Origin of the sequence: Nostoc sp., assembly GCF_036917935.1 — a bacterium.
Taxonomy (GTDB): Bacteria; Cyanobacteriota; Cyanobacteriia; order Cyanobacteriales; family Nostocaceae; genus Nostoc.
Map to the genome: position 1 here is coordinate 57,672 of NZ_JBALEL010000012.1, position 57,671 is coordinate 115,342.

40 protein-coding genes and 2 pseudogenes (2 of these 42 cut by a window edge) are annotated in these 57,671 nt (G+C 43.2%); 18 read left to right on the plus strand and 24 right to left on the minus strand.

Features of this window, described 5'->3' with window-relative positions:
- From V7K62_RS05730 to V7K62_RS05740, 3 genes are all read right to left on the minus strand, one after another.
- Positions 1–411, minus strand: partial view of a hypothetical protein gene (locus V7K62_RS05730; RefSeq protein WP_334862561.1) — the 5' portion only. The gene continues 81 nt to the left of window position 1, outside the view; 411 of the gene's 492 nt are visible here — the first part of the coding sequence; it begins with the start codon at positions 409–411; its stop codon lies beyond the left edge, outside the window.
- A 91-nt stretch (positions 412–502) separates the two neighbouring features.
- Positions 503–2,641: a pentapeptide repeat-containing protein gene (locus tag V7K62_RS05735; protein WP_334862563.1), complete on the minus strand. Its 2,139-nt coding sequence runs from the start codon at positions 2,639–2,641 to the stop codon at positions 503–505.
- Between the two features lie 181 nt (positions 2,642–2,822).
- On the minus strand, positions 2,823–3,161 hold the full coding sequence (locus V7K62_RS05740) for a hypothetical protein (protein WP_334862565.1): 339 nt from the start codon (positions 3,159–3,161) through the stop codon (positions 2,823–2,825).
- Positions 3,162–3,496: 335 nt separating this feature from the next.
- On the opposite strand from V7K62_RS05740, the gene V7K62_RS05745 reads away from it, so the two are divergent.
- Positions 3,497–3,928, plus strand: coding sequence for a hypothetical protein (locus V7K62_RS05745; protein ID WP_334862567.1), 432 nt, complete (start codon positions 3,497–3,499; stop codon positions 3,926–3,928).
- A gap of 42 nt (positions 3,929–3,970) precedes the next feature.
- Here the strand turns inward: V7K62_RS05745 and V7K62_RS05750 are convergent, their stop codons facing one another.
- The 6 genes from V7K62_RS05750 to petB all read right to left on the minus strand — a co-directional run bounded on the left by V7K62_RS05750 (position 3,971) and on the right by petB (position 9,127).
- Positions 3,971–4,342, minus strand: coding sequence for a hypothetical protein (locus V7K62_RS05750; protein WP_334862569.1), 372 nt, complete (start codon positions 4,340–4,342; stop codon positions 3,971–3,973).
- Between the two features lie 83 nt (positions 4,343–4,425).
- Positions 4,426–5,607, minus strand: coding sequence for a glycosyltransferase family 4 protein (locus V7K62_RS05755; RefSeq protein ID WP_334862571.1), 1,182 nt, complete (start codon positions 5,605–5,607; stop codon positions 4,426–4,428).
- A gap of 10 nt (positions 5,608–5,617) precedes the next feature.
- Positions 5,618–6,631: a GDP-mannose 4,6-dehydratase gene (locus V7K62_RS05760; protein WP_334862573.1), complete on the minus strand. Its 1,014-nt coding sequence runs from the start codon at positions 6,629–6,631 to the stop codon at positions 5,618–5,620.
- Between the two features lie 341 nt (positions 6,632–6,972).
- Positions 6,973–7,416, minus strand: a complete 444-nt coding sequence (locus tag V7K62_RS05765) for an ATP-binding protein (protein ID WP_334862575.1) — start codon at positions 7,414–7,416, stop codon at positions 6,973–6,975.
- 325 nt (positions 7,417–7,741) lie between these two features.
- Positions 7,742–8,224 (minus strand): cytochrome b6-f complex subunit IV, encoded by a 483-nt coding sequence (petD, locus tag V7K62_RS05770; protein ID WP_334862577.1) that lies wholly within the window; start codon positions 8,222–8,224, stop codon positions 7,742–7,744.
- Positions 8,225–8,479: 255 nt separating this feature from the next.
- Entirely contained in the window at positions 8,480–9,127 is a 648-nt protein-coding gene (gene petB / locus V7K62_RS05775) for a cytochrome b6 (protein ID WP_094332660.1), read from the minus strand.
- 405 nt (positions 9,128–9,532) lie between these two features.
- On the opposite strand from petB, the gene ctpA reads away from it, so the two are divergent.
- On the plus strand, positions 9,533–10,777 hold the full coding sequence (gene ctpA, locus V7K62_RS05780; RefSeq protein WP_334862579.1) for a carboxyl-terminal processing protease CtpA: 1,245 nt from the start codon (positions 9,533–9,535) through the stop codon (positions 10,775–10,777).
- Positions 10,778–10,934: 157 nt separating this feature from the next.
- Here the strand turns inward: ctpA and V7K62_RS05785 are convergent, their stop codons facing one another.
- From V7K62_RS05785 to V7K62_RS05800, 4 genes are all read right to left on the minus strand, one after another.
- A complete protein-coding gene (locus V7K62_RS05785) occupies positions 10,935–16,490 on the minus strand; it encodes a trifunctional serine/threonine-protein kinase/ATP-binding protein/sensor histidine kinase (RefSeq protein ID WP_334862580.1) in 5,556 nt (1,851 codons plus the stop codon).
- Positions 16,491–16,563: 73 nt separating this feature from the next.
- Positions 16,564–21,954 carry a trifunctional serine/threonine-protein kinase/ATP-binding protein/sensor histidine kinase gene (locus V7K62_RS05790; RefSeq protein WP_334862582.1) on the minus strand — a complete coding sequence of 1,797 codons (5,391 nt, stop codon included), beginning with the start codon at positions 21,952–21,954 and terminating at the stop codon, positions 16,564–16,566.
- Positions 21,955–22,032: 78 nt separating this feature from the next.
- Positions 22,033–28,368 carry an ATP-binding sensor histidine kinase gene (locus tag V7K62_RS05795; protein WP_334862584.1) on the minus strand — a complete coding sequence of 2,112 codons (6,336 nt, stop codon included), beginning with the start codon at positions 28,366–28,368 and terminating at the stop codon, positions 22,033–22,035.
- Positions 28,369–28,506: 138 nt separating this feature from the next.
- A complete protein-coding gene (locus V7K62_RS05800; RefSeq protein ID WP_334862587.1) occupies positions 28,507–29,238 on the minus strand; it encodes an MBL fold metallo-hydrolase in 732 nt (243 codons plus the stop codon).
- Positions 29,239–29,430: 192 nt separating this feature from the next.
- On the opposite strand from V7K62_RS05800, the gene V7K62_RS05805 reads away from it, so the two are divergent.
- The gene (locus V7K62_RS05805; RefSeq protein WP_334862656.1) at positions 29,431–30,951 is read left to right on the plus strand and encodes a site-2 protease family protein; all 1,521 of its coding nucleotides are present in this window, start codon (positions 29,431–29,433) and stop codon (positions 30,949–30,951) included.
- 94 nt (positions 30,952–31,045) lie between these two features.
- Here V7K62_RS05805 and V7K62_RS05810 read toward each other — a convergent pair whose 3' ends face one another.
- From V7K62_RS05810 to V7K62_RS05820, 3 genes are all read right to left on the minus strand, one after another.
- Complete coding sequence (locus V7K62_RS05810) at positions 31,046–32,920, minus strand: iron uptake porin (RefSeq protein ID WP_334862589.1); 1,875 nt, start codon at positions 32,918–32,920, stop codon at positions 31,046–31,048.
- Between the two features lie 504 nt (positions 32,921–33,424).
- On the minus strand, positions 33,425–34,684 hold the full coding sequence (locus V7K62_RS05815; protein ID WP_334862591.1) for an FAD-dependent hydroxylase: 1,260 nt from the start codon (positions 34,682–34,684) through the stop codon (positions 33,425–33,427).
- Positions 34,685–34,902: 218 nt separating this feature from the next.
- Complete coding sequence (locus V7K62_RS05820) at positions 34,903–35,781, minus strand: N-acetylmuramoyl-L-alanine amidase (protein ID WP_334862593.1); 879 nt, start codon at positions 35,779–35,781, stop codon at positions 34,903–34,905.
- Positions 35,782–36,288: 507 nt separating this feature from the next.
- On the opposite strand from V7K62_RS05820, the gene V7K62_RS05825 reads away from it, so the two are divergent.
- From V7K62_RS05825 to V7K62_RS31480, 4 genes are all read left to right on the plus strand, one after another.
- Positions 36,289–36,414 (plus strand): hypothetical protein, encoded by a 126-nt coding sequence (locus tag V7K62_RS05825; protein ID WP_334862595.1) that lies wholly within the window; start codon positions 36,289–36,291, stop codon positions 36,412–36,414.
- A complete protein-coding gene (locus tag V7K62_RS05830; protein ID WP_334862597.1) occupies positions 36,380–36,583 on the plus strand; it encodes a hypothetical protein in 204 nt (67 codons plus the stop codon). The genes V7K62_RS05825 and V7K62_RS05830 overlap by 35 nt, the downstream gene beginning before the upstream one ends.
- Complete coding sequence (locus tag V7K62_RS05835) at positions 36,564–36,812, plus strand: type II toxin-antitoxin system PemK/MazF family toxin (RefSeq protein WP_334862599.1); 249 nt, start codon at positions 36,564–36,566, stop codon at positions 36,810–36,812. The genes V7K62_RS05830 and V7K62_RS05835 overlap by 20 nt, the downstream gene beginning before the upstream one ends.
- Positions 36,813–36,910: 98 nt before the next feature.
- Positions 36,911–37,081, plus strand: coding sequence for a type II toxin-antitoxin system PemK/MazF family toxin (locus tag V7K62_RS31480; RefSeq protein ID WP_442937227.1), 171 nt, complete (start codon positions 36,911–36,913; stop codon positions 37,079–37,081).
- Between the two features lie 189 nt (positions 37,082–37,270).
- Here the strand turns inward: V7K62_RS31480 and V7K62_RS05840 are convergent, their stop codons facing one another.
- Positions 37,271–37,897 carry a DUF4126 domain-containing protein gene (locus V7K62_RS05840; RefSeq protein ID WP_334862601.1) on the minus strand — a complete coding sequence of 209 codons (627 nt, stop codon included), beginning with the start codon at positions 37,895–37,897 and terminating at the stop codon, positions 37,271–37,273.
- Between the two features lie 591 nt (positions 37,898–38,488).
- On the opposite strand from V7K62_RS05840, the gene V7K62_RS05845 reads away from it, so the two are divergent.
- The 3 genes from V7K62_RS05845 to rpmB all read left to right on the plus strand — a co-directional run bounded on the left by V7K62_RS05845 (position 38,489) and on the right by rpmB (position 41,778).
- Entirely contained in the window at positions 38,489–39,130 is a 642-nt protein-coding gene (locus V7K62_RS05845; RefSeq protein WP_334862603.1) for a class I SAM-dependent methyltransferase, read from the plus strand.
- Between the two features lie 246 nt (positions 39,131–39,376).
- Complete coding sequence (htpG, locus tag V7K62_RS05850; RefSeq protein WP_334862605.1) at positions 39,377–41,365, plus strand: molecular chaperone HtpG; 1,989 nt, start codon at positions 39,377–39,379, stop codon at positions 41,363–41,365.
- A 176-nt stretch (positions 41,366–41,541) separates the two neighbouring features.
- Positions 41,542–41,778, plus strand: a complete 237-nt coding sequence (gene rpmB / locus V7K62_RS05855; RefSeq protein ID WP_334862607.1) for a 50S ribosomal protein L28 — start codon at positions 41,542–41,544, stop codon at positions 41,776–41,778.
- A 102-nt stretch (positions 41,779–41,880) separates the two neighbouring features.
- Here rpmB and V7K62_RS05860 read toward each other — a convergent pair whose 3' ends face one another.
- Both V7K62_RS05860 and V7K62_RS05865 read right to left on the minus strand, forming a co-directional pair.
- Entirely contained in the window at positions 41,881–42,510 is a 630-nt protein-coding gene (locus V7K62_RS05860) for a Uma2 family endonuclease (RefSeq protein WP_334862609.1), read from the minus strand.
- An 80-nt stretch (positions 42,511–42,590) separates the two neighbouring features.
- A complete protein-coding gene (locus V7K62_RS05865; RefSeq protein ID WP_334862611.1) occupies positions 42,591–43,280 on the minus strand; it encodes a Uma2 family endonuclease in 690 nt (229 codons plus the stop codon).
- 163 nt (positions 43,281–43,443) lie between these two features.
- Between V7K62_RS05865 and ffh the strand changes: the two genes are divergently transcribed.
- The 5 genes from ffh (at position 43,444) to V7K62_RS05890 (ending at position 47,621) form a co-directional block, all read left to right on the plus strand.
- Positions 43,444–44,907: a signal recognition particle protein gene (gene ffh, locus V7K62_RS05870; protein WP_334862613.1), complete on the plus strand. Its 1,464-nt coding sequence runs from the start codon at positions 43,444–43,446 to the stop codon at positions 44,905–44,907.
- Between the two features lie 142 nt (positions 44,908–45,049).
- A complete protein-coding gene (gene rpsP / locus V7K62_RS05875) occupies positions 45,050–45,310 on the plus strand; it encodes a 30S ribosomal protein S16 (protein WP_334802322.1) in 261 nt (86 codons plus the stop codon).
- Positions 45,273–45,707, plus strand: a complete 435-nt coding sequence (locus V7K62_RS05880) for a KH domain-containing protein (RefSeq protein ID WP_104906786.1) — start codon at positions 45,273–45,275, stop codon at positions 45,705–45,707. Before rpsP ends, V7K62_RS05880 begins: the two co-directional genes overlap by 38 nt.
- 464 nt (positions 45,708–46,171) lie before the next feature.
- The gene (locus tag V7K62_RS05885) at positions 46,172–47,125 is read left to right on the plus strand and encodes a PhoH family protein (protein ID WP_334862616.1); all 954 of its coding nucleotides are present in this window, start codon (positions 46,172–46,174) and stop codon (positions 47,123–47,125) included.
- A gap of 91 nt (positions 47,126–47,216) precedes the next feature.
- Positions 47,217–47,621 (plus strand): ChuX/HutX family heme-like substrate-binding protein, encoded by a 405-nt coding sequence (locus tag V7K62_RS05890; protein ID WP_334862618.1) that lies wholly within the window; start codon positions 47,217–47,219, stop codon positions 47,619–47,621.
- Between the two features lie 5 nt (positions 47,622–47,626).
- Here the strand turns inward: V7K62_RS05890 and V7K62_RS05895 are convergent.
- A pseudogene (locus V7K62_RS05895) lies at positions 47,627–47,969 on the minus strand (carbon dioxide-concentrating mechanism protein CcmK).
- A 119-nt stretch (positions 47,970–48,088) separates the two neighbouring features.
- On the opposite strand from V7K62_RS05895, the gene V7K62_RS05900 reads away from it, so the two are divergent.
- Both V7K62_RS05900 and V7K62_RS05905 read left to right on the plus strand, forming a co-directional pair.
- Complete coding sequence (locus V7K62_RS05900) at positions 48,089–48,889, plus strand: DUF6816 family protein (protein WP_334862620.1); 801 nt, start codon at positions 48,089–48,091, stop codon at positions 48,887–48,889.
- Between the two features lie 87 nt (positions 48,890–48,976).
- Positions 48,977–50,797, plus strand: a complete 1,821-nt coding sequence (locus V7K62_RS05905) for an ABC transporter ATP-binding protein (protein ID WP_334862622.1) — start codon at positions 48,977–48,979, stop codon at positions 50,795–50,797.
- 347 nt (positions 50,798–51,144) lie between these two features.
- Here V7K62_RS05905 and V7K62_RS05910 read toward each other — a convergent pair whose 3' ends face one another.
- Positions 51,145–52,101: a hypothetical protein gene (locus V7K62_RS05910; RefSeq protein WP_334862624.1), complete on the minus strand. Its 957-nt coding sequence runs from the start codon at positions 52,099–52,101 to the stop codon at positions 51,145–51,147.
- Between the two features lie 304 nt (positions 52,102–52,405).
- Positions 52,406–52,624 (minus strand): annotated as a pseudogene (locus V7K62_RS05915) (Uma2 family endonuclease); the annotation flags it as partial.
- Between the two features lie 204 nt (positions 52,625–52,828).
- Here V7K62_RS05915 and V7K62_RS05920 point away from each other — a divergent pair.
- Positions 52,829–54,934, plus strand: a complete 2,106-nt coding sequence (locus tag V7K62_RS05920) for a M3 family metallopeptidase (protein WP_334862626.1) — start codon at positions 52,829–52,831, stop codon at positions 54,932–54,934.
- Between the two features lie 87 nt (positions 54,935–55,021).
- Here the strand turns inward: V7K62_RS05920 and V7K62_RS05925 are convergent, their stop codons facing one another.
- Positions 55,022–55,861 (minus strand): DUF928 domain-containing protein, encoded by an 840-nt coding sequence (locus V7K62_RS05925; RefSeq protein WP_334862628.1) that lies wholly within the window; start codon positions 55,859–55,861, stop codon positions 55,022–55,024.
- A 22-nt stretch (positions 55,862–55,883) separates the two neighbouring features.
- On the minus strand, positions 55,884–57,671 hold the 3' portion of the coding sequence (locus V7K62_RS05930) for a CHASE2 domain-containing protein (RefSeq protein WP_334862630.1). Its footprint extends 582 nt past the window's final position; 1,788 of the gene's 2,370 nt are visible here — the last part of the coding sequence; its start codon lies off the right edge, out of view — the gene reads right to left on this strand; its stop codon occupies positions 55,884–55,886.

Consider the following 57,671-nt stretch of genomic DNA (forward strand, 5'->3'; position numbering starts at 1 on the left):
GTTGCCAAAAAGGACAGTATTGCTATTTGGGATCATATAATCAATGCCCGGTTGTAAAGCAAAACTAATTTTGTCGCCCACAGGAGAAGAACCACCACCACCAGCCAACACTAATCCAGCGCCCAGGTAGGCATCAGCTTGCCAGTTAAGGGGGAAATCGTAAGAAACCGTTGGCACAACTGCCGTATTATTACCAATTAACACTTGGGCACGCAGTGAAATTGGTGCTTCCAAAAGCTTGTAGCGCCCCGCTATCACCCCCCCAAATTGGATACCATCGCTAATACCAATAGTGGGGCCTATACCGACATAGCTGCCATAGGCTACTTGAGCTTGTGCTGGTTTAAGACTCGCCAGACTCAAGACCAAACCAGCCCCCAAAACTGAAACCAAATATGGAATATACTTCATAACCGAAATCCTCACACCATTTTGTTATTGGGCATTGGGCATGGGGCATGGTTATATTTCCTTGTCCCCCTGCTCCCCTGCCCCCTCCATTCTACGGGCAACGGGGATGAATGCCTCCTTGAGTACAAATGTACGCTAATTGCTTGGCATCTAAATTTTTGGCTTGAGAAAAATCAACACCTTGGACTACGGCAGATACTGAGCCTAAATCTGGGGTTTGGACAAATTGATCTGCTGGATCTTGTTTGCTAGGAGCGAGAATTGCCCCTTTAAAATCTGCTCCGGCGACATTTGCCCCCCGTAAATCTGCAAGACTCAGGTCAGCATTTTGCAAGTTAACATTTTCCATTTGGGCAGAACGCAAAACAGCACCAGCAAGACGAGTGGCGCTCAGGTTAGCATTGCTGAGATTAGCACGATCTAAATAGGCTCCTGATAAATCTGCCCCTTGCCAATCAGTGTTAGTTAAGTTGGCAAAGGATAATTGCGTTCCGATGGCAGTGGCGCGACCTAAACGTGCAGCGTACAGATTGGCTTCGTTCAATTTAGCATCGCCTAAATCTGCCCCAGTCAAGCTAGCTCTTTCCAAAACTGCGTTTCGCAGATCGGCTCCTACTAGTTGAGTGCTGTTGAGTTTAGCGTCATATAGACGCGCGTTGGATAGGTTGGCTCTGTTAAGAGTAGCGCGACTCAAATCGATCCGGTTCATTAAGACGCGACTGAGGTTAGCATCAGTAAGATTGGCTTGCTGCAACTGAGCTTGACTTAAATCAGCGATCGCATCGTCGTAGGTATCCCAGCGTCCATCCTCACCCGCACCCCGGAAGCGGCTACCCTTCAAACTGGCTTGGTTCAGATTTGCCGATTTTAACTTAACTCCTGATAAATCAACGTTGTCTAGTACCAAGTTGAAGAAGGAACTTCCTGGAGTACCGCTTTGACCTAATTGGGTGCTACTAAGGTCAACGCCCCCGATTTTACCGCTGTAAACAGAGAGAATCTTGTTGATCGTCCCCTGGTTTCTTTGTAGCCGTCCTTGCCGTAATTCCCGCTCTTGGCTTGCTGTGCTACCCACAGATTCCAGTTCACCCACCAAAAACTGATTCTTATTTTTTAGTTCCGGGATGGCTTGGGGGCCAACAGTTGTCAAAGCTTGTTGAATCGTATCCAGGAGGCTGGGGTTAGTTTCGCTAACCAAGAGATCCGCCAGAAATTTTATGGATTGTGGGTCATTAAGACCACCCATAGCCAGAATTGCAGTTTGGCGTTGCTCATTAGTAGCCCCAGAGTTGGGACTCAATGGTTTGACAAGTTCGAGGAACTGTTGGCTGTTGATTTGCTTAGTTGCTCGCTGGGATTGTTGAATTTGGATATAAACTTGAGTGCCGATTAAAGTTGCCAACACAGCAGTCATACTCGTCAGCCCTACCCCAAACAAAGTTAGATTGGGATTTTGCTGTATCCGCCGCCACAGATTAGGCGACTGGCTGATTTCGGCTGCCGCTAATTCTTCTCCTTCCTGCCATTCTTCTGCCTGATCGTTATCGCCAGCAGACTGAGCTTGTCTGTTGCTAGCTAAGAGTGCATCGATTGTATAAGTACCTGCGAGTTGATCGTGGAGTGCGCGACGCCCCCGACGCGACGGTAAGCCTATCCCTTCACCCACAATCATTAACAAAGACAAAAATGTGAATAATCCTAAATTAGGAAAAGCAAAGCTGTAGCGCCATAACAGATAAGCGATGGAAATGGGTACAGTCCAACGCCCAACGCCTTCTCTAATCACAACTGCCCCCAATCCGGGCGGTGTCCCTTGCTCGTTTACAACCCGCACTTTTAACCAACGTTTAGGAATTGTGCTACCAGTTTTAGCTAGTAAATACAATTGCCACCAGGAGAGAGTTACAGGCGCTAACAGGGCGATTGTCCACAAAATATTAGTCGGCCATGCAACGTTACGGATGCCATAACTCACAGGTAGAGCCAGAGGTCTGGCGATCGCTCTTTCTGTAACTACCAGCACGGGGTTAAGCGGCACTCGGTTCAGATCGCTTCTAGAATTGGCATAGACACCAATGCCGAAGGGAATCAACCCACTAGTAACCACTAGTGTGATTTCAGCCGCCCAAGCTGCAAAACGCCTACTTGCTAGCAGCAGCGAATTGGCTCTGTCCGATTTTTTTGACTGACTAGATTGATTACTAGTTCTTTTGACAATGGGTGACGTCATCGGATAATTTCCTTTGATATTATTTCTACGCCGCGATCGGCACAATTAAAATAAACTAAGCTAATCAGCAAAAAGAAAAGCATATTGAAATAGGATTTAGGAGTCATAAGTCAGGAGCCGTTTGTATTCTGGCTCCTGACTCTCATAACTCCGGTAGAGTGCCAAGTAAATGCATATCAACTTATTGTTTACGTTGAAAGCTACCAGACACAAAAAATTTGTATCCAACATACACTAACACTGCCAAAAGTGCCAGACTGATTACAGATGCAACTAGTTTAAACACTGCTTGCAGTATCGCCAAGCCTACTAGCACCGTCACACCCAAAACTACCAGCTTTTTCGCCCCAGATAAGCTGTTGAACCAAATCTGAAATCGCTCCAGTTGCAAGTTGAAGCTGGCAAAAACAGACTGAGGCTTTTGTTTTTGTTCTTGTGAAACCACCCCAGGCGGGGAATTAATCTCTGCCTCTAGCTTATTGAGGCGACGCTGTAAGTCTTCTTCTGGTTGAGGATTCATCAATCTTTTCTACTTCAGCTAGCATACTTATTCCACAATAGACCAACCAAATTCTATTTTTGGTGGTTGTCTTAGTGATTTTAGCTAATGTCTGTGCGTGCAAGACCTTTCTGGACAGGGAAAAATTATCTTTTTTTTGTTGCCTTCCAGACATCAATTGTAGAGATGTTGCAATGCAACGTCTCTACATACACCGATCAAATCTTCACAAATGATATTTAACTAAATGGTATTTCTTTATACGGCAGTATTTGGAACCAAGACGGCTTGCTGTCGTCTATTAAATCAGACTGTATAACAATATTGCTCTAAAAAAATCTGGAGCATTAATTAAAATGAAGACGCTTAGGCTACTTGCAATTGTTCCCACAGCTTTGGCGATGAATTTGGTTTTCACTGAGGCTAATTTGGCACAGACACCAACAATCCAAATAAATCGGAATTCCCAACCAGATCCATTGATTTTGAAGGGAAAGTCTGGGGGAACTGTCAAAAGTAATTGTGGCAATATTACCACTGAACCTAATCAAGTTATCCAAGTTACAGAGTCACTACCTTACTTGCGATTAACAGTAGAGAGTAAAGGGAAGCCAACACTGTTGATCGACGGGCCTGGGGGGCGCTTTTGTGTACTAGCAGATAGTTACTCTGGAGGTAAGTCAGAACTTTCTGGCTATTGGCAGGCAGGAAGATACTCGCTGTATGTAGGCGAACTATCCCAACGAGAGTATGACTACACCCTCTCAATCTCGCAAAAAAATAAATAGTCATTAGTCATTTGTCCTTTGCTAATGACTAATTATCCTTAACTAATCTTCCAGTGATTGGGCTGGAACTTCGACAGCAGTGACATCAATCGTGCCTTCTGGTGTGAAGCGCTGAAAATGACTATTTTGTACTAACAGTAACTCCTTACAGTTAGGACATTGCAACTGACTGTTATTTAAACCTGTAAATTCATATCCACAGACGGGACATTGATCGGCAACTAAGTTACGTTGCAGCCACCAACGAAAGCCAAAAAAAGCGACAATAGGTGCCAACAACAGCAACCCGAAAATAATTAGCAATGAATTAACCAACCAACCCAAGCCCACTGATGCCAGCAACCAAATAACTGCCACCAGGGTGAGCCAAGGGCGGAGATTTAAAAGATTCAATTGAAATGACTTAAAGCTCATTTTTATAAATTTCGTCCTGCTCTCCTTCTAGGATAGCGATTTTAGTCATTAGTTATGAGTCATTTGTCATTTGTCATTTAGACTCAAATGCACTTCGTTACTGAGGATAGCAGCATTTTTTGCAAGTGCTGTTGGAAGGCATTTATGCCAAACAGAGCGATCGCCTGTTCTCGCAACCAGTCTCCATCACATCGCTGGTCATCCCCTTGAAGCATTTCTATACAAGCCGTTGCTACAGCATCAGGATTGCGGTGTGGTACTCGCCATCCTAGTTTACCATCCTGTAAGGGGTCAGCGGAACCATCGTTGTCACCGGATAATACAGGTACTCCACAAGCCATTGCTTCTAGATAAACAATGCCAAAGCCTTCTTGCGAAGGCATAATATAGGCATCAGCAAGGCGGTAATGTTCCATTAATTCTTCTGTAGCAACGAAACCAGCAAACACAACGCGATCGCTCACACCTAAATATGCAGCTAGCTGCGCCAATCGTGGTTGGTCATCACCACGACCAATTACCAAATATTTGACTTCTGGAAAAACTTGAGCGATTTGTGGCAATGCCCGAATCGTCACATCTACACCCTTGTAAATATCTCCTGACCATAACCGCGCTACTGTCATTAGCACTTTAGCACCAGTTAAGCCATACTTCTGGATTAATTCTGGCTGCTTGGAACCAGGAGTAAATTTCTCCGCATCAATTGCACAAGGCATCATCTGTACAATTTTCGGGTTTAAACTATTAGCAACGCAAGCGCGATCGCGGCTGTAGCGACTAATTGTCCAAATTCTATCTGCTGATGTCAGAGCGCAACGTTCTTGATTTTTCAGCGGTTCCCAGACTTCTTTGCCGTAAGTTAGCACGGTGTAAGGAATCCCCAAGGGCTGGCAAAGAGTTTGGATTAATACTGCTAAGTTAATATGACCGCAGAAGACTTGCTGCGGACGGCTTTGCAACAGACATTTAAGTAAAGCTGCTGCCATTTGCAGTCTCCCCAAATAGGGAGACTGATTTTTAAAGTAATGAAATTTTAAGTTCTCGTCTTCAAACGGATTTAAGCTATCAGCACTATCTCGCAGCAAAAAGACTTCTGCTTTGTAGTCTTGGCTCAATCCCAGATAGGCGCGAAAAATATCTTTTATATATGATTGAATACCACCTTCGTGAGCAAAAATTTCTAAAAACACGAAGATATGGTTAGTTTTTTGGTTAACTTTATCACCTAACTTGAGGTTTTCTGTCACTGTAGTGATGTGCATGTTAGATTATTTACACTCGCGGTAAGGGTGCGATGCCTGCGGCAAGGACTTCATCCAACGCACCGCTTTGTAACCGCTCCAAATCTGTTTTTACCATTTTTTCTAAAAGTTCCTCAAAGCTTACTTGGGGTTCCCAGCCGAGATTTCTTTTAGCCTTGCTAGGGTTAGCTACTAGTTGAAAATGCTCATCTTGTCGCAACAAGCTCGTATTTAAGACTACATGCTGCTTCCAATCCAACCCGACAGACTCAAAGGCTGTGGCAACTAAATCTCTAACACTATGCAGTTTACCAGTGCCAATCACATATTCTTCTGGTTCATCAATTTGCAACATTAGCCACATGGCCTCTACATAATCACCTGCAAAGCCCCAATCACGTTTGGCATCCAGATTACCCATTTCTAAGGTGTCAGTTAAACCCAATTTAATTGATGCAGCCGCTAAAGAAACTTTGCGTGTAACAAACTGAGGTGGGCGTAGAGGAGACTCGTGATTATATAAAATTCCGCTACAAGCAAATAGTCCATAGCGTTGTCTGTGATGCACCATCGTCCAGTGGGCGTGCATTTTGGCCGCAGCATAAGGATTTTTCGGACGAAAAGCGGTTTCCTCATCTTGAGGCGAGAGCAATACATCGCCAAACATTTCTGAACTGCTGGCTTGATAAAATCTGGTAGACAAACCAACTTTTCGTACTGCTTCCAAAAGCCTAGTAGCTGTACCAGTTATCAAATCCAGGGTTCCCAATGGGTCGTTCCAGGAGTCGGGTACAAAACTGGGAGCCGCTAAATTGTAAATCTCTTGGGGACGCAGTTGTTCAACTGCGGTTAACAGCGCCGCATTATCCCTCAAGTCAACCGTAAAAATTTCTACCTGATTTGCCAGTGTTCCCAGTTTTGTCAAATTAGGTTGTCGATGTGGGGGTACTAATCCTACAACTCGATAACCACGGTTGAGGAGCAAATGGCTGAGATAGTAGCCATCTTGACCAGTAATTCCTGTAATTAGGGCTGTCTTAGTCATATTTTGTCCCCTATTCTGTCTATCTCTTTAAGCACTAAATAGCACTTGTTGGAGAACAAACATTAAGACTCTCAACACTGCTGACAAATTTTAACAAGGGATCTCGTGTAAGTCGAATGCTATTTTTACCATATTCACTAATTCTTTTTATACAAATATCTTCTTTGATATTTGACAAAAATTTGTCTTACTCCTAAGTATAATTAAGTTAGCGAGAGCATATTGTAGAGAAGATAAGCCCTCGGATGCCGATACTCCTTCCCTACGCTCCGCCTCGGATCAAAAGCCAAAATTGGTATCAGAAGTATTCTTACCTTCCTTTACTCTTGACTATTTTACTTTTACTTTTGTGCTTCTACAGAGTATTTGACGATGAGCAGGCAATTTCTACCATCTGCACCACGTTCGTATACAACACGATCAGCTAACCGTCGGAGGAGAAACCATCCATACCCACCTACTTGCAGAGTACCTGGGGCTGGCTCTGCGATCGCATCAGGATTGAAAGGTTTTCCATAATCCCAAATTCTAATCTCTAGTCGGTCAATCCACAGATAAACCTTAATCTCAATGGTTGTTTCCGGGGGTAAAGCATGATGAGCATGACGAACAGCGTTGGTAAAGCCTTCTGCTAATGCTAAATTGAGGCGATCAAGTTGGGTTTTTGACCAGTCAAGTTGAGACAAGTGTTGCAGACAAAATTGCTCAAACCATTCTTGCACCTGGTTTAAGAGCCTTAGTTCACTCTTAACCGTCAGATGGTCTTGCTGCACTATACTAAGCATTAACTGTGACTTGAATATAAGTAAACCCAAGTTGCTAGTTATAAAATCCGGCGCTGTTCGCAAAATCTCTCTGACATAAAAAAATCTAAATTGACATATTCTGTGTACCAAAATACAAAACATGAACGATTTTGGCATTCTGAGGATTGTAACTAGCAACTTACGTTAAGTAAGTGAAAAATGTTTGTATTTGTTGACTTTTGGTGATTTGAGCTTCTGGCTTTTGACTCTCTTGTTAAAATTGACGCCTGTTGATTGTTTTCAAAAGCACATCTGCATCTGCTCTTGCAACTCACAGGCGTCAAAGCACTTTCTGGTGACTAATTTAGAATAGTCCCAAGGTCAAAGATTTATCCAATGGCAAAGCAGCACCAATACCCAGCCACAGGGTGACAAGGGTACTAAAAAGGAATACTGTGGTTGCAACTGGACGGCGGAAGGGGTTTTGGAACTTATTCACGTTCTCAATAAAGGGAATGAGAATTAGCCCGACTGGTACCGAACCCATTGCTAACACTCCTAAAAGTTTGTTAGGAAGCGATCGCAAAATCTGGAAGACTGGATACAAGTACCACTCCGGCAAAATTTCCAATGGTGTGGCGAAAGGATTTGCTGGTTCACCGGTCATTGCGGGATCTAGCACAGCTAGAGCCACAATTGCAGCGAACGAACCCATGATCACAATTGGAAAGACATAAAGTAAGTCATTAGGCCAAGCGGGTTCACCATAGTAGTTGTGACCCATACCTTTAGCGAGTTTGGCTCTTAACTGAGGATCGCTCAGATCAGGTTTTTTTTGTGTTGACATTTTGAAATTTGCTCTCCTGCTTAAGTTAAATTAAAGCATTTGTGAAAGCTATCAGCTACTAGGCAACCAGCAGACGGCAAACAGTGTTTATCTATCTCCGGTCAGCCGCCTGGAAGTTTTCTACAGCTTTCGGCTCCAGATACAAGTGTTTATTTTTTAGAACTTATGTGCAATTAATTTCTTGTGTTTCATAAGTTTAAAACAAACAACTTGATCTGAAAACTGACACATGTTGCCTTTCGCTAATAGGTGAGATTACAAAGGCCCGGAAATGCCTTGCTTGCGGATCATCAAGAAGTGAAACAGCATGAAGACTGCAATCAACCAAGGCAGTACAAAGGTGTGTGCGCTGTAGTAACGAGTTAGTGTTGCTTGACCAACACTCGAACCGCCGCGCAGCAGGTCGGAAATCAGAACGCCAACTACCGGAATTGCTTCTGGTACGCCGCTAACAATTTTCACAGCCCAGTAGCCAACTTGATCCCAAGGTAGAGAATAGCCGGTGACTCCGAAAGAAACGGTAATCACAGCTAGGATGACACCACTTATCCAGGTTAGTTCGCGGGGCTTTTTGAAACCACCAGTCAGATAAACCCGGAAGGTGTGCAAAATCATCATCAATACCATCATGCTGGCAGACCAGCGATGGATGGAGCGAATTAGCCAACCGAAGTTTACTTCATTCATGATGTACTCCACTGAGGAGAAAGCTTCAGTGACTGTTGGTCTGTAGTAGAACGTCATGGCAAATCCAGTGGCAAACTGGATGAGAAAGCAAACCAGGGTAATTCCACCGAGGCAGTAAAAGATATTGACGTGGGGAGGGACGTACTTGCTAGTAACGTCTTCGGCGAGTGCCTGAATTTCTAGGCGTTCCTCAAACCAGTCGGAAACGTTGGCCATACAATCTCAAGTTCCTAAAAGTCGGTTGCGGTTGATAAATCCCGAAGTTCTGAATCGGCAGAAGCCTTCGCTCAGACTTCTCTCCCAATTAGCAATTTTGGGATTTTAGTAAAGGGGAGTTTTTTTTTGCTTTTCAGCTTTGGGCGTGCTAAGAGACTTCAGAAACTTTACACTCTGTAAAGATGGAATATATTGCGATCTCTTTACGCCCCTACACAGAAAAAGGTGGACACAAAGTAGATTTTATCCTTTGGTGAGTGGATACGATGCATCAGTTGATTGAACAACTTGATGAGAAAAATGCACCACTTCTATAAAAAAAGTAACATAATCGAGAGATAGATTTCATCAACAACGGGGCAAGTGGGCATTATCTAGGCAATTTTGGTTGAGGTGGAATTGATAATGAGGTTCATGAACAAACAAGTCTTTCGGGTTGGATTTTCATTGTTAATGGCGTTTTGCTTGGCGTTGGGTACGCTCACCCAGCCGGCGCTGGCTTTAACGACCGAACAAAAGCTGGTTTCGGAAGTTTGGCGAATTGTTAATCGTACTTATCTAGATGAGACGTTTAATCATCAAAACTGGGCGGCTGTCAGGCAAAAGGTTTTGGAGAAGCCTCTGTCAGACTCAAATGCCAGTTATGCGGCAATTGGGAAGATGCTCAAGAGCCTCGACGATCCTTTTACCCGCTTTTTAGATCCAGAACAGTACCGCAGTTTACAGGTCAATACTTCTGGGGAACTGACTGGGGTAGGATTACAAATTGCCTTGAATCCTGAGAATGGGAAGTTGGAAGTAGTGGCTCCCATAGCAGGTTCACCAGCAGATCAAGCGGGGATTAGACCACGCGATCGCATTCTCAAAATTGAAGGCGTCTCTACAGAAAATCTCACCCTTGATGAAGCTGCGACTAAAATGCGCGGGCCGAGTGGCAGCCTTGTCACTCTTGTGATCGAACGGGACGGAGAAGCAGAAACGGAAATTAGACTGACACGCGATCGCATTGCTCTTAACCCTGTGGTTTCCGACTTACGTGTTTCCACGGAGGGTAAACGCATTGGCTACCTACGTCTCACACAATTTAATGCCAACGCTTCAACGGAATTGGCGCACGCTATTTCTAGTCTAGAAAAAAAAGGCGCTGCTGCCTACATTTTGGATTTACGAAATAATCCTGGGGGACTTTTACAATCAGGAATTGAAATCGCCCGTCTGTGGTTAGACTCCGGCACTATCGTTTATACTGTCAACCGACAAGGCATTCAGGGTAGCTTTGCAGCCCTTGGGCCAGCCCTGACGAATGATCCTCTGGTGATTTTGGTCAATCAAGGAAGTGCTAGTGCCAGTGAGATTCTTGCCGGCGCACTCCAAGATAATGGTCGTGCCCAGTTGGTAGGCGAAACCACCTTTGGTAAGGGCTTAATTCAATCCTTGTTTGGATTATCAGATGGTTCGGGCTTGGCAGTCACAATTGCTAAGTATGAAACTCCTCAACATCGGGATATTAACAAACTAGGTATTAAGCCGGATAAAGTGATTTCCCAAGCAGCCATTAACCGCGAACAAATTGGTACTGAAGCGGATCTGCAATATCAAGCTGCGGTGGAACTTTTGGTTAAAAACTCGATGGTGGCGGGAAAGGCATGAAGAGTGCTGAGTTAAAATTTCCGCCTAGACGCTATCTTCTATAAGCGATCGCCGTTTTCCAACGGGGAAACTGTCAAACGCCAAAGCGAGAAACGAGGCATAATTAGGGCAGCGACAATTTATTTTTATCCTACAACAACTGCCATTTTCTTGTTTATCATGCGATCGCTGCCGGAATTTCAATGATAAATTCTGTCCCCTCTCCTGGTGTAGAAATGCAGCTTAACTGGCCTCCATGTTTTTCTACCACAATCGAATAGCTAGTTGATAATCCCAAACCTGTACCACTACCTATCGACTTCGTAGTAAAAAATGGATTAAATATCTTATTTTTTACTGATTCACTTATGCCCACACCATTGTCTGCAATGCGAATCAGTACTTTTTGGGGTTTCAGGAATTCAGTCCGAATCACAATAGTAGGTTGACGAGTGAAACTTAATTCTTCCAAGGCATCAATGGCATTATTGAGAATATTCATAAACACCTGATTCAAAGCAGAAGCATAACAATTAACTAAAGGTAATTGACCATATTCAAGAATTACTCTAATCTCTGGATGTTTGCTATTATTTTTCAATCGATGCTGCAAAATCAAAAGAGTGCTATCAATCCCAGAATGAATATCTACTGGTTTAACTTCGGCTTCATCCAAGCGGGCAAAATTCCGCAGTGACAGCACAATTTGACAGATGCGATCTGCTCCCACTTTCATTGATGACAGCAGTTTTGATAGATCACCCACCAGAAAATCTAATTCCATCTCGGCGATTTTTTCTGTAATCTCTGGCAATGGTTCGGGATAGAATCGCTGATATAAATTATTTAATTCAATTAAGGACGCAACGTATGCACTCGCTGGTTCTAAGTTGCCATAAATAAAATTAATGGGATTATTAATTTCATGAGCAATACCAGCAACTAACTGTCCCAATCCAGACATTTTTTCAGATTGAATGAGTTGCGCTTGAGTGGAATAAAGTTTTTCTAGTGTTGATTCTAATTGAGTGCAATAATGGTTTAGTTCCTGGGTGCGTTCTTTGACTTTTTGCTCTAGAGTATGGGAATATTCCTCTGATTGGCGATAAAGTTGGGCATTTTCTAGAGAAATAGCGGCTTGAGTAGTGAGGAGATTCAGAACTTGTAAGCGATCGCTTGTAAATGCTCCTGCTGTCAGGTTATTTTCTAGGTACAAAATACCAATCAATTTTCCTTGGCTGATGATGGGTGTACACAAAAAACTTTGGGGTTGCTGCTGTTGAAAATAAGGGTCAGATACTAGGGAATTTTTAACTATTGGATCATCAATCAGTAGAGTTTCACTGGTACGATAGACATAGTTAATTACACTTATAGGAATATCTGGACTTAATTCTACGGGTATGGATGGCTGTAAAGTGGTGTGAATTGTTGTGTTACTTGCTTGGGATACAGCAATTGCTTCTACGGTTAAATTATTGTCTTTACATAACATCAAAGCACATTTATCTGCGCCAGCATTTTCGATGACTACTTGCATCAAAGTTGATAACAGTTGCTCCAGTTGAATTTCACTGGCGAGGGCTTGAGAAGCTTTAAAAATAGTTGCTAAATCTAGGTTATTTGAAATACTTGTACCACTAGAAAAAACAGTTTTGTCAGCCAAAGTGACGATGGTATTGTCTAGGTTTAGGCTGATTTGTGGCTGCTGGAGTATGGTAGCTAATAATTCAGGATAGCGTTGTTCTAAGTCTGCAACTTTAGCTTTTGCTCCCCAACGAGCGTAGGCGTAGTAAGCATTTGTCAGGTAAATTTGAGCAAATTGCTTTTTACCCCAATCAAGATAGAATTTAGCTGCGAGTTCGTGGGCTAACGCCTCTTCGTTGATAAATTGATTGTCCTTAGCCAGAGTTATAGCTTGGTCATAACAATCAATAGCGGCGGCTTTTTCCCCCAAAACTCGATGCTTCTCAGCCTCCACTAAATACCATTTATGCAAGTTGTTCATCGGGGCATCTTTCGCCCACTGGTGCAGAATAGTTTGATGGGTAACGGCTTGGGTTAGCAGTTCTCCTTGTTCTGGTTCGGGCTGGCTGGGCAATAGTGCTAGGTGGGTAAGGGCAGCATAAAAATGGAAAACAGGAATCTGAACCGTTCCCGATGCTGCCATCAAATATGACTTGAGTTGGGTGATGTAGTTGAGGGCGGCCGGATAATTGCCATAAGTGTAGGCAAGCTGTAGTTTGTAGGTGTAGGCAAAAGCGATACCTGTGAGATCGTTATCCTGCTGGTGCTTTGGCAGCATAACTGTTTCATCGTAGAATTGGCCAATTAAGAGATGGGGTTGGCTCACCGATTCACGCAAATTTTGCACCGTTTGCTGTGTTATTTCCAAATAAATCCGCGACGAATCTTGTTTCGCCTGCGCCAAAGCAGCACTGTAAGCAGCCAATTCGGCTGATAATGTGTCCAAGTCTACTCCTGCAAATAGCCCTGTATGGGAGTACGCTTGGATGCCGTAGCCAGCGTAGAGGAAATCGCCGGTTTCCATCCCAGCCGTGTAGCCCTCTTTCTGTATCGGAAGTACTGCCCTTAAAGCTTCCTGGTAATGTTGGATGAAAGCCCCAAACAGGGCATGAGTGAAGCACTTCATACTCTGAACATTCAACCTTTCCACCAACAAGAGCGATAACCGACCAAACTCATAGCCCGTTTCGACTTCCCCCAAAAAGGCACACAGCACCATGCCATGAATTACATATCCTGCCGTCGAGGCGGGGGCATTACCAAACTGGAGCGATAACCTCACCATCGTGGCGCTGAAAAAAGGCATTAAACTCGGCGTTGCCAGAAACACTGGGGCAAACAACATTCCTAACAGTGACATAGCAGCGATCGCTGTGGGATCGCTCATCACAGGTAGATCAATTAGCCCAGCAATTTCTCTACCTTCGAGTTGCTGGTTCAGTTCTTGGAGGGCTTTGCCGATTTGGGCTGCATCGGTTGCATCTGGTAAATCTACCCCTAATTGACTCAGTACCTCTGTGCCCACTGCGATCGCTGCTAATATTTGGCTACGAGCCGTTTGTGCGGCAATTTGAATTTCGTATATTTTCACTTTATCTAAAATCGTCTGTGCCTCCTGCAATACCAAATCAACTTGCTGTTGCATCTGCTCAAAGTCACCATTCAAATAACTGGCTTCTGTTGCTGCCACATGGAGGTTCAAAGCTAATTCGTACTGATGTTGCCAGGAGTCTGGCTGTAATAGCTCAATCCCTGTTTGTAAATAAACCCTTGCTGCCCCATAAGCTGTAGCATTTCTCGCCTTCACTCCAGCTTTCAGGTTCAGTTGAGCTAATTCTTCCTGTTCTTTTGGTTGAGTAATTAACTTTTGTCCTAAATTCAAATGCCCAACAATATCAAATACTTTTTCCTCAAGCTCTATCTCAGAGAAATTTTGCAAAAGTAACCGTCCAATCTTCAGATGTGTTGCTGTTTTTTGCTGATCAGGAATCAGGGAATAGGCAGCTTGTTGAACTCTGTCATGTAAAAACCGATATTTAGCTATTTTTTTATGGCTATTCTCACCCGCCAATATCGATTCTTGCCGATCCTCTCCCTGATAAAACTTATAAACATCACTAATCGGTAAAATCAATCCTTCTTGCAAGGCTCTCCATAAATTAGTAGCTGTTTCTAGCTCTAATTTTTCGGAAACAATTGCTAAAGTTTCTAAATCAAACTGATTCCCAATACAAGCGGCTAATTTGAGAACATTCTGTGTAGAGGATGGGAGCTTTTGCAATTGCAATGCCATAAATTCAACTACATCATCTGTGAGCGCTTGCTGACTCACTTGTGTAATATCACATTCCCACCCTCCCGTAGCCGTTCCTTGGTAAGGGGGGGTGAATTGAATCAGCTTATCTTGATGCAATGCTTTGAGAAATTGCGTAGTAAAAAAGGGATTACCTTGAGTTTTTTGATAGACTAATTTAGAAAGAGATAATGCCAAACTTTCTGAACATTTAAGTGTGTCGGCAACTAATTGATTCACTTGCTTTTGACTTAGGGGCTCTAAAGTAATTGTCTTAATCGTTGCTTGTGTTTTGGCAATTTCACCCAAAGTCAACATTAATGGATGTACTGGGTTGACTTCGTTATCACGATATGCACCAATTAAGAAAAGATGACCTGTCTCAGCCATTAATAACTGTATTAACTTCAGTGAGGCGGAATCTGCCCATTGCAAATCATCTAAAAACATCACTAATGGATGTTCAGCACTTGTAAAGACTTGGGTAAATTGTTGGAATAATAAATTAAATCTATTTTGTGCCGCAGTTCCTGATAATTCTGGTGCTGGTGATTGCTTTCCAATAATTATTTCTAATTCCGGGATGACTTCAATAATTACCTGCCCATTTTCACCTACAGCATCAAATATTTTATTTCTCCATTGCTGGATTTGGGCATCACCTTCTGTTAACAATTGCCCGATTAAATCTCGGAAGACTTGCACAAAGGCGCTGAAGGGAATATTTCGTTGAAATTGATCATATTTCCCTTTAATGAAATAACCGCGTTGTCGCACAATAGGTTTATGAACTTCGTTGACAACTGCTGTTTTACCAATCCCAGAGAAACCAGCCACCAACATCATTTCTACCCCCCTATGTCCCCTCTTATTAAGGGGAGCTAGTGCGTTGCGAGGGTCTTCCCCGTTGTAGCAACTGGCGTGGGATTCAGGGGGGTTAGCGACTCTTTCAAATGCTTGGAGGAGGGTTGATACTTCGGTTTCTCGTCCATAGAGTTTGTCAGGGATAAGGAAGCGATCGCACACATCCCGTCGCGCAATTTGAAAGCTCTCAATCTTACCATCAACTTGTAGTTGATGTAAGCAATTTTCTAAATCAAATTTCAGTCCTAACGCACTTTGATATCTGGATTCAGCATTTTTCGCCATCAATTTGCTGATAATTTCTGAGAGTACAGATGGGATTTGTGGGTTAATTTCAGATACTAAAGGCGCTAGTTTAGCAATATGACAATGTACCAATTCCATCGCATCATTTGACGAAAATGGTAACTCACCTGTAAGTAATTCGTAAAAAGTGACACCCAAAGAATAGAAGTCAGTCCGGTAGTCAATTCCCCGATTCATTCTTCCTGTTTGTTCTGGAGAAATATAAGCGAGTGTTCCTTCTAATACATTGGGATTGACTAGCGTTTGGGTTTCTCGTGGTAGTAAAGATGCAATACTGAAGTCAATTAATTTAACTTGTTTGGTTTCGGGATTAATTAAAATATTGCTGGGTTTAATGTCTTTATGAATAATTCGCTCCCGATAGAGTATATCTAAGGCATTGCATAGTGCGATCGCTATCTCTAAAAACTCCTGTAGAGACGTTGCACACAATGTCTCTACATGGGTGAAATAATCTTTTAGAGAAATCCCGCCAAAATCTTCCATCACTAACGCATAGCCATTTTGGTAGGGTTCTAGGCTGTAGGTGGCGATGAACAGAGGAGAGTTAAGATTTTTGGCAATGGTATACTGATTGCGAAACGACAAGAGTTCGCTGAAACTGGGATAAGAATTTTTCAGCAGTTTAATCACTACTCTTAATGAATCGGTTTCTCGATCCCCTCGAAAAACCAGAGTTCTAGAACCATTGTAGAGTTCTTCATTGATGCCATATCCGGGAATATTGGCTAGAGTGCTTACCATATTGCTAAATCCTGAAGACTTCTAGATTTAGTATTCCCAGATATCTGAAGCTGTTTACCAAAAGAGCATAAATCTACAAAGGAATTTCGATTAAAAATTCTGTTCCCTCACCGATAACAGAGTTGAAACTCAATTTGCCACTATGAGTTTCTTCGACGATTTTACGAGCGATCGCCAGCCCTAATCCCGTCCCTTTCCCGACAGCTTTCGTCGTAAATAAATGGTCAAAAATCTTGTGTTTCACTTCTTCGTTCATTCCTTTACCATTATCCAGAATAGCAATTTTAACTAGATCATTTTCGACTGAAGTTGTAATTGTAATCCAGTTAGGATTGGCTTTAATTTCTGCAAAACTGCGACCATTATTTGATTCATCTAATGCATCAATAGCATTCGCCAAAATATTCATAAATACCTGATTTAATTGACCTGAAAAGCAATTAATCGCCGGGATATTACCGTAGTTGGTGACAACTTCAATAGCCGGACGAGTCTCCGAAGCCTTGAGACGATGGCGTAAAATCAAGATGGTGCTATCAATCCCTTCGTGGAGATTGAAGGTTTGTTTTTGGTCGCTATCGGCACGGGAGAAAGTACGGAGACTCTTACTGATAGACTTGATGCGATCGCCACCATCTTTCATGGCTCTAATTAATTTGGGTAAATCATCCCGTAAATATTCCAGGTCGATTGTCTCTAATTCCTCTGCAATGGTGGGGCTGGGTTGCGGGAGTTCCTCTTGATAGAGGTCAATCAGCCCAAATAGGTCATTGATGTAATCTTGGACAGCACTAACGTTGCCAATAATACAGCCGACGGGATTGTTGATTTCGTGGGCAACTCCGGCGACTAAGTTACCTAGCGCCGACATTTTTTCACTTTGAACTATTTGTAATTGAGCATTTTGCAAGTCGGTGAGGGTCTGCTGGGCTTGATTGTAAAGCCGGGCATTTTCTAGAGAAATCGCCACTTGAGTGCAGAGGAAGTCGAGAATAATGATGCGATCGCTGGTAAATACACCACTGGTTAAGCGATTCTTGAGATACAAAATACCAACCAAATGTCCTTGATTGAGAATGGGTAAACACAGGACACTTTTAGGCTGGTGTAGTCTCAAATAATCCTCAATTACGGGTAAATCGGTTTTTAAATCGTCAATCACCACGACTTGTTGAGTGTTTTTGACATATTGAATCAGTTTGACGGGGACATTGGGATTGTTTTCCAGGGGTTCGGAGTAGAGTTCGGTTGCAGTGGGTGTGGCGATCGCCCGCACTTCCCAGACTTGATTCTCCGAAGGTAAGATTAACGCACAGCGATCACCGCCGGAATTTTGCAGAATAATTTGGGTCAGTTGGTGGAGCAGATCCTCTAATTGAATCACCCGCGAAAGTGCTTGCGAGGCTTTGAGAATGGCAGCAAAATCGAGGGTTGTATTGATGCTGGAACTGCTAGAACTTTTGCTAGTGCTGGAGTGAAGGGAATAGGCGGGAGATGCGATCGTCGCTAATGTGCCTAACATTGTCACCGAGGGATCGGACTGCTGCAAAATCGGGCGGAGCAACTCTGGATAGCGGTTTTCTAAATCATCAGTTTTGGCTTTGGCTCCCCAGTGGGCATAGCAGTAATAGGCTTCTTGCATATAACCTGCGGCAACTTTTTCCTTGCCCCAATTGAGATAGAATTTGGCTGCTAGTTCGTTTGCTAAGGCTTCTTCCTGGATATATTCATTGGCTTTGGCTCCAGAAATGGCGCGATCGTACCAATCCCCAGCCTCATAATGCTTTCCTAAAACCCGATATTTTTCGGCTTCCACCAAATCGTATTTATGTTGATGATTCATTGGTGCGTGGTGCGCCCATTGCTGTAAAAGAGTTTGGTTTTGGGTCACGCGCTCTAATGTAGTTGATACTTCGCCTGAGCGTTGAGTCAATTGTGCTATGGTAACTAAAGAATCATACAAATAAAATGCAGGTTCACCAACTGTACTTGCACCTCCCATGAAATAGTTTCTGCACTCAAGTGCATGATTGTTTGCTTCCTCAACTTCCCCAAATAAAAAGCACAGGGTCAATTTATATACGTAAAATATATATAGTCCATGCCAATCATTGGCAGACAGCAACAGGGGAATAAATTCTGTTTCTTGTAGAGCAGATCCAGACAAAATAGTGGGATACTCCGCAAAACCCAATAAATTCAAAATTATTTGCCAATAGATCAGACAGTAATTAGCCGATCCCAATTGCTTTAGTGCAACTAAAGCATGGTAGTAAGTGCGTGTATTTTGCTCTAAGTCAGAAAGGGGTAGACCGCAATAAAAAGAATTCCGACAGAAACTTTGACCACAATATCCGGCATATTCCAGGTTGCCAATTTCTAGCCCAAGCGTGTATCCCTCCTCCAAGAGGGGTAATGTTTTTTTGATGTGAGATTTGCGGTGGAGAATAAAACCGCCTAGCAGCAAAAATATTTCAGGTTTAGTGGCTTTATCATCGAATTTTAAAGCGAGATTCAATGCCAACTGACCAAACTGTGCCGCTAAATCTATATCTTTTTGGATATTCGAGAGAACCAAACTGTAGCAAGCATAGTTAGTCGCAGAAACAAATGTATTACCGTATTGCAGAGATAATTTGACGAGCAAGGTCGTTAATAATGGATACAAAAGAGAGCCACAGGTGTAAGCTGCTCCCATGATGCTACTAGCAATTTGGGTAATAGCTATTTTGTTCGCATCTGTCATAATGGGGAGATTGGCAAAATCTTCAACTTTCTGGTCTCCAATGAGTTTGCTAATTTCTTGGATGGATTGCTGAACATCTGCCATTGTGGGTGATTCGGTCATCGGTATCCCTAATTGTTGTAAGAGATCCATGCCGATCGCCAGCACTTCATCGAGTTGACTTTGGGAGGCATTAGCTTGAATCCTAATACGGTAAACATTGACCTTTTCTAGTAAGGTATGAGCCTGTTCGATGACAATATTAACGAACTGTTCCATCCGTTCAAAATCGCCGCATAGAAAAGCCAACTCAGTCGCTAATTCATGAAATTCTAGTGTCAGTTCGTATTGCTGCTGCCAAGCTTTTTCGCCCAGCAGAGATAACCCAATGCTGGCATATTCGCGACCCGCTTGATAAGCCGTTGCACTTCGGGCTTTGCGGGTGGCGATGAGATTGAGTTGGGCAAGTTCGTTGCATTCGGTGAGTTGAGTAATTAGAGAAGTTCCGTGATTTAATTGATTGACCAGTTCAAAAATGCGTTCTTCTCTGGCTTCGGGCGAAATTTGTTGCAGTAGTAGCTGTCCGATATGGTAGTGGGTTATTTGTCTTCGATCCTCAGCAATGAGAGAATAGGCAGCCTGTTGGACGCGATCGTGGAGGAACTTATAATTGAGCGATTCATCTGTTGGGTTTTGGGTTGTATCCAATTCGCCCACATAGAACTTATAAATTTCACTTTGAGGGAGGATTAATCCTTCCTGCAAGGCTTTCCAGAGGGCGACGGCGGCATCAGATTTAGATTGTTCGGAGACGATCGCCAACGTATTCAAATCAAACTGTGCCCCAATACAAGCGGCTAATTTGAGAATATCTTGGGTATAAGAGGGCAGTTTTTGTAACTGTGATGCCATAAATTCCACGACATCATCGGACATGGCCACAGTGCGAATCTCTGCCAGATCGCACTGCCAATGTCCCAGGTTGAGATCAAATTGAATCAATCCATCTTGATACAATGCTTTGAGAAACTGGGTGGCAAAAAAGGGATTGCCTTTTGTTTTGACGGCAATCAGTTCTGTCAAGGCTTGAGCGTTCAAAATATGGCAGTTGAGCGTGTCAGCGACTAGCTTGTTTAAGCTACCCTGACTGAGGGGACGTAAGGTAATGGTATTGATGGTGGCGTTGGCTTTGGCTACAGCATCTAAGGTTAACATTAAGGGATGCGCCGGTGATACTTCATTATCTCGGTAAGCCCCAATCATCAATAAATAGCGACTTTCCGACTCATTCATCAAAAGTTGCATCAAATTGAGTGAGGCAGAATCAGCCCACTGTAAATCATCCAAAAACATCACTAAGGGATGTTCTTGAGTTGTGAGGACTTGAATGAACTTTTGGAACAGTAAATTAAATCTATTTTGTGCTGCTGTTCCTGATAATTCTGTCGCGGGTGCTTGCTTACCAATAATGCGTTCTAATTCGGGAATCACCTCAATGATTACCTGCCCATTGTCCCCTAGAGCCTGAAGAATCTGAGTTTTCCAGATGTGTAATTCGGTATCGCTTTCACTGAGCAACTGCCCCATTAAATCACGGAATACTTGCACAAAAGCACTTAAGGGAATATTGCGATTAAATTGGTCATATTTCCCTTTGATAAAATAACCGCGTTGCCGCACAATGGGTTTATGAACTTCGTTGACAACTGCCGTTTTCCCAATCCCGGAAAACCCCGCTACCAGCATCATTTCTGTTGCGCCAAAGCTGACTCTTTCAAATGCTTGGAGTAACGTTTCTACTTCGGTTTCTCTTCCATAAAGTTTGTCAGGGATGAGGAAGCGATCGCACACATCCCGTCGCGCAATTTGAAAACCATCAATCTTACCATCAACTTGTAGTTGATGTAAGCAATTTTCTAAATCAAATTTAAGTCCTAACGCACTTTGATATCTGGATTCAGCATTTTTCGCCATCAATTTGCTGACAATTTCTGAGAGTACAGATGGGATTTGTGGGTTAATTTCAGATACTAAAGGCGCTAGTTTAGCAATATGACAATGTACCAATTCCATCGCATCATTTGACGGAAATGGTAACTCACCTGTAAGTAATTCGTAAAAAGTGACACCCAAAGAATAGAAGTCAGCCCGGTAGTCAATCCCGCGATTCATTCTTCCTGTTTGTTCTGGGGATATATAACTAAGTGTTCCTTCTAATACATTGGGATTGACTAGCGTTTGGGTTTCCCGTGGTAGTAAAGATGCAATGCTAAAGTCAATTAATTTAACTTGTTTGGTTTCGGGATTAATTAAAATATTGCTGGGTTTAATGTCTTTATGAATAATCCCCTCCCGATAGAGTATATCTAAGGCATTGCACAGTGCGATCGCTATTTCTAAAAACTCCTGTAGAGACGCAATATATCGCGTCTCTACAGAGGTGAAATAATCTTTGAGAGAAATCCCGCCAAAATCTTCCATCACTAACGCATAGCCATTTTGGTAAGGTTCCAGGCTGTAGGTTTGGATGAACAGAGGTGAGTTAAGATTTTTGGCAATGGTATACTGATTGCGAAACTGCACCAGTTCGCTGAAACTGGGATAAGGATTTTTCAGCAGTTTAATCACTACAGGTGACGAATCGGTTTCTCGATCCCCTCGAAAAACCAGAGTTCTAGAACCATTGTAGAGTTCTTCACTGATGCGATATCCGGGAATACTGACAAGAGTGCTAACCATATTGCTAAATCTTGAAGACTTCAAGATTTAGTATTCCCAGATATCTGAAGTTGTTTATAAAAAACACCAAAATTTTATTTACACAGGAATTTCAATAATAAATTCTGTACCTTCACCCAGAACAGAGTTGAAACTCAATTTTCCGCCATGTTTTTCTACAATAATTTGACGGGCGATCGCCAGTCCTAATCCTGTGCCTTTACCAACAGCTTTTGTCGTAAATAAATGGCCAAATATTTTTGATTTGACTTGTTCATTCATCCCCTTACCATTATCAGCAATGGCAATTTTAACTAGATTATTTTCGACTGAGGTTGTAATTGTAATGCAGTTAGGATTGTCTTGAATTTCTTCAAAACGGCGTCCATGATTAGATTCATCTAATGCATCAATAGCGTTTGCGATCAGATTCATAAATACCTGATTTAATTGACCAGGGAAGCATTCAATTTCAGGTAAATTACCGTAGTTGGTGACAACTTCAATGGCGGGACGATGTTGATTCGCCTTCAGACGATGTTTGAGAATAAGAATGGTGCTGTCAATACCTTGGTGGATATTGAAAGGCACTTTGTAGTCTTGATCGGCACGAGAGAAAGTACGTAAACTGGTGCTGATGTTTTTTAGCCTGTCGCACGCTATAGTCATGGAATCAATTATCTTGGGCAAGTCTTTTAAGCTATAATCCAAGTCGATTTCTTCGGCGTGGTCAAGGATTTTATCATTTTTGTTGGGTAAACTTTCTTGATATAGTCCAAGATGTTCAACAATATCAGCGATGGTAGGTTTAGCAAGTTTTAGACTGGCAGAAATAAAACCAAGGGGATTATTCATTTCATGAGCTACACCAGCAACTAAGTTCCCCAATGCTGACATTTTTTCGCTTTGGACAATTTGCAATTGGGCGTGTTGCAAATCATTCAATGCTTGTTGCAAATCTTGTGATTTTTGTTGCAATGCAAGTTCTGCTTGTTTGCGTAAGCGAAGCTCCTCGTAGACATCGCTAATATCTCGCATCACAACTACCGCACCGAGTTTGTTACCCGAAGAATCGATAATCGCTTGTCCGCTGGCTAACAAAATTCTCTTAGAACCATGCTTTGGCGCAATTACCATTTCGGCATTTTCGACTATTTCCCCTTGCAAGGCGCGAAACAGGGGGATTTCCGTGGTTGATAGGGGTGTTTGCCCATCAAGTTGATAGAGATCGAAATGTTCTGTCCATTGTTCTGGTGGTAATGATTCTACTGGTAAGCCATGAAGCTCACAAGTTGCTTTATTGAATAAAGTCAACTTGCCATTAGGATCGCAGACAACAATCCCATCTGTAATAGTTTGAATAATGGCATTCAAAAACTCTCGTTCTTTAGCTAGAGATGCCTCGGCCTGTTTGCGTAGGTGAAGCTCCTCGTAGACATCGCTAATATCAATCATCACCCCATCCCATAAGATGGCGCCATCGGCTTGTCGCTCTGGCCGAGCAAGAGATTGAATCCATTTCACGGTTCCTGAAGGCAGAATAATCCGACATTCTAGGTCAAACTGTGTCAGAGTTTGGGCAGAGTAAGCGATCGCTTGGGCAATAGCTGGTTGATCGTCAGGATGATTCATGTCGTAAAGGCTATGCGTCCCTGCCATCACAGACTCTGCCGCTAACCCATATAAGTCGAAACAGCCAGAGCTAACGTAGGGTGTTGAAGTTGAACCGTCAGCCGCCAGACGGAATTGATACACCATCCCAGGAATATTATTCGCCAAATTTTGGAAGCGGATTTCACTAGCCTGCAATTTTGCTAGAGATTGTTCCAACTGTTGAGCATAGTTCTGGGAATTTCGATAAAGTCGGGCATTTTCTAGAGAAATTGCAGCTTGAGTGCAAAGTAAATTCAGCAGCTCGACGCGATCGCTTGTAAAGACTCCGGTTGCCAAATTGTTTTCTAAATACAATATGCCAAGCAACTTACCCTGATGCAAAATCGGGCTGCATAAAATGCTCTTGGGGTGCTGTTGCTGAATATAAGGATCATTGATTAATTGCGGATGTACCCTCGCATCAGTAATTACCGCAGGTTGTAAACAGCGTTTTACGGTATTAATTAAGCCAACTGGTACATCAACAGAGTCTTCAACAGACTGTGGGTTGAGCAACATCGGGTAAAAATCGACTTTAGTAGCCTGGTTCTGTACAACGTTCAGGGAAAGCTGTGCTAACGCCTGAATCAGCAAATCACCTGACTCCAAAAACATGAACACACACTTATCGGCTCCGGCATTTTCAATGACGATATGCAGCAACACCGAGAGCAGTTTTTCGAGTTCGATTTCCCCAGAAAGGGTTTGATAAGCTTTGAGAATGGTAGCTAAATCTAGAGCAATAGAGACACTACTACTGCTGGAAGTGGTGGAGGTGACACTCTCCAATGTGAAGATAGTTTCGTGAGTTGAGAGGGGAGAACGGGTTTGCTCTAAGATGGGGGCGAGGAGTTGGGGATAGCGTCGTTCCAAGTCGGCGACTTTGGCTTTAGCGCCCCAACGAGCATAGCCATAGTAGGCTTCGGTCATGTATGACTGGGCAATCCGTTTTTTGCCCCAGTCGAGGTAAAATTTAGCGGCCAGTTCATTGGCAAGCGCTTCTTCTTGGATGTAGCCTTGTTCTTTTGCTTGGGCGATCGCGCGATCGTAGAATTCTAATGCCTCTGATTTCGGCCCTAAAACTCCGTATCGCTCGGCTTCAACTAAATAAAATTTGTGCAGGTAATTTTCTGGAGCATGGTCAGCCCACTTTTTCATCTTTTCCTGGTTTTTAGCCACCCGTTGAAGAATGTTTTGCTGTTGTGCCTCACAAACCTGAGAATAGATTGCCAGATGGGCTAGAGAATCATAGGTGTAGCAGAGCGGAACGATGAATAAGCCTGTAGCGCCACCTATATAGTTTTCGGCGGCGATCGCATCTGACACCGCCAACTCAAACTTGCCAAACATATAACACAGACCAAGTTGGCTGGCATAGAAATAGTACAGCGCAGTCTGATCGCCCGATCGCTGGAGGGCTGGGACAATTTCCTCTCGATTAAAGGCATCTCCACTAAGCTGCCAAGGTTTAGCAGAATTGCCGATCATATTCAAAATTGTTTGCTGAAAAACGGTCAAATGACTGGAAAGACCTTCTTGGTTGATATGCGCGAGCTGCTCTCGGAAGGCAGTGCTCTCTCGGCTGAGATCGCTTAGTTCTTTGCCCATAAACCAACAGTATGAGATATGAATGAATCCGCAAATAGCAGCTGATTCTAAATCTCCCGTTTCCAATCCAACTTCGTAGCCTTCCCGGAGAAACGGTAAGGAGTTCTTGAGTGGCTCTTTCCAATGCCACACGCAACAGTAAATTCCGACATAGACTCTGGACTTCAGTTCTTTGGCATTGAAATGTTCCAGCAACAAAAGTGCTAGTTGGGCACACTCATAGCCAAAGTTAATCTCTCCTACCATCCCACAAAGTATCAGTCCATAGTAGGCATAGCCAATTGCAGAAAATGAGGTATTGCCATATTGAACGGATAAATTTACCTGCTCAAGGACAATAAATGGTAAGAGCGCTGGAGTGACAACAAAGGCAGCAGAAGAGACAGCGGCAAGAATCCGTATAACCGCTAATTTGTTAGAGTTTGCGATCTGGGGCAGAGTGATTAAGTCCAGCGGTTGCCTTCCAGCCAGGATCGATTTAGTCGCCTCGAATGCCCGTGCAATATCTAATTGACTGGGTTGCTCCGGAAAACTCGTTCCTAGACGCTCTACACTCTTGAGGGCAATCTGCACTGCCTCTATAAATTGATGTTGGGCTTGAGCAGCTTGAATTTGAACTTCATAGACCTTGACCGTATCCAACAGGTTTCTAGAGTGTTCTGTAATGACTGCCGCTAATTGTGTCATCTGCTGAAAGTTGCCGCTCAAGTAAGCGGCTTCAGTGGCAGCTTCGTAGAGGGCTAAGGTTAACTCATACTGCGTTTGCCACATATCCTCAGCTAACAAGGCGATGCCTGTAGTGCAATACTCAAATGCAGCTGTATAGGCAGTTGCGGCTCTGGCTTTTTGTCCAGCTTTCAGATTGAGTTGAGCGAGTTCTATTTGCTCAGATAGATCGACAATCAGGGATTTGCCGATATTAAGTTGGTTAACAATTTCAAACAGTTTTTCGTCTTGTTTGGCAACGGGCGTATGAGTCAGTAATAGTTGCCCAATTTTTAGGTGAGCGATCTGTTTTTGTTCTTCTGGGATGAGGAAATAAGCGGCTTGCTGGACGCGATCGTGCAAAAACTTGTAAACACAGGTGTCAACTTTTTGTGTTGATGTTTGAACTGTGGCGGCTGATGCTTCAGTTTGATAAAATTTGTAAACCTCATTGGTGGGAATGATAAATCCTTCTTGCAATGCTTTCCACAAGTCCGAAGCGGTTTCTATCTGTGACTTTTCATAAACGATCGCCAGCGTCGCCAAATCAAACTGATTGCCAATACAGGCTGCCAGTTTCAAAATATCTTGAGTGTTGGATGGCAATTTCTGAAGCTGTTGTGCCATAAATTCCACCACATCATCGGTGAGAGCAAGCGATCGCACTTGCGCTACATCACACTGCCAAAAACCTGTCTCCCAATCAAAGGTAATCAGCCCATCCTCATACAGCGCTTTCAAAAATTGAGTCGTGAAAAAGGGATTGCCTTTGGCTTTTTGATAAACCAACTCTGTTAACGGCAATGCCAGTCCCGTTCCACAACTGAGGGAGTCGGCGATCAAATGGTTCACATCTGCTTGACTTAAGGGAACTAGAGTCAGAGTGTTGACGCAAGAGGATGCTTTTTTGATTTCATCTAGGGTTAACATCAGTGAATGAGCCGCAAACACTTCGTTATCGCGGTATGCGCCAATAATGAATAGATAACCGCGATTGCTCCCCATCAACAGCTTCAGCAAATTGAGCGATGCCAAATCTGCCCACTGCAAATCATCGAGAAACATCACCAACGGATGCTCTATTGTGGTGAAGACTTGAATGAAATTTTGGAACAGCAGATGGAAACGATTCTGTGCCCCACTGCCCGATAGTTCAGCGATGGCTGGCTGTTTGCCGATCATCTGCTCCAGTTCAGGAATCACCTCGATTAGGAGTTGCCCGTTCTCTCCAACTGCCGCTAAAATCTTGCTCTGCCATTGCTCCAGTTGAGTATCGCTTTCACTAAGCAACTGTCCCATCAGGTCACGAAAGGCTTGCACAAAAGCAGACAAAGGAATGTTGCGGTTGAATTGGTCGTACTTACCCTTGATGAAGTAGCCATTCCAGCGGACGATCGGCTTATGCACTTCATTCACGACTGCGGTTTTGCCAATGCCAGAGAAACCTGCCACTAGCATCAGTTCAGAGTCACCATTGGCAACATGACCAAATGCCTCCAGTAAGGTCTGCACTTCCGATTCCCGTCCGTAGAGTTTTTCGGGTATGAGAAAGCGATCGCTGATATCGCGCTGTCCCAATTCAAACCAGGTATGCTTACCTGTTTCTCGCCACTGTTCTAAGCAGGTAACTAGGTCATGTTTAAGTCCTAGCGCACTCTGATAGCGGTCTTCGGCATTCTTCGCCATTAATTTGCGGACAATCTCGCCCAGCATCAAGGGCAAATCGGGGTTTAAATCGCAGACGAAGGGTGGAAGTTTCGCAATGTGGCAATGCACCAACTCCATCGGCTCATGGGACTCAAAGGGCAGTTGTCCGCTCAGTAGTTCAAAGAAAGTCACACCTAATGAATAGAAGTCACTGCGGTAGTCAACGCCCCGGTTCATCCGTCCGGTTTGCTCCGGTGACAGATACGCTAGCGTTCCCTCCAGTCTGTTAGGACTTTGGATTTCTTGGGTTTCTCGTGGTAAAAGTGAGGCAATACTGAAGTCAATCAGCTTGATTTGTTTGGTGTCAGGGTGAATCAGGATGTTGGCTGGCTTAATGTCTTTGTGAATGACACGCTGTTGATGCAACAGGTGTAGCGTGTCTAGCAGTTGTAGAGCAATAGCAAGGAATTGCTCTAAAGTCAATGGTCGTCCGGCGGTAAATTCCCGCAAAGAAATGCCACCAAAGTCTTCCATGACTAGGGCATAGCCGTTGCGATCGGCTTCTAAGCTGTAGGGCTTGATAATGCCAGGAATATCTAGGTTTTTAGCGATCGCATATTGGTTGCGAAACTGTACTAATTCGCTAAAAGTTGGGTATTCTCGTTTTAAGAGCTTGATGACAACTGGTAGGCGTTGGCGAAGCCCACCGAAGGTATCGCATTCTCGAACTGCCCGATACACTTGAGTACGAGAACCTGAATATAGTTGCTCGATAATTTGGTAGCCAGCAATCCTTATAGTTCCATCAACTTTTGCGCTCATAAATTTTTACGAGAATTTCTGTATACTAACGTTATAATTCCCAGGACAATATCTTGGTTAACAAACGTTAGATAAACTGCCTTGGGCATGGGTAATAATAAATAGTTCTTCCTCCCCTGCGTCCCCTGCTCCCTCTCTCTAAAGGGGCTGTATCGGCAGCAAAGCTGGTAAATCCAGAGAGGCGAGGTGTTGATAAGCTTGATCTATGACTCGCTTGCCTCTAAGAAAGCCTGTATTAGCTCCAGGACAAATATACCGGAGAGTTTCTGGTGTAAAACGTTCTAATAATAAGCCAAGACTGTTAATTTGTCGTGGCCAGTGAAAGGTTTTAGCTGTCCGTAATAGTACTGCTTGACCATACTGGTTAGGGAGTAAATGGCGACCAGAAAACAATATACCTCCAAGTTCACTGTAATATAGACAAGATGAGCCGGGAGAATGACCTGGTGTCCAAATCACTTGTGTTGCGGCATCAAGAGTAAATTCTTGTCTAAAGGTAGTTACGGTTAAGCCTGGTAATAAATAAGCTTCTTGCTCTTGAATCAGCACCTCGCAGTCAAAAGTTTGCTGAAATTCAGCAGTCTTGCCAATAGCGCCGCGATGGGTAATAAATAACCAACGCACGCCTCCATACGATCTTAAAAAATCTTGATTTGTTTGCTCTAGAGCAGGGCAATCTATGAGGATATTGCCTTCATTTCTTACAATAAAATAAGAGGTTCCCCCTAATGTGTCCCGATTGGGTGGAAAGGCAAAAATGCTCTCTTGTGCGAAGTCCGATTGCAGAGAACCTTTGCTAAGAACTTCGTCAGGGAAGACAGCCCGTGGCGGCTTAGTTGTATGACTTGGTTGTTGAGGTAAAGGGCACATGATCAAAGAACCGAAACTGAGGAGTTGTGGACAATTTGATTACAGTGGGTAAATTCTCAAGAATTGAAACTTGAGCGTTAAGCAGCACTGTTAACCGTTGTAAAAAAATTGGGATTTGAGGTCTGCCTTGTAGTTAATGCTATGGTGCTGAAGCTACTGGTGGGGCGTTTTGTCAAAATTACTGAAGATAACATGGCATTTTGGTTTCTGTTTATCCTCCTGCTGGGGCTAGCTACTTATCTAATGGTGCAGCACAGCGTCGCTCACATCACCCGAACACCGGTATGGTTGTTGTGGCTGGTTTTAATGACACCAGCATTTCTATTGAGTGGATGGACGCTGTTGTCCGGGGCGAAACAACCTCCGCCGCCAGCGCCGATCGTCTGGTCGATATTTGTCTGCACAGTGTTGTACTGGATATTGTTTCAATGGGGGCGTCAAGTACCAAGAGATACACAGACCGCAGCCCAAACCCAAGCTTCAGAATCACCACCGACTATCCAGCCTACCCCAGAACCAATAGTGCGTCCCATTGAACCAACGGAAGAAACCCAACTGCGAAATTGTTTTCCTTGGTCTGTATACTACGTTCAAAATATTGAGTATCGACCACAATCTGTGATTTGCCGTGGTCAGTTGCGAACTAAAGCCAGCAACGCTTACCAGCAGATTAAGACTAATATTGAAGCACAATTTGGCGATCGCTTCTTGCTGATCTTTCAAGAAGGTTTCAATGGCAAACCTTTCTTTGTCCTGGTTCCCAACACTCAAGCTGCTAAACAGACAAATACACCACGACGCAACCAGGAACGATTAACTCGACCAGGATTAGCGCTGCTGTTGCTAGCTGCTACTTTGATCACTACTACCTTGGTGGGAGTGGAAAATGCTGGTGTTACTCTGCCGCCTATCTGGGATATTGGATCTTTGTTCAAGCTTCTATCTAACCGAGATGTCCTATTTAAAGGATTGCCTTATGCTTTAGGACTGATGACTATTTTGGGCATTCACGAACTTGGGCATTATTTGACAGCTAAATTCTACAAGATTCGCTCGACGTTGCCTTACTTTATTCCTGTGCCTTTCTTCTTGGGAACTTTTGGTGCATTTATTCAGATGCGTAGTCCCATTCCCAACCGCAAAGCTTTATTTGATATTAGTATCGCTGGGCCAATTGCAGGTTTTGTTGTCACCTTGCCATTACTAATATGGGGCTTGGCTCATTCTGACGTGGTTTCCCTGTCTGAAAAAACCCGACTTTTAAATCCTGATGCCCTGAATCCTAAATATTCAATTTTACTAGCGGTACTCTCAAAGTTAGCTTTGGGAAGTCAGTTAACAGCAAAATCAGCCCTTGATCTGCATCCAGTTGCAGTAGCAGGTTTTCTGGGACTAATTGTCACAGCGTTAAATTTAATGCCTGTAGGACAACTAGATGGAGGTCACATTGTCCATGCGATGTTTGGACAACGAACTGCGATGATAATTGGTCAAATTGCTCGCGTGTTGTTGCTATTACTGGCTTTAGTACGAGAAGAATTTTTGGTGTGGGCGATTATCTTATTATTTATGCCATTGGTTGATGAACCTGCACTGAATGATGTCACTGAATTGGATAACGGACGTGACATTTGGGGGTTACTGGCAATGGCTTTGTTGATTGTAATTGTTCTGCCATTACCGCAAGCGATCGCTAACTTTTTGCAAATTTAAAAAGTATTAGAACACAGGCAGGAAAGGTAAGCTTGTACTACTTTGATCCTCATCAAAATAACCCCTACTTTCTACTGCCCACTCCCCCTTTTTGTTAAAACGTAAAAGTAGTACGAAGTACACCTACAGTTGTTGTTTCGTTTCTGCTGTTACCTTCTGGGTTAAACAGAATAAATGCACCAGGGGTGATGCTGATATTGTCGCTGACTTTAACGCGATAATACCCTTCTAAATGGTAAGGAGTAGCCCGATTGTCACCAAGTTGAGCCGCACCACTAGCATCAGTACGATAAAGCGGCTGACCAAAAATAATCCCCCCATTATTCCCTGACTTGAGTAAATCTCGGAAGTGAACTCCCACCATCCAACTTGTAAAGGTGGTGGAAGCATTGACGCTACTAGAAGAAGCATCAACAAACAAGGCTGCACCATAACCAGACAAGGCTATCTTGGGAGACAATCGCCATGTTACCGTACTCCCAACAGAGTTGAGCGCCACCGGTGTACCCGCCGCAACCCCTCCTAAAGCACCGATATCATCACTAACTAATCCCGTACCCAAAATATTGATTTCGTGATAGCTGTGGGCATAATTGAGACCAATATCAAGATCGCGATTTGGCTTCAAGGTTAACTGTGCGGCTACAACACTACTACCACTAAACAAACCTGCACCCAAAGGTGTAGTAGAAACTCCTGGTAATGCCTCACTCGCAGATTTTTGGGGTAAATTGGCATTTACACTGCCGTATAAAGCTCTTAAATCCAAATTTGGCGAAATGTTAAAAATAAATCCCGCCGCCGATGCTAAACCAGTACCCGAAGTTCCACCAGAAACCCGTAGCACAGGATTCAAGCCGCCAAAACGAGAAATTGACTCTTGTCCTTCACCATAAAAAGGTGTAATTGCTGGGAAAGCATCTGATGTTTCCGCCGCAGTTCCCGCAAACAAGGTTAATTTCTCAGCGACGGGAAAGATATACAGTAATTTGTAAAGCTGAACACTGTTTGCACCAACACTCGACAAAGTATTGACATTTAACCCCGGAAATTGCGGCTCAAAACTGGTACGTGCGCTACTTGCACTTAAAAGCGGCGCAGCTAATCCTAAACTTTCTTGCAGGCTACCCTGTCCATTGGCTCCACCTAAAAAGTTATAAGCTTGCAATCCAGTAATTAATAAATCTTTACCAGTAAAGCTAGTGGTAAGATTTAACCGCACTCTATTTACTAGCATGATGTTCGGGTCGCTCTTATTAGGAGCGCCACCGGTAGCACCAATCCCAGCAATAATTGCCTCACCATTGAGTTTGGTAGTAGTAGAAAACTGATTTACTTCTAGTTTTGCTGTGCGCTCTTCTACAGCATCTACTCGACCCCGTAATGTTACCAATTCCGCAGCAAATTGTTCTTGCAGTTTCTGCAACGTGGCTAAATCTTCTTTTTTGACCAAATCAGCAGTTGCTGTAGTAATTAGTTCATTGATTCGAGATAAACAAGCATTTAAGCCAGCCGCAAATTCATAGCGAGTCATCGCTCGATTGCCGCGATAGGTTTCATTGGGATAACCTGCGATACAACCATAGCGCTCAACTAAAGATTGTAATGCTTGAAAAGCCCAATCTGTTGGCTGTACATCAGACAATTGGGATACGGATGTTACTTGTGCAAGTTTGTCTGATGGTTGAGATGAATTTGTAGATTGGGGTGTGATTGCCTGTAAAGAATTATTAGCAGAATCCACGCCTAAATCTTTTTGGCTTTCATTGGCTATCGGTAATTCATCAGAAATAGCATTGGCTAAATTGCCTTTATGAAAATCAACTTTTTCATGGCTATCAACATCTTGATAAATTGCTACATTTTTATTTTCAATCTCTAAATTAGGCAGGGCTTGTACTGGTGAGAAGCCAGCAATTAAGCATAAAAAGCCCACTCCGCCAGCAGAAGCTAGTAGATATTTTGCCATGATAACTCCCAATCTATATATGAAATGGTGACAAACTTGATTTTGATATTTCAATGCAATTGATAAGTAAATTTAAAGTTAACAAGATAGTCTTGTTAACTTTAAAATTTGCATATCAGAAAATTTATTCCTGATTTTACTTATCAAAGCATCAGTTGATATCGCAAGTATTAAATTATAGTAAATACTATTTCTGCAAACAATTAACAATTAGTACTATTGAGAATTCTAATAATTACTATTGGCAAAAGAATAATTAGAATAGTGTGCTTTTATGGTATCGGATATAAGATAAACACTTAGGATAAGTAGAGCGGCGTGAACACTACAAACTAATCTCAATATTTTTTACATTAGTTAATCTACTTTGATTTATTCTCGCCTACTTACTTATATAGCAATCCTAAATCATTGGTGAATAAGCAGAACCCCGACTTCTCTAAGAAGTCGGGGTTCTGAGTCTGGTGATTTAAGCGAAATCAAATTTGAATTCCTCAAAGGGGTTTAACGTTTTGCTAATTCTGGAGTTCGCCCCTTCAAGCCAATCATCAACTTCAGCATAAATATTTTTAATACAGGTACTCGCTGCAAAAACCATAAACCCAAGCGACGAATAACCACCACAGGGAAGAAATTATTAGAAAACATCCGATCTAACAAATCGGTGAAACCTAAAATCGTCAGATTCTCTAGCTTGCGCCAGCGTTCATAACCTTTGAGAATCTGAATATGGCCAATATCTTTACCCGCTTTGTGCGCTGCTTGAATTACTTGCGCCAAAGCTGCTGCATCCCGAATACCCAAATTTAAACCTTGTCCGCCGACGGGATGGCAATTGTGCGCCGCATCACCAATTAATGCTAGTCGCGGGAGAACGTAGCGATCGCTTTGCATGAGTTGTACCTGAAAAACAAAGCGATCGCCCAGTAATTCCAATTTCCCCATCTGATCGCCATAGCGGCGGCTTAGTTCTACCAAAAATTGCTCGTCATTTAAAGCACACAAAGCTTTTGCTTCTTCATGGGGCGCTGTCCAGACAATGCGGCAACGGTTCCCCGGTAAAGGTAAAATCGCAAAGGGTCCACTAGACCAAAATCTTTCGTAAGCGGTGTTATTGTGGGGTTTTTCTGGTTTGACAAAGGCGACAATGCAAGATTGCCAATATTTCCAGCCAGAGGTTTTGATTCCAGCAGCTTGTCGAATTGGCGATCGCGATCCATCTGCTGCTACAACTAATTTGCTGCGAACTGTTTTTAGCTGATCGGCAATTTTTATCTCTATCGTGACTATATCCTGCTGGTAGTGCGTATTTACCACTTCCGCCGGACACAGATAAGTCACATTAGGGCAATCTTGGACAAACTCCTGCAACGGCTGCAACAGCGCTTGGTGTTCCGCCACATAACCCAACTCTGCTGCATTTATATCATCTGTGGTAAATTCCACCACATTCGGATAATCGGCATCCGAAAGACGAACTCGGCAATACTTGGCGATTTGAGGCAGCATTTTGTCCCAAACGCCAATGCCTTGATAAATTAGCGACGAAAGCTGATGAACTGCATAAGCTTGTCCCTTGGCTACCGATGCTGATGCTACTTTCGCCTCAATTAGCAAGACACTCAAGCCAGAATCTTTTAAAGCAGAGGCTAGAGTTAACCCAATAATCCCACCGCCGACAATTACCAAATCATATTCATATCCCCGTTCATTTGGCGGTGTTGGTTGAGGGGAAAGAGTTTGCTCAAGCTGCGTTGGGGTCATTGTTAAGTTAGGTTACAGCGTCTTAACTCTTATTTTGACGCGATCGCGCCTTCTTGAGCAAGTTAACAATTCAAAATTAAATAGGACTTACGCACACAAAAACCTGATCCCCCCTAACCCCCCTTAAAAAGGGGAGGATATAAAAAGCCCCCTTTTTAAGGGGAGGATATAAAAAGCCCCCTTTTTAAGGGGGTTGGGGGATCTCTTATTCATCTGAATTATTTACTGACTCGATAGATTGGTCTAACCTGACGATAAGTATTAAGTAAGCTGAGAAATTTATTTCCATCAAAATTTATCGGGTCAACTTTTTTACCAGAACGGTCTACTAGATGGTGCGTAGTGATGCGATGGTCTGGGACTTGACTTTGAGCAACTAACCAAGCAAGGGAATGATATTGAGCTTCCGTGTAGCCGCTATGGGTTTGTTGACTACTACTGTCATAACTATCTGGCGGTGTTTCTAAAGAAACGTGATAAGCAAAATTATTCACAGACGCCGGCAAAGTCGGATTAGTCTGCACAGTTTCCACTCCCTCGGAACCATCAAAAACTGAGTTAGCTGCACCAAAAGCCCGCTTTTCTGGCGGTACTAGATAAACCACCGTTCCGTCTAACTTGATTAAAGCGTGGTAACTTGCTTGCACACTTTCATCGTTATGGGCTACTTGAAAGAAATTAATGGCGCTGGAAGCAGAATAACCAGTTTCATGGAGGACGATAATTGGTTGATTGTTGAGAGGAAGGCCGTTAACATCTTGAGCGTACCGTTCTCCATAGTTACTTGGGTCAACTGAAGCAACTTGATAATTAGGTCTGTAGCGTGCAAAAGCTTGAGTGGTCATATACCTTGCGACAGGCTTGTTAATCTTGACTGGGGACTTGATAACATTTTGAGATTTATTCTCTGGGTATTTCGCTGATTGAAATTGCGCCTGGGGATATTGACTGAAAGCTGTAACCTGTGGATTGGATATACGGGATATTGGCGGATTATTATGTAACTTTGTCGCTCGTCCAATTAGCAGCACTGCAATTAGAGTGGCGAACATCAGCCAGATTAGTAGCACCCTAGTTGCCCAGTCTGTAAACTTCATTTTTCTAATACCCGTAAAACGGTAGATATTAATTTATAACTAAACTGGCGTGTTAGTTGTAGAGGCGCACTTCTGTAAACCCCTACCGTAGATGGTATCCAAATAATAATCGCTATAATACCTTAATTCTAGTCAAATATACCTTTATAATCCCTGCAATAGTGCTGTTACTAAGCATTCAATAAGGATGTTTTATCTACACCAAGTACTAGCAGCTTAGAAAGATATTATTGTTTTAGGCGATCGCTAACCTCGCAATAACATTCACTAACGGAGCTAAAAGACTTGTTAACGGAGTTCAAAGACTCATTCACAAAGCTCTAAGGTTCATCGACGAAGCTCTAAGGTTCATCGACGAAGCTCTGAGGTTCATCGACGAAGCTCTGAGGTTCATTCACGAAGCTCTAAGGTTCATCGACGGAGCTAAAAGACTCATTCACGACTATAAAAGGTGCATTACGCTTTCGCGCTAACACACCCTACTACTACGATCGCTTTATAATTGCAATGTCTACGACGGGCGTAGCTGCGGCACCACCAACGCTACAGGCGATCGCTTTATGGCATACATTGAATATAGTTAGCAGTCGGCAATTCCATGAATATTCGTCAAGAACTTCTAAGTCTGATTGAACAACTCAATGATGAGCAGTTATCAGCATTGCTTGATTTAGCTCTTTCTTTGAAGAATGGCGAAAACTCTGTTAATCCTGCTGTTGAATCTCAGGCTTATCAAGATTGGGTAAGCCCTGAAAATGATATTTACGACGAAGTATTTGGTGATGAACTTACAGCGCGGTGATGTTGTGTTGTGTCGAGTCCCCATGCCTTCAACCGGATTGGCACAATTTAAAGTTCGCCCTGCTGTTGTCATTTCGGCAAATCACTTGAATCAAATTCTTGATGATTTGATGGTTGTGCCTTGTACTTCCAACACTAATCGCCCTTTAACTGTGACGCAATACTTAATAACGGGCGATGAAATTGCCAGTGCAGGTATTAGAGGATGTTTGAAAAGTATTTGGCTGTGATTTTAGGCACTTTGATCCCCCCTAACCCCCCTTTTTAAGGGGGGAACTGGAATCAAAGTCCCCCTTTTTAAGGGGGATTTAGGGGGATCTAAAATGTTTTGATACCGACAAGAGGACTTTTCAAACAACCTCTTAGAGTTGAGTCTGTAGTTCGCTGTGAGTCAATTTTTACATTAAATAAATCTATGATTCTCAGAAAGCTGGGTTCTCTTTCCTCTGAGACAATTAATCAGGTGAATTTTTGTCTAATAGCGGCTTTGGAATTATAAATCAATACGCTTAGATTAGCGTCAAAAACTACTAGAAATGTTGGGTTCCTCTGCGGGATCTTGCTACGTTCCTCAACCCAACCCACGATTCTCCTTTACTTTCTTGCTAACACACCCGACGATCGCTTTATAATTGCGATGTCTAGGACGGGCTACGCCTACGCAGCGATGAAACAAATCTATGAGTACTTATCCCAATTCTCTTGATGGAGAGACGGTTTCGCTAGTTTGAGAAGATGGTTTATTGAAGAAACTCCAGATTCTTTGAATAGCTATTATTAGAAAACCAATCACAATCAGTCCTGCTACCACTGGTAAAGCTAGCGCCAGCACAGACAGTCCGATTGCGATGACCAACTCAATGGTTGACACAAGTGGATTGGTTAATCCACCTGAAACGCCTGTAGAACTTATCCGCAATGTATTCATTAATCCCTTTGTTAATCCTGCGGTTCCACCACCTGCAATTAAAGCTAACGTCCATTGCACCAGTGGATTCATCTCTGGAGCAACAGATGCTGTTACGATTGTCCCAGCGATAAATGCCGCAGGTGTGGCAACAATATCCAGCAGATGATCTAACCAAGGAATGTAATAACCGGTAATTTCCAGCAAACAAGCGACTGCAAAGACAATTACAGCTTGAGGTGTTTCCAGCCAATCAAAGTCAGTCGGCAAATCTAAATGTCCAAAAACTGAAGCCACACTCAATGCCAGCAGGGGTACAAATACTCGAAAGCCAGCCGCCGCGCTCAAACTAATCCCCAGTAATAATTCAATAAATGTATTTAGATTAAACAAAGAATTTAAATCCATAGTAAGACTCAAGTTATACTCCTGGTGTTTTTTCCATCTTTGAGCTGAACGGAGTGACAACTCTAAGTTGTGATCCTAAGATAAGAAACTTGGCGAAAGTATTTCATCTGACTATGTGTAGAATTCAGTGAAACCCCACCTATGTCAATACTGTGTAGGTTTTGCCTAAAAAATAACTCCAATGTAGCTTGCGTTGAAAAACGAAACCCAACCTACAAGTCTAAGAGGTTGTTGAAAAGTCCTTAGTGATGTATCAAATACTCTTAGATCCCCCTAAATCCCCCGATAAATTGGGGGACTTTGATTCCGGTTCCCCCCTTTTTAAGGGGGGTTAGGGGGGATCAAAGTGCCTAAAATCACAGCCGACCACTTTTCAAACAACCTCTAAGCTTTGTTTGTGAGCCAGCGACCTCTAGAGTGAGATCATGTCCGCATAATTTATTAGTTATGCTAACCACAGTCATTACACCCACCCCCAATCCCTCCTCGCTCTTCGGATCAAAATACTGTTACTTTCATGATTTTTCCGGGAATCCTGTAGTTGTATACCCACCACATTTGTCAGTCCATCAGCTTAGGTAGGCAAGTTTTATGCAACTCATCACCTCCTTAGATATTAGAAATTCTGAATATTTATCAAAAAATCGCCTGATCAGTTACCATCACCAGCTGCGTCTAATTTTTTCGCTGGGTAATCAGGTAAAAAACGTTCTGGAAATCGGCATTTTTAATTCTCTGTTAACAGACCTCCTGAAGAATAATGGATACAACGTTTGTACCGCTGATGTTGACCCCAACCTCAAGCCAGAAATGATTTTGGATTTGACCACAGATTTTTCATTACCACAAGATAAATTTGATGCGATCGTCTTGTTTCAAGTCCTGGAACACCTCCCCTACGAACAGTCAGAAGAGGCATTGAGAAAACTTGGCATTGCAACCAAGAAATTTTTGGTGATTTCGATTCCCTATTGCACCCAATACCTCGCATTTCAGGTCAAAACCTCTTTTTCTGGTAGACCAAGGCATTTATTACTCAATATGCCAAAATTCTGGAGTACAACGCCAGTCTGTGACGAACACTACTGGGAAATGGGTTTAAAAGGATATCCGAAAACACGGATTTTAAACTCTGTTGCCAAAGCTGGGTTAACTGTCAAACAAGAATTTATCGATCCCAGTTATCCGTACCACTATTTTTTGGTGTTAGAGAAGAATTTTAGTAATACTTAGACCGCAGTCTGTAGGGAGTCGGGAAGATGAGGGAGTAGGGAAATCCGAATCAGAAAATGGGGGCAAACAATGCTCAAAAAATGAGCGTAGGCGCAGCCCGTCGTAGACATCGCTTAAGTTATGCTTTTAAAATCCTAATTGGTATCATACCCTTCTGTGTTCTCCGGGTTTATCCTGGAAAACAGATGGCTAGGTTGTATTACCTACTATCATCATTTCAGATACTAACATCGAAAATTACCAATTATGCTAGAACAAGGCACTATCAGTATTCATACTGAGAATATTTTCCCGATCATCAAGAAGTCGCTTTACTCAGATCACCAAATCTTCTTGCGGGAACTGGTATCTAACGCTGTAGATGCCATCCAAAAGCTAAAAATGGTATCCCGCGCCGGAGATTACGCTGGAGATATCGGCGAACCAGAAATTGAAATTGCCATTGACAAAGATAAGAAAACCCTATCCATCTCTGATAACGGCATCGGGATGACGGTAGATGAAGTTAAGAAATATATCAATCAGGTTGCCTTCTCTAGTGCTGAAGAATTTATTCATAAGTATGAAGGCAAATCAGATCAACCGATAATCGGTCACTTCGGTCTTGGTTTCTACTCTTCCTTCATGGTGGCGCAAAAGGTAGAAATTGATACCCTGTCCTATCAAGAAGGAGCGCAGGCGGTTCACTGGACTTGCGATGGTTCCCCAGCTTTCACTCTCGAAGACTCGCCTCGGACAACTCGCGGCACTACTATTACTCTCAGCTTGCAAGGAGAAGAAGAGGAATTCCTCGAATCTGCACGAATTAAGAATCTTGTCAAGACCTACTGCGACTTCTTGCCAGTCCCAATTAAACTCGATGGTGAAGTATCAAATAAGCAAAAAGCACCGTGGCGAGAGTCTCCGAGTAATCTTACTCAAGAAGATTATTTAGAGTTTTACCGCTACTTGTATCCGTTTCAGGAAGAACCTCTGTTATGGGTACATCTAAATACAGACTATCCCTTTATCATCAACGGGATTTTGTATTTCCCGAAAATGAGGCCGGATGTAGATGTTACCAAAGGGCAGATCAAGCTATTTTGCAATCAAGTTTTTGTTAGCGACAACTGCGAAGAAATTATCCCGCAATTTCTGATGCCGATGCGGGGTGTGATTGATAGTACCGATATTCCTCTGAACGTATCGCGTAGTGCCTTGCAAGGCGATCGCACCGTGCGGAGAATTGGTGACTACATTGCCAAAAAAGTAGGCGATCGCCTCAAAGAACTTTTCCGCGACAACCGTGAACAATACATTAGCGCCTGGAAAGACCTCGGCACTTTTGTAAAATTCGGCGTTCTCAACGACGAAAAATTCAAAAAACAAATCGAAGATATCATCGTCTTCCGCACCACCGCCAAGCTGACAGAAAAAGTTGCTGTTGAAACTCCAGTGGTTGAGGTACAGTCTTCAGAAGGTGATGCTTGGCAAGATGTCACTCCTTCACCCAGTTCTGATAACTCAACACCCAGCGCACCTTATACCACCTTAAAAGAGTACCTCGAACGGAACAAAGAACGTAACGAAAACCGGGTTTTCTACAGCACCGATGGAGCAACCCAAGCTACATACATAGAACTGCACAAAAATCAAGGCTTGGAAGTCCTGTTTATGGACTCCTTCATTGACACCCACTTTATCAACTTTCTAGAGCGGGAATATCAGGATGTTAAGTTTACGCGGGTAGACTCAGATTTAGATAATACCCTGCTAGAACAAGACAAAGCTACGGAAATTGTTGATCCCAAGACGAACAAAACTCGGAGTGAGACGATTAAAGAGTTATTTGAGAAATCCCTCAACAAACCCAAACTCAACATTCGTACCGAAGCTTTGAAATCAGACGATCCTCAAGGAACACCACCTGCGATCGTGCTTTTACCAGAGATTCTCCGCCGCCTCCGGGACATGAACGCGATGATGCAGCAGCAAACAGCAGATTTCCCCGAAGACCACATTTTGCTGGTGAATACTGCTCACCCGTTGATTCAAAATCTGGCAAATCTTAACCAAGGTAGTATTATTCAAGGTGACGGTGAATCGCCTACAGATCAGTTAGTCAACTTGATTTGCCAACACGTTTACGATTTAGCGCTGATGTCTCAGAAAGGATTTGACGCTGAGGGAATGAAATCCTTCGTCGAGCGATCGAATGAGGTACTCACCAAGCTGACGGAACAAGCAAGTAAATAGTGCTGAGTGCTGTTAGCGGATAGCTAAGGTTTAGCCCGTGCTGAGTGGGAAGTTAGGGGTTATTTCTCACCCAATCCCCCTGCTTCCTCATCTCCCTACTCCCCAATCCCCACTTCTGTTGCCTAAGACCTAAAATGGAAAGGCTGTATTAAAATAACAATCTGGAGATACTTGCTATGTCGCGTCGCTGTGAACTAACTGGTAGGAAAGCAAATAACGCCTTTGCTGTTTCCCACTCCCACCGCCGTACTAAACGCCTTCAACATGCTAATCTGCAAAACAAACGTGTTTGGTGGGAAAGCGGAAATCGCTGGGTGAGATTAAAGCTGTCTACCAAAGCAATTAAAACCCTACAAATTAATGGGTTAGAAGCAATGGCAAAAGAAGCTGGCATTAACCTGAATCATTACTAAATAATGTGGATTTCATAACCCGAAACTTTCGTAGGGTGGAATACAGGTAATTTGTAGGGTAGTACAGCTAGCTGTGCTACCCTACTGCTTTCTATCCTTCATTTAAATTTGGCTTTTAACCCATTGGCGAAATTCTTTAACTAATTCCAAATAATCTTTTTCCCCCACCTGCTCTAAAAAATCAACGATTTCTGTTAGAGGCAAATTAGGAAATGCTAAACTTTGGTCAACAGCTATATATTTATCATCTTGTAAAATATTTATACTAAAAATAGTGCCATCATAACGCCAAATCTCTGGTACACCCATATCAGCATAGACTTCAAAGCGATTTTTGGAACTGCTAGTAATATCAATTTCCACTACCAAATCTGGCGGCGGATCTTGCGTTAAATCTATTCTTTTCTTGCCTCTGATTACATTAATATTTTCAATGTAAAAGCATTTATCTGGTTCTACTCCACTAAGTTCTGGACGTTTGAAAGTAGTAGAACCAAGGCAGTCAATTCTCACTTCTAGTTCTTCTGCTAGAGTTTCGACAAATCGACCCACAATTTCTTTGTATCTTTCATGTTCAGGTGAAGGAACCATGATTTCTAGAGTACCTCGATTGTAAGTAAGCCGGAGGCGGCGACTAGCACTAAGTTCAGTTAGCAAATTTTCATAGTTTTGCCAACTGATACCCGATAGGTGGATGATTTCTGTGGGTTGGATCAGTGTGTTGCTAGTCATAGCTATCTGAGGTATTTGAAAGGTTTTTGGGTGCTAATAAATAATAATTAATTTTGTAATTTTGAATTACATTTAGCTCATTAATTTAAATCAATTTTACTTCTAACCCAGCTGCGAAAATCACTCACCAACTCTAAATAATCTTTTTGTTGTACCTGTAGTAAAAAATCAGCGATTTCTGTTAGAGGCAAATTAGGAAATGCTAAACTTTGGTCAACAGCTATATATTTTTCATCTCGTAAGATATTTATACTAAAAATAGTGCCATCATAACGCCAAATCTCTGGTACACCCATATCAGCATAGGCCTGAAAACGACTTTTAGAACTGCTATTAATATCAATTTCCACTACCAAATCTGGTGGCGGATCTTGTTGCAAATCAATTCTTTTTTTGCCCTTAATGAACTTGACATTTCTAATGTAAAAGCATTCATCTGGCTCTGCACCACTTAGTTCTGGACGCTTGAAAGTAGTAGAACCAAGGGGTTGGATATTGACTTCTAATTCTTCCGCTATAGTTTCAACAAATCGACCTAATACTTTTTTGTATCGTTCATGTTCAGGTGAAGGAACCATGATTTCTAAAGTACCTCGATTGTAAGTAAGCCGGAGGCGGCGACTAGCACTAAGTTCAGTTAGCAAGTTTTCATAGGTTTGCCAACTGATACCCGATAAATGGATGATTTCTGTGGGTTGAAGCAGTGTGTTGCTAGTCATAGCGATATGTGATGCAGGTTCTCGCTGTACAATAGCCGTTCTTGCTCTCATTGTACTTTAAGCTCAATCTTCTATAAAGGTAGGTATCTGGTTGCTACAGTCGGGGTGAAAAATACTAAGCTGGTAAATAGCACGTTTAAACTTTAGCGGAAATTCCGAATCGCATTCATCGGCGGTTTAGAATTTCCATTGGCGAACTACCTGTAATTACATTATGTTTGATGCATTATCTGACCGTTTAGAATCCGCCTGGAAAAAACTGCGGGGACAGGACAAAATTTCTCAATCCAACATTCAAGATGCATTGCGCGAAGTGCGCCGCGCCTTGTTGGAGGCAGATGTCAATCTCCAGGTAGTCAAAGATTTTATTAGCGAAGTCGAAGCCAAGGCACAGGGAGCCGAGGTGATTACCGGCGTGCGACCTGACCAACAGTTCATCAAAATTGTTCACGATGAACTGGTGCAGGTGATGGGAGAAGAGAATGTTCCCATAGCAGAAGCCGACGAACAGCCTACTATTATTCTCATGGCTGGGTTGCAAGGTACTGGTAAAACCACAGCTACTGCTAAGTTAGCCCTACATCTCCGTAAATTAGATCGTAGCTGTTTGTTGGTGGCGACAGACGTATATCGCCCAGCCGCGATCGACCAGTTGGTGACGTTGGGTAAGCAAATTGATGTACCAGTCTTTGAACTAGGAAGCGATGCCGATCCCGTAGAAATTGCCCGACAAGGTGTAGAACGCGGTAGGGCAGAAGGTGTAAACACAGTAATTATTGATACTGCTGGACGCCTGCAAATTGACGAAGAGATGATGGCGGAATTAGCCCGGATCAAAGCAACTGTCCAACCCCACGAAACTCTGTTGGTAGTGGACGCGATGACTGGTCAAGAGGCAGCAAATCTCACCCGCACCTTCCATGAGCAGATCGGAATTACTGGGGCGATTCTCACCAAGATGGATGGTGATAGCCGTGGTGGTGCAGCGCTCTCAGTGCGAAAGATTTCGGGAGCGCCGATTAAATTTGTGGGCGTGGGTGAGAAAGTCGAGGCACTGCAACCGTTTTATCCCGATCGCATGGCATCGAGGATTCTCGGTATGGGCGATGTGCTAACCTTGGTAGAAAAAGCCCAGGAAGAGTTTGATTTAGCCGATGCGGAGAAAATGCAGGAGAAAATTTTGTCAGCGAAGTTTGACTTTACTGACTTTCTCAAGCAGCTGCGGATGCTGAAGAACATGGGTTCTTTGGGAGGCTTGATCAAGATGATTCCAGGGATGAACAAACTCTCAGACGATCAGCTTAAGCAGGGAGAAACCCAGCTGAAACGCTGTGAGGCGATGATTAACTCCATGACTCGCCAAGAACGCCACGACCCCGATTTATTAGCCAGTTCTCCCAGTCGGCGGCGGCGGATTGCTTCTGGCTCCGGCTATAGAGAGTCAGATGTCACGAAACTGGTGGGTGATTTCCAAAAAATGCGATCGCTCATGCAGCAAATGGGTCAAGGTGGCTTCCCTGGAATGCCGGGAATGTTCGGCGGTGGCGGTATGGGTAACGCTTTCGCAGGTGCTGGTAATCGTCCCGCATCTCCCGGATGGCGAGGTTATGATGGTGCCCCAGCCACGAAAAAGAAAAAAACCAAAGATAAAAAGAAAAAAGGCTTTGGCAATCTTTAGTTATTGGGCATTGGGCATTGGGCATTGGTAATTTGCAAATGACTAATGACTAATGACTAATGACTAATAGCACCAAATGCTAGACGAGTGCTAAAATTAGCATTTCGGCATACTTACCAATTAGGAGAATGATTCTTCAACCATGATCAAACTGCGCTTGAAGCGATTCGGTAAAAAGCGGGAAGCAAGTTACCGCATTGTCGCCATTAACAACCTTGCTCGCCGCGATGGCCGTCCCCTAGAAGAGTTGGGATTTTATAACCCCAGAACCGATGAAGTGCGATTAGACGTTCCCGGCATCGTCAGGCGACTACAACAAGGCGCTCAACCCACTGACACCGTTCGTCGCATTCTAGTAAAAGCTAATGTTTTTGAGCAGGTCAGTGCAACAGCCGCATCATAATTTCGGAACAAAACTCCCAACAGCTAGCCCCAACTATGTTGAGCTGGTTCGGTTTTTAGTGCAGCCGTTTTTGGAATCTCCAGAGACATTAAGCGTCGATTGTGAAATTTCTCAGGCCCTCAACCGGGTTTGGGTTCGCATCGCCTTTGAAAGTACAGATAAAGGGAAAGTGTTTGGTCGAGGGGGACGCAATATCCAGGCGATTCGTACAGTAATTGCCGCAGCCGCAGCCGCAGCTGGGCAATCAACATACCTGGATATCTACGGCAGCACCACTCCGGGCCGCGAGGGTATGTCTTTTGATGAAGACACAGAAGAGCGATCGCCACCGCCGACTAAGAGAGAACCGCGTGCAAATGATGGGCCTAAACCCATTGTTAAACCGCGCCTCCGCTAGGTTGAAACTAGAGAGCAAGTCTGAGCGGTTGTTTTTACCTCCGCTCAGAATTTTTGTAAAAATGGAAAGTAGCAAAAAGATTTTTGGCTCTTTTTTTGGACTCTTCACTAGTCGGGGCGTACACCTGTAATTGGTGTTAACTTAACATGAAAGCCTAGTCTGATAAGATAAGCATTTGAAAATTTTTCAATGTACCACCTAGATTTTCGATCCCCCCTAACCCCCCTAAAAAAGGGGGGGACTAGAATTTTTTGCCCCCAATTTATCGGGGGTTGGGGGATCTAAAACGATAGTAAATTGAGTGTTTGCGCTGAAGTTGACACCAATGTACACCTGTACGCCCTACAGCCGATTAATTTGTTGCAAAGATTTTTCTAAAATGTAAGTAATAAAAGCCTAATTTCGCCGTTAGCGAGAAAACTTAACCTTTGTCAAAAATAGATCCTCACCAATTAAGAAATACTATGGCAGGTGCCTTAACAATTCAGCTGCCGAATATTGCCAGTGCGATCGCTCTAGCCGGAGATGGAGAAGAAAATCTCAAAATCCTATCTCGGCAAACAGGAGCCATTTTAGTGCTACGCGGACAGGAATTAGTGATTTCTGGTACCGAAGGGCAAATTGATCTGGCTTCTCGATTAGTGCGATCGCTTGAAGACCTCTGGATTAAAGGCAATACTATCTCCAGTGCCGATATTTTAACAGCCCGTCAAGCCATAGATAGCGATCGCCAAGCGGAACTGCAAGATTTACAGCGAGATGTCCTCGCCAAAAGTCGCCGGGGTGAGGAAGTCCGTGCCAAAACCTTCCGCCAGCGTCAATATATCGACGCACTCCGTAGACGCGATCTCACCTTCGGCGTTGGCCCTGCTGGTACTGGTAAGACTTATCTCGCTGTTGTTGTCGCCGTGCAAGCACTCCTTGCTAACCAAGTTGAAAAGCTAATTTTAACTCGCCCTGCCGTCGAAGCTGGTGAAAAACTCGGTTTTTTGCCTGGAGACTTACAGCAGAAAGTTAATCCCTATCTTCGCCCACTTTACGATGCTATTTATGAATTCATCGACCCAGAAAAAGTACCCAGTTTAATGGAACGCGGTGTGATTGAAGTCGCACCACTCGCCTATATGCGGGGACGCACCCTCAATAACGCTTTTATAATTGTTGATGAAGCTCAAAATACTACACCCGCTCAGATGAAAATGGTTTTGACTCGTCTGGGTTTCCGTTCGCGGATGGTGATTACAGGCGACATGACACAAACTGATTTACCACTTCACCAACAATCGGGTTTAGGAGTGGCTTTACAAATTTTAAAACACGTTGAAGGCATTGCCTTTTGCGAATTTTCCCAAAAAGATGTCGTGCGCCATCCTCTAGTTCAGCGTATTGTCGCCGCTTATGAACAATATGAAAAATAGGGATTGGGAATAGGGCATGGGGCATTGGGTATTACTTAGGACTCATCGTTTAACCAACAGCAAATAACAAATGATCAAGGACAAATGACAAATGACCACAACATTGAAAGTATTTTTAGCAGCTTGTGAGACTTTGGGAACTTTGCGTTTAATTGTTACTAGCAGCGCTGCTGTATTAGAAGCACGAGGCAAAATAGAAAAGTTATTTTATGCAGAATTGCCTAAAGGGAAGTATGCCAATATGCATACTGAAGGCTTTGAGTTTCACTTGAATATGGACAAAATAACTCAGGTTAAATTTGAAACCGGTGAAGCGAAGAGGGGTAATTTTACAACCTATGCTATTCGGTTTTTAGATGATAAACAAGAGTCTGCTTTAAGCCTATTTTTGCAATGGGGTAAACCGGGAGAATATGAACCCGGTCAAGTAGAAGCTTGGCAAACTCTACGGGATAATTATGGGGATATTTGGCAACCTTTACCAGCAGAGATTTAATACAGCTAAACTGATAAGGGTGGAGGAAATCGGATATCTGCACTGAACTGTTCGAGATTAACGCTGCAATGAATCGGTAAAATATATTCTAAATTTTCGTGGGGGCGGGGAATAATGTGATCGGAAAGTACCTCGCCACCGTCAACTCGCAGTACCGCTTTTAGTCCTGCTGTCACGGCCACATTCACCTCGCCTATAACCCCCCGAATTAACACGGTAATTCGTCCTAAATCAGTATTTTCATAACCAACAAGGGTTACACGGGCAGCTAGCTTTACACATACTATCTCCCACTTCCACTGCTGTAGGAACGCCATAAACTTCAATCATGCCTAGTGCTAATGTCATGCTGTCACGATAAATTTGGGATTATAGGGTTAAGTACCTTACTACAAAGTTTTAATTTTTTACACAATTTTACTTAATTTTTAACCGATAAATAATAAACATTAAATCCAAAACTGCTAATGCTTGTAATGAAGAGAATTTGGAGTTTTTGCTTGCTGGTTTTTTTCCTATTGTGGGGTGGCGAAGCTTTTGCAGGAGAATTGTCTGAACGGTTAGCAAATTTTCCCCAATGGGAAAAATTAACTTCAGTGCAACCGGCTTCGGGTGATTTAGTTTACCCTGAATGGATGGCTGGTTATTGGGAAGTTACAAGTACTTTGGTAGATTTAGCAGCACCTTTGACACCAGAGATCGTAACACCAGGGTTTGAAGGTAATCGCCGACAATTAAATCAGCCTGTGAATTTTGTAGTAAGATTTGTGAAAGAGCAACCATCTATTGCTGGGTTAAAAATATTTCCTCAGATAGGTTATAAATCCCCCATTTTAGTAGCAGATAGAGCGTTTAATAGCTTGAATTTGGCAAGGGCTTATTTAGGGGATGAAGCAGTGTTATTAGTCAAAGTAGATCCAGATTCACCTAATCGTCAGATTACGTTCTTGCGTAGCAGTCGCCAACTAGTTTCTATTGTGACTGCACGCGCCACAGAAACTACTTCTGATGGCAAGTTCATCACCACAGAGGTGTTTCAACAACTATTTAAAGGCGGTTCACGCCCTTATTTAAACTCTGTAGAATCTACCACCGCTTATCATAAACTTCCTACATCTAATCCAGTAATTGAGGCAGATCAAGTTACTGCTGTCTATCTTTCACCCCAAGATCCAGATTACTTTAAAGCTGGTTCTCGACCAGTTGCTCTCTACCGCTATCGCCTCGAACTTTTCCCTCCAGAACTACCAACTACTCCCAAAGAGTGATTTGTCATCTAGCTCTTGACTACTTTGTAATACATTCGTAGTATATAAATTCCAAGTTTACGATCGCGCTCTTGGACGGTGTGCATCATGGCCAAATTTCAAGATATTGTCAATTACTTTCGCTCTGACTGGAAGCTAAGTGTTTTTAGTATTACAGCATCCGGCATTTACGAGATTATTGATTTGGTTGTCCCTTATGCGATCGGACAGATATTAAACGTTTTGTCTGCTCAACCTTTGGATAAACCACTTCAAGGTGCGATCGCAACTTTTTCTGACATCACCAATTATCCAGTTACTAAAACTCTATCTTTGACTGTATTACTGGGTTTAATATTCGTTGTCACTGTAGTGAAAGCGCCAACACAACCTTGGTTAACCCATTGGTTTCATTGGGATATATCTTTAAGGTTGCGTCGGCAGAAATCCCAAACAGCGATAGAAAAAATTCTCACTCTCCCACTAGAATTTTATGATGAAAATAACCCTGGACGCATTGCTGGAAGAATAGCTAGAGGTATTTCTAACCATACTTTTACTTACCCAGAAATTGCTGGGCAGTTGATTCCTAAACTAGTTCGTGTGCTGGGAATTTTCTTGTTTATCTTGGTGATTGAGTGGCGAATTGCAATTTTGTATCTGATTTCTTTTGTAGTTATTCTGAGCTTTAGCTTGAGGGATTTAAAGCGGCTGATTTGGCAGGAAACTATTCTGGATAAATATGGAGAGGATACTGAAAGTCGCAATTCTGAACTGATCACCAACATCAAAACGGTGAAAGCATTTGCGACAGAAGCTAAAGAATTGAAGCGGCAAAAGCAACGTTTGGATCGTGAACTAATGGTAGTTGAGTATCGTGTCCACAAAGGTTATACCAAACTGGCTACTTGGCAAAGGACTGTAATCCAGTTTTGCGTCTTTACTATCCTGGGTTTGACTCTAGCAGCAACAGTAGATGGAAGAATTTCTCTCGGTCACTTTGTCATGACCTTAACTCTTTCTAGCATGGCTTATGCCGAATTACAACCTATTAGCAATTTGGGAGAAATTTTTGCCCGTCGTTATTCTTCGATGCTACGGTTTCACGAATTTCTCCAAGAGCCAACTGCACCTGATTCAGCTAGTCTTTTAGAAGAGAGGAATCAGACAGAATCACCTTATAAATTCACTGGAAAAGTCGAGTTGTCGCACGTCAGTTTTGGATATGATGCTAACCGTCAAGTTTTGCAAGATATCAACTTGTTGATTGAGCCATACCAAACGGTGGCATTAGTGGGGCGTTCCGGTTCTGGTAAGTCTACTTTAGTGAAATTGCTGTTGCGATATTTTGAACCTCAAGAAGGTCAAATTCTGATTGATGGTCAAGATATTCGCACTTTGAATGTAGGTAAGTATAGACGAAGGCTAGCGATCGTTCACCAAGAAGTAGACGTTTTTAACGGTACCATATTGGATAACCTGACTTATGGTAGAACGAATGCCAGTTTGGAGCAGGTTCAGGAAGCGTGTAGGATTGCCAGAGTCGATGAAGTCGTGCAGCACTTACCTCAAGGTTATTACACCGTCGTCGGAGAACGAGGTGTGAGGTTATCTGGAGGACAAAGACAGCGCTTGGGAATTGCTAGGGCGTTGTTAGTGGAACCAGACGTGCTGATTTTTGATGAAGCCACCTCTAGTTTAGATTATGAGTCTGAGCGTTCAATTCAGCTAGCGATGCGATCGATTCAGGGCACTTGCACCACCATTGTTATTGCCCACCGTTTAAGCACAGTGCGGGAAGCTGATAAAATTGTCGTTCTGGAGCAAGGAAAAATTGTAGAAGTGGGTAGCCACGATGAACTCTTGCGTCACGAGGGCATTTACCGCCGCTTGCACTCCCTGCAAGAAACAGGAGAACTCCTGAGTTAGGGGACGTACACATTTTGGATTTTAGATTTTAAATTTTGGATTGATTCCATGAATGAATCCGCTTGATTAAATCGACTTTATTCACAAAGGTCGATTTTTTTAATAGACATCTCCAGAAATTAAATATGTGTTATCTAGAACCCTTTCGCGCCTATTCCACGGCACAACTAATATTATCAAGTGAGGAATTTGCTGCTATTCAACAATAAAAGCGTCAGCCGAAATCGAAGCGGCAGCGCATTGAAATTCGTTTTACGCGCTTGGGTGAAGCGTGATAAGTAAAGTAAATAATCCATTTCCCACTACTGGAATACTAATTAAGTAATCGAAGTCTTGCAATAAAAAAATTAAGATTTACTCTTATCGGCTTCTTTCTGCGCTGCCTCACTATATTTCTTATATAGTTGAGTACGAATCTTAGCTTCTTGATAACGGCTGTGCTTTTGTGGCACCGTACTCATTAAATCTGAAGCCCGTTGCCACTTAGCAGCGATCTCTAACCACTGTGTTGAGGTTGTAGCTGTTTTCCCAGATGCAGAAGCGAGGTTGGCAATTCGCACAGATATTGGAAATGGATCATCAGATGGCTCAGAAAAACTATTGTTAGGAGCAGGGGATGGTGTTTGGGCTTGCCTATCGTTAGTATTTTCTGTAGTTAAAGATTTGGAAGTTTCTAGTTGTATTAGGTTTTTCAGTTTATTACCTAGCTGGGCATAAACAACCCAACTAAGCAACAACAGTGAGCAGAAACCAGCCGCTGCTAATATGTTTGCTTTCGGTTTATTTTTGTATTTTTCTTTGTTAATGAGTACTAAAGGACGAGAGACTGAAGTTTTAGGAAAATTTGGTTTTCCTAGTTCAGCTTGAGCTTCTGTGAAATCTTTAATTAATTGCTTTACAATATTAGGCTGAATTAACGTAATTTCCTGTGACCAAAGCAATTGATTTTCGCGATCGCTATCTATTTCTTTTAGCCACAGTAATTGTTGTTCTCGAACAATCCGACTGTTGATCTTGACGCGGCGAATGTAACGCGGGGCGATGGACTCAAGAATTTGCTGGATTTGTTCTACGAGGGGAGATTGCTCAAGTTGCTCTACTCTAGCCGCCTCGCACAGGAGTTGTAAGACACCATCAGAAAAAATGGCTCTAGTTCTGACACCAGACTTGGCTAGCTTTTCGTTCAATAGCTGAATAATCGCTGCAACGCTTCCTTGGTGAGCTTGCCAAGCGATATCGTTTATCCGGTCTACCACCTGAAATTTAGTGATAGCTCTTCCACCCTGACTGATTAACGTACTCATTAATTTAGGGACTCTTTTCTACTGACCTTGATCTTGTCTTCGATTTTACGAGTAAAAAGATGAGTTGCCAAATAATATCATAAATATAGAGCATAGAGCCTTTCTTTTTGGTTTGGTAAGGACGCTCGCTCACGCTCAGTTAATTTGACGCTCCCACACCTTGAAAGCAGTGAATTATTGGGCTGAAACTGCGCTTTCAGGGTAATGCCCATGCTGACGGACAAGTTACCTGTTTGACATAGTACACGATCATGTCTTTTAGCGATCGCCTTTAGTCAGTTTGAGGTAAGTGAATGCACTCTGCTGCCGATACCAACTCTTCTGGAATCAGCAACTTTTCTCCAGTGTCTTCTCGATAAAAACCAATCAGTTGCCCCTCTATTTGCAAGCGCAGCTGCAAAGGTTCACATCGACTATCTGTAATTGGCTCATACACTTCACCTCGCAGTCGATAGCCTTGTAATTGCTGCTTAATCCACTCTCCCTTGGGATCAAATAACCAGTATTCCAGTACCCCTAATTGCCCAATGCCCAGTTCCCAATCCCCTACAGTATTGTTCAAATACCAAACAAAATAGCTGTATCAGGATACTTTTGTGAGTAATTATCGTTTTTTTTGCCTTTTTTCGATAATGGCAATACTAATTAGCACAGCGATCGTTACATTAGAAGATATATAACTAAAAATCATTGTTGATTTTTATTCGTCCGCAGTTCAAACAAAACTATGAGTGCAAGTACCATTATTTCCCATAATCCCTTACTCCAAAGCACTGGTTTACCTCCCTTTGCAGAGATTAAACCAGAACGTGTAGTACCAGCCTTCAATCAGTTGCTGGCAGAACTTGACCAGCAGCTTGCCACCTTAGAAGCTAATGTACAGCCTACTTGGAGTGGTTTAGTAGAACCCTTAGAAAAGCTGACAGAACGGCTTACCTGGAGTTGGGGGGTGGTAAATCATTTAATGGGCGTTAAAAATAGCCCAGAACTGCGCGAAGCTCATGAAATCGTACAGCCACTAGTCGTACAGTTTATCAACAAGCTCGGTCAAAGCCAACCTATCTACAATGCTTTTAAAGCACTCCGTAGCAGTAATCGTTGGGCAACTTTAGAATTAGCCCAACAGCGGATTGTAGAAGCAGCGATTCGAGATGCAGAACTTTCTGGTGTTGGCTTACAAGGAGAAGCAAGAGAGCGTTTCAACACCATTCAGATGGAGTTGGCAGAACTTTCAACCAAATTCTCTAACCATGTACTTGATGCCACGAAAACCTTTAGCTTAACCCTGACAACAAAAACGGAAATTGACGGTTTACCACCAAGTTTGGTTAGTTTAGCCGCCCAAGCTGCACGAGCCGCCAAAGAAGAGAACGCCACACCAGAAAATGGCCCCTGGCGCATTACTTTAGACTTCCCCAGCTACGGCCCTTTCATCCAGCACAGCACCCGTCGAGATTTGCGTGAAAAGCTCTACAAAGCTCATATCACTCGCGCTTCTAGTGGTGATTTAGATAACAACCCGTTAATTGTGCGTATTTTGGAGTTACGGCAAGAACTCGCAGATATACTTGGCTTTAAGAGTTTTGCCGAGTTAAGCCTTGCAAGTAAAATGGCTCCTAATGTTGAGGCAGTGGAAGCACTATTAGAAGAACTACGCCTGGCCAGTTATGACGCTGCTGTCAAAGACTTAAAAGAACTCCAAGCTTTTGCTGCATCATCCGGAGAAGGACATCAGGATTTAAAACACTGGGACATCAGCTTTTGGGCAGAACGCCAACGAGAAGCAAAATTTGCCTTTACCGCTGAAGAATTGCGTCCCTACTTTCCCCTTCCCCAAGTGCTAGATGGCTTGTTTGGACTTGTGAAGCGGCTGTTTGGTGTTACTGTAACTCCAGCCGATGGTCAAGCCCCAGTATGGCATGAGGATGTCCGTTATTTCCAAATAGCTGATGAAACTGGTTCTCCCATAGCCTACTTCTATTTAGACCCCTATAGCCGTCCAGCAGAAAAACGCGGTGGTGCTTGGATGGATGTATGCATCAATCGTGCCAAAACTGAAGATGGTGCATCTGGCATTCGGTTGCCTGTAACTTATTTGATATGTAACCAAACTCCCCCAGTAGATGGCAAGCCGAGTTTGATGACTTTCTATGAAGTAGAGACTTTGTTCCACGAGTTTGGTCATGGATTGCACCACATGCTCACCAAGGTTGACTATAGTGGAGCCGCAGGTATCAACAATGTCGAGTGGGATGCAGTGGAACTACCCAGTCAGTTTATGGAAAACTGGTGTTATGAGCGACTCACTTTCTTTGGTATGGCTAAACATTACGAAACTGGAGAAGCTTTACCGGAGCATTATTATCAAAAGTTGCTAGCGGCGCGTAATTATATGAGTGGTACTGCCATGTTGCGGCAAATTCACTTTAGCAGTATTGATTTAGAACTACACTACCGCTATCGTTCCGGTAGCGATGAAACTCCGGCAGATGTGCGTTATCGCATAGCTAAGACTACTACTGTTTTACCACCACTTCCAGAAGATTCAATGTTATGTGCTTTTGGACATATTTTTGAGGGTGGTTATGCAGCAGGTTACTACAGCTATAAGTGGGCTGAAGTACTTAGCGCTGATGCTTTTGCCGCTTTTGAAGAAGCGGGGCTAGAAAATGAAGAAGCTATAAAAGCTACAGGTCGGCGTTATCGGGATACGGTGCTAGCACTCGGTGGTGGCAAGCATCCAATGGAGGTGTTTAAAACTTTCCGGGGTCGTGAACCAAGTACGATCGCTTTGCTTAGGCACAATGGTTTAGTGAGTGCTGCTGCACACTAAACAACACCTCTGTAGAGATGTTGCATTCCAACGTCTCTACATCAAAATTTTTGCAAATAATCCTTAACTGAACATTTTTTTCGTAGTCTAAGGTGTTTCTGGAAGAATAGGTTCACCGGCAACATCATCTAAGCGGATGCTGCCTAACAAATTTCGCCACTCTGCTTTTAGTGCCGCATCTTGAGGATTTTTTTGACGTAGTTCAGCCAGCGTCGTCAATGCCTCGTACCATATCCCCTTTTGGGCATAGATAGCATAGCGCTTTAGAGGTTCTGTAGTTTGTAGCTCTTTGACTGTGGCTGGATTCAGTTCGATTCGTTGTATTACCCCTTCAACAAAAGTTGGGGGAGAATTCTTTTCCTTGTCACAGTTAATGGTGAAAAACCAGCGGTATTGTTTGTTTACTGCTAAAGCGGGAGCAGTGGTAGGCAAAGAAACGCGGATGATTCCTGGCTTATCCGAAAGAGCGATCGCCTTTTGGTAAATCTCATTAGAGTCCTGATCTTGCAGCACAAATTCAACTGCATAAGGCGAATCTTTGGTATATGGCACATAGAAAAACCAACTTGGGCGTTCTACTGTTGTTTGTCCCCAGACATTAATTACTGAGTTATCTTCCTCAGTAAAGGACACTAAAGCAGTCAGGTCAAGTTTAGTCGGTGGACATGCAGCCACTTCCCCGCGCTTCGCTCCACCACGAACGCGACCTCCAGGAGGGGAGCCAGCTGGAATTGGAGGTTGATTAAAGGTTGTGGCTTGAGCGAGAGTCGTTTTAGGATCAGAGCGTAGGCGTAGCCCGCCTTCGGCAGCGCTACGTGAAGAACCAAGAGTTGGTTTCGCCAGTACTGGAGTCAGGCTAGCTAATAAACTTGTACAGCTAAAAGCTAATACTAAAAACAGTTTTATCGATTGTGAATTTGAATTCATAAAAACCTGACCTCATCCGATTTTAGATTTTAGATTGGGCATTAGTTATTCTCCCTGACTCCCCATTCACCACCCGCGCTTCTGTTTTTGAATTATTATAAATTGACATCAAGCCCCCCATAACTACCAGCGATAAAGCCGACGGTATAAACGGCACCCAAGCACCCGAAATTAACAGACCAAAGCAAACTACATACAAAACGCTAGAAGTAATACCGATTGCCAACGCCAACCAGGGTAACGAAAGCCGGCGCCAAGCCAAAACTCCCCCGATCAAAGACCAGCCCCAAATCCAGGCCACCTCCGCCCACCATGACCAAGCCCGCAGCAACGGCCGCCCATCCTGGACTGCACCAAGGATCTGGCTGACCATCTGAGCTTGTACCAGCACTCCTGGCATTTGCTCATCTAAAGGAATGCCATAAGGTGTCGGCCAAGTATCTGGAGAATCCCCTTTTGCTACCACACCAATTAGAACAATCCGGTCTTTAATCGCGTTGGGGTTAATCGGACTAGATAAAAATTGTGTTAGCTTCACCTGTTCGGCGATCTCTTTTGAAGAACGATAGTTGAGTAAGATTTGACCGCCATTAGCATCAATATTTTGATAGCCGCCACTACGAGGTTTCAGATTCGGAAAAATAGTCTTACCCAACTGCAAATTTCCTTCAGGGGTGAACTTTAGTTGAATTCCTGAAGAGCGGAGATAGAGGGATGCTAGTTGTAAACTGAAGGAATAAGGGGCAGAACACAATGATGTCGTCTCCTGATTCATGAACAGAAGATGCCGACGAATAACTCCATCGCGATCGTGAATAAAGTCACTGAATCCCAGATTTTCTGGGGGGATTTCTGGTGGCGGCTTAATGCCTTTGATATTTCCTGAGCTATCGCTCCCCTTGCATACGCCAACCAAGTTCTGAGTTTGCTGGAGACGAGTAATTAAATCTGGCTCTTTGGCCTGAAAATCACGGTATACATCCAAGCCGATCGCCCGCGGTTGGTACTTATTCAGTTTTACCAGGAGTTTATTGAGAGATTTTTCGGAAATAGAAGCTCCGATCAAGGACTCGTTATTTTGTCTTTGAATTGCCAGATCATCATCGTCAATTGTGATGATCAACAGTCGGGGATCGAGACCTTCGGCAGGGCGCGATCGCATCATCAGGTCAAAGGCTTGAATCTCTGGATTTTCCAGCAATCCTACCAATCTCACGCCACAAACCAAGAATGTAACCGCCAAGCTGGATAACAAAGTTCTCTTAAATCTGCGTCTAGTAGACAGAGCTAAATTCGGTATATCTTCGCTTTTGGTAGACCTTAATTCATCCCAAGTCGGTGGTATCTGCGCCGGATTTTGGCAAATCATTGGTAGCCAAGTTGCACAAGGAAATCGATCCTCAAGTCCTTGCAAGCGTTCCCGCGCTTGGCGTACCGCTTGATATAAAGACTCGCCACCGGCAAAGCCTTCGAGAAAATACTTTAAGAACTCCTTGGCAACCTGATCTGGGACAGGTTCGCGCATGACGATCATTTGAGGAATTTGCAAATCAGCCAATTCTCGCGCCAATCCCAATCCATCACAGGAGTTGAATATAGCTAATTGCAAACCATTTTCAATGGCTTTTTTGAGAGCGTACTTTAACTCGCCAATGGTCAGACTATCAGTTCTATTCAGGTAAATTCGTCCGGTTTCTCCATTTTTGTTACTGGAACTGTGTCCGGCAAAGAAGAGAATATCCCAGTTTTTTCCCCAGAGATGGTCAGTCAATTCCTTACGCTGTGGTTCTACTAGAAAGCTAACCTCTGC

What these genes read in the sequence shown, in the direction of transcription:
- V7K62_RS05735 (WP_334862563.1), bottom strand. Translation starts at nt 2,641, where the DNA reads ATGACGTCACCCATTGTCAAAAGAACTAGTAATCAATCTAGTCAGTCA.
- V7K62_RS05740 (WP_334862565.1), bottom strand. Translation starts at nt 3,161, where the DNA reads ATGAATCCTCAACCAGAAGAAGACTTACAGCGTCGCCTCAATAAGCTA.
- V7K62_RS05745 (WP_334862567.1), top strand. Translation starts at nt 3,497, where the DNA reads ATGAAGACGCTTAGGCTACTTGCAATTGTTCCCACAGCTTTGGCGATG.
- V7K62_RS05750 (WP_334862569.1), bottom strand. Translation starts at nt 4,342, where the DNA reads ATGAGCTTTAAGTCATTTCAATTGAATCTTTTAAATCTCCGCCCTTGG.
- V7K62_RS05755 (WP_334862571.1), bottom strand. Translation starts at nt 5,607, where the DNA reads ATGCACATCACTACAGTGACAGAAAACCTCAAGTTAGGTGATAAAGTT.
- V7K62_RS05760 (WP_334862573.1), bottom strand. Translation starts at nt 6,631, where the DNA reads ATGACTAAGACAGCCCTAATTACAGGAATTACTGGTCAAGATGGCTAC.
- V7K62_RS05765 (WP_334862575.1), bottom strand. Translation starts at nt 7,416, where the DNA reads ATGCTTAGTATAGTGCAGCAAGACCATCTGACGGTTAAGAGTGAACTA.
- petD (WP_334862577.1), bottom strand. Translation starts at nt 8,224, where the DNA reads ATGTCAACACAAAAAAAACCTGATCTGAGCGATCCTCAGTTAAGAGCC.
- petB (WP_094332660.1), bottom strand. Translation starts at nt 9,127, where the DNA reads ATGGCCAACGTTTCCGACTGGTTTGAGGAACGCCTAGAAATTCAGGCA.
- ctpA (WP_334862579.1), top strand. Translation starts at nt 9,533, where the DNA reads ATGAGGTTCATGAACAAACAAGTCTTTCGGGTTGGATTTTCATTGTTA.
- V7K62_RS05785 (WP_334862580.1), bottom strand. Translation starts at nt 16,490, where the DNA reads ATGGTAAGCACTCTAGCCAATATTCCCGGATATGGCATCAATGAAGAA.
- V7K62_RS05790 (WP_334862582.1), bottom strand. Translation starts at nt 21,954, where the DNA reads ATGGTTAGCACTCTTGTCAGTATTCCCGGATATCGCATCAGTGAAGAA.
- V7K62_RS05795 (WP_334862584.1), bottom strand. Translation starts at nt 28,368, where the DNA reads ATGAGCGCAAAAGTTGATGGAACTATAAGGATTGCTGGCTACCAAATT.
- V7K62_RS05800 (WP_334862587.1), bottom strand. Translation starts at nt 29,238, where the DNA reads ATGTGCCCTTTACCTCAACAACCAAGTCATACAACTAAGCCGCCACGG.
- V7K62_RS05805 (WP_334862656.1), top strand. Translation starts at nt 29,431, where the DNA reads ATGGCATTTTGGTTTCTGTTTATCCTCCTGCTGGGGCTAGCTACTTAT.
- V7K62_RS05810 (WP_334862589.1), bottom strand. Translation starts at nt 32,920, where the DNA reads ATGGCAAAATATCTACTAGCTTCTGCTGGCGGAGTGGGCTTTTTATGC.
- V7K62_RS05815 (WP_334862591.1), bottom strand. Translation starts at nt 34,684, where the DNA reads ATGACCCCAACGCAGCTTGAGCAAACTCTTTCCCCTCAACCAACACCG.
- V7K62_RS05820 (WP_334862593.1), bottom strand. Translation starts at nt 35,781, where the DNA reads ATGAAGTTTACAGACTGGGCAACTAGGGTGCTACTAATCTGGCTGATG.
- V7K62_RS05825 (WP_334862595.1), top strand. Translation starts at nt 36,289, where the DNA reads ATGTCTACGACGGGCGTAGCTGCGGCACCACCAACGCTACAGGCGATC.
- V7K62_RS05830 (WP_334862597.1), top strand. Translation starts at nt 36,380, where the DNA reads ATGAATATTCGTCAAGAACTTCTAAGTCTGATTGAACAACTCAATGAT.
- V7K62_RS05835 (WP_334862599.1), top strand. Translation starts at nt 36,564, where the DNA reads ATGAACTTACAGCGCGGTGATGTTGTGTTGTGTCGAGTCCCCATGCCT.
- V7K62_RS05840 (WP_334862601.1), bottom strand. Translation starts at nt 37,897, where the DNA reads ATGGATTTAAATTCTTTGTTTAATCTAAATACATTTATTGAATTATTA.
- V7K62_RS05845 (WP_334862603.1), top strand. Translation starts at nt 38,489, where the DNA reads ATGCAACTCATCACCTCCTTAGATATTAGAAATTCTGAATATTTATCA.
- htpG (WP_334862605.1), top strand. Translation starts at nt 39,377, where the DNA reads ATGCTAGAACAAGGCACTATCAGTATTCATACTGAGAATATTTTCCCG.
- rpmB (WP_334862607.1), top strand. Translation starts at nt 41,542, where the DNA reads ATGTCGCGTCGCTGTGAACTAACTGGTAGGAAAGCAAATAACGCCTTT.
- V7K62_RS05860 (WP_334862609.1), bottom strand. Translation starts at nt 42,510, where the DNA reads ATGACTAGCAACACACTGATCCAACCCACAGAAATCATCCACCTATCG.
- V7K62_RS05865 (WP_334862611.1), bottom strand. Translation starts at nt 43,280, where the DNA reads ATGAGAGCAAGAACGGCTATTGTACAGCGAGAACCTGCATCACATATC.
- ffh (WP_334862613.1), top strand. Translation starts at nt 43,444, where the DNA reads ATGTTTGATGCATTATCTGACCGTTTAGAATCCGCCTGGAAAAAACTG.
- rpsP (WP_334802322.1), top strand. Translation starts at nt 45,050, where the DNA reads ATGATCAAACTGCGCTTGAAGCGATTCGGTAAAAAGCGGGAAGCAAGT.
- V7K62_RS05880 (WP_104906786.1), top strand. Translation starts at nt 45,273, where the DNA reads ATGTTTTTGAGCAGGTCAGTGCAACAGCCGCATCATAATTTCGGAACA.
- V7K62_RS05885 (WP_334862616.1), top strand. Translation starts at nt 46,172, where the DNA reads ATGGCAGGTGCCTTAACAATTCAGCTGCCGAATATTGCCAGTGCGATC.
- V7K62_RS05890 (WP_334862618.1), top strand. Translation starts at nt 47,217, where the DNA reads ATGACCACAACATTGAAAGTATTTTTAGCAGCTTGTGAGACTTTGGGA.
- V7K62_RS05900 (WP_334862620.1), top strand. Translation starts at nt 48,089, where the DNA reads ATGCTTGTAATGAAGAGAATTTGGAGTTTTTGCTTGCTGGTTTTTTTC.
- V7K62_RS05905 (WP_334862622.1), top strand. Translation starts at nt 48,977, where the DNA reads ATGGCCAAATTTCAAGATATTGTCAATTACTTTCGCTCTGACTGGAAG.
- V7K62_RS05910 (WP_334862624.1), bottom strand. Translation starts at nt 52,101, where the DNA reads ATGAGTACGTTAATCAGTCAGGGTGGAAGAGCTATCACTAAATTTCAG.
- V7K62_RS05920 (WP_334862626.1), top strand. Translation starts at nt 52,829, where the DNA reads ATGAGTGCAAGTACCATTATTTCCCATAATCCCTTACTCCAAAGCACT.
- V7K62_RS05925 (WP_334862628.1), bottom strand. Translation starts at nt 55,861, where the DNA reads ATGAATTCAAATTCACAATCGATAAAACTGTTTTTAGTATTAGCTTTT.